The organism is Bradyrhizobium sp. SSBR45G (assembly GCF_030159255.1).
Taxonomy (GTDB): domain Bacteria; phylum Pseudomonadota; class Alphaproteobacteria; order Rhizobiales; family Xanthobacteraceae; genus Bradyrhizobium.
This window is the reverse complement of sequence record NZ_BSCT01000031.1, coordinates 57,672-104,680: the sequence shown is the minus strand read 5'-3', so window position 1 is coordinate 104,680 and position 47,009 is coordinate 57,672. Positions and strand designations below refer to the sequence as shown.

Genomic DNA, 47,009 nt, shown 5'->3' with positions numbered 1-47,009 from the left:
GATTATCGACGGTATCCAGGCTCTCGCTGGTCTCCGTCAGGAACTCACGCAACAGGTCATCCATGAAACTGGCCTTCGCACGCAACGGAACGCGACATGACGCGCCCTTCAAACCGTGGCCAGTTTCGGTGCAAAGCGTTTAATATTAGTTGAGTAAGCGCAAATGAACGGACTCAACAAAGAGATAAGATGCATCCGGACAATTTCGGACGCATCGGCAAGGCTTGATTAACCATGGTGAATGGTTTCTTGCGCCTCGCGACGACAAGAGGTCGCGGCACGGCCGCGTGACGATCGCCGCAACGGCAACCGTCGCGCGTGCGATCAGGCGGCCTGCACGACCATCGCAGCGCCGTCGGCGGCGAGCGTCACCTTGAGGCCGCAGGCCTCGGCGAGCAGCCGGGTGTAGTAAGGCTGCACCGCATGCGCGTCGATGGTCGACTGCAACGCGCCGCCCAGCAGGTTCACGATGTTCTGCGGCAGCCGTGCATTGAGCCCGGTCGCAGCGACCCGGAAGCTCATGGCCTCGCCCTCGCCGACCGGGTCGACGGTCAGCACGCCGCCGCGCGGAATCGTCTGCTGCGCCACCACCATCATGTTGAGCAGCAGCTTGACCCTGTTCTTGGGCAGCAGCAGCCGCGGCAGATTCCAGGTGATCGAGGTCTTGGCGTCCTCGATCTGGCCGCGCGCCATGGTCTGCGCGTCGCCGAGATCGATCTGCGCGCCGGCCGAGCCGGCGGCGCCGAACGCCAGGCGGCAGAACTGCAGCCGGGCCGAGGCGGTCTTGGCACTTTTGCGGATCAGTTCCAGCGCGAAGTCGCGATCCTCGGGCTTCGGATTGTCGTCCAGGACCTCGAGGCCATTGACGATGGCGCCGACCGGACTAATCAGGTCGTGACAGACCTTCGAGCAGAGCAGAGCGGCAAGTTCGAGTGTATCGGGAGCGGGAATCGGATTGGCGATCTCGGAAGAGGACGTGCCGGACATTCGATGTTCCTGGAAATCCGCGAACTTGGACGAATCATGCTTGCCTTGATGCTTGATACACTGCGAAAGCATGGTCCGCCACCGAGCTTAGGGCAGGACACGGGAAAGTACGTAGCGGTTTTCCCGGCACATCCTGCTCAATGAACGAGCGAATGGCCGCCCCCGGATGGGCCGGGGTGGCCACCCCAGAACGAGGATTGGACGATGCAAGCTGCGTACGGAACGGCCGAAGGGAGCGCCTGGTGATGACGACCGGCCCGACTGCAGGAACCGTCGGTATCGCGGCCGCCGCCGCGCTGATGACGCCGCTGACCGAGCTCGTCGTCCAGGCCTCCCACGCGATCCTGGCGGTGAACCGCCGCGCGATGGCCGTCACCGACAAGTCCGACGGCTCGCCGGTCACCGAGGCCGATCTTGCCGCCGACCGGGTGATCGCCGAGGGGCTGGCGCAGCTCGCGCCTGAAATCCCGGCCTTGTCCGAGGAGCGGGTCGGGACCAGCACGGCGCCGTTCAAGGGCAGCTTCTTCCTGATCGACCCGCTCGACGGCACCAAGGAGTTCGTGGCCGGCCGCGGCGAGTTCACGGTCAATGTCGCGCTGGTCACGGATGGCAGCCCCCTGCTCGGCATCGTCTGCGCGCCCGCGCTGGGGCTGATCTGGCGCGGCCTGGTCGGCCGTGGCGCCGAGCGGCTGTCATTCACCGAGACGGGTCTGGGCGTGGCGGAGCCGATCCGCACCCGCCCGATGCCGAAGCCGGGCGCGGCCTGGATCGCCGCCGTGAGCCGGTCGCATGGCGATGCCCGCACCGAGGCCTTCATCGCGGCGCGCCCTGGCGGGGAACGCCTCCAACTCGGCTCGGCGGTGAAGTTCGGCCGGCTGGCCGAGGGCCTGGCCGACATCTATCCGCGGCTCGGCCCGACCTCGGAATGGGATGTGGCGGCGGGCCATGCCGTGGTGGTGGCCGCCGGCGGCACGGTCACCAGCGAGGCTGGCGCGCCCTTGCGCTATGGCGAGCGGACCGATGGCTTCCTGGTGCCGTCCTTCATCGCCTGGGGCGACCCTGCGGCCGTCAAGGTTTGAGCCGGCCTACCGCCCTACTGCGGCAGCTGCTCCTCCAGCGCCGGCCAGCGCGCCTCCGCCCGGGACAGATAGCGGGCGGGATCGGCCCGGAACGCATCGCGGCTCTCCTCGCGGCTGAACAGGAACAGCCGCTCCTCGACCACCGCGAACAGGCGCGGATTGCCGGCCACAGTGACGCCGCGCGCCACGTCCGTGGGGTCATAGCCGCCGAACTGCGGGCCATAGACCTCCGGATGGGCCATGAAGGAGGCGCGGTTGCCTTCGTTGCGGAACCGCCAGACCACCCCGCCCTGGGCCGCCTCGAAATCCGGCTCACCCATCAGGGCCTGGCCATCGACGAAATAGGACACCGGGTCGAAGCCGTCGATCGCCAGCCCGCTATAGCGGTTGGCGATGATGCGCTGGGTCGTGGCGGCGGGCGCCCCGGAGGGCGGCGACAGCAGCGTTGCGAGGGTGATGGCGGCAATTGCGCGGCGAAACAGCGGCCTTGAGCCGCTCTGGTTCCGTTGTTGCCGTTGTGCGGTCATAGTTGGTGCCGATAACATGGGAGTCGCAGGGGCCACCGCCCCTCGCCCGACACTCGCCCGATGTGGTTGGCGTCAGGTTAAAGGTGACGGTCGGGCTGCCGATAGCAGGGGATTTCCATCGATGAGTTTCGCATCACGCCTTGCCGCGACGACGCTTGCGGCCGTGTTGGCCCTGACCGCGTCGGTCTCCGCGCAGCAGGCCCCCCCGCCCGCGCCGCCCCCGCAGGCGGCGCCGCCCTACCAGCAGCAGCCTGCGCCGCCGCCACAGCGCGCGCCAAGCCCGGACAGCTTCGGTCCGGACGAGCTGGTCAATGCCGGCCACCGCTTCTTCGGCAACGTCTCGCGCGGCCTCGCCTCGGTGATCGAGCGCGCCGTCAGCCAATGGGGCCTGCCGAATGGCTATATCCTGGGCGAGGAAGGCGCCGGCGCCTTCGTCGCCGGCCTGCGCTATGGCGAGGGCACGCTCTACACCAAGAACGCGGGCGACCTCCGCGTCTACTGGCAGGGCCCCTCGCTCGGCTTCGACTGGGGCGGCGACGGCGCCCGCACCATGACGCTGGTCTACAACCTGCCGGCCACCAGCGCGATCTACCAGCGCTTCGTCGGCCTCGACGGCTCGGCCTACATCGTCGGTGGCTTCGGCATGACGGCGCTGACCGCCAACAACATCGTGCTGGTGCCGATCAGGTCCGGCATCGGCCTGCGGCTCGGTGCCAATGTCGGCTATCTCAAGTTCACGCCGAGCGCGACCTGGAACCCGTTCTAGGACCGCCAGCTGATACCGCCGCGACACGTTCTCCCGTCACGGATCAAGGTTAACACGGCAATAGGCTGGCAATGAATCAGCCTGCCGTGCATTGTGATTCCGTTAATCATTTTGGACCGGGAGTTGTGCGTCATGGTCGAGCCGATCATGTATTTTGCGATCGGTTTTCTGATCGCCATGCTCTGTGCGCTGATGATCGTGCCGCTGGTGCACAATCGTGCGGTGCGGCTGACGACGCGGCGTCTTGAAGCGGCCACGCCGCTGTCGATGGCCGAGATCCAGGCCGACAAGGATCAGCTGCGCGCGGAGTTCGCGATGTCGGCGCGGCGGCTGGAGATGAGCGTCGATGCGCTCAAGAACAAGGCCACCGGCCAGCTCGCCGACCTCGGCAAGAAGACCGACGCGATCAACCGCATGAAGATCGAGCTCGGCGAGAAGAACGCCGCGATCTTCGCGCTCGAGGCGCGCGAGAAGGCGCTGAAGGACCAGCTGCGCGCCACGGAAGAAGAATTCGCCGCCAAGACCGAGGCGCTGCGCGCCGCCGAGCAGGCGCTGAAGGAGAAGCAGGCCGAGCAGGTCCGCCTGACCACCGAGCTCAACGACAAGGCGTTGCTGGCGGACAGCCGGCAGGTCGAGCTGGTGTCGGTCAAGACCCAGGTCGAGGAGCTGCGCAGCCGCGTCACGGAGGCCGAGAAGGAATTTTCGGCCACCCAGACCCGCCTGGCGCTGGAGCGCGACGAATCGGACACCGCGACCAAGGCGCTCAACGACGCCCGCGTGCGGGTGGAAAATCTCAGCCAGCGCGTCACCGAGCTCGACCGCCAGCTGATCGTCCAGGTCAAGGAAGCCGAGATGCTGGCGACCCGCGTCGCCGACCTCGAAGGCCGGCTGGCGACGCAGGGCAAGCTGCTCGCCGAGCGCGATTTCGAGAACAACCAGCTGCGCGAGGCCAATGCGGCCGCCGACCGCGCCCTGAAGGAGCTGCGCGACGAGCTCGCAGGCTTCGGCAGCGGCAAGTCGGCGGCATTCGAGCGGTTGAAGTCCGAGAAGGCCACGCTCGAAGAGCAGCTGCAGGCCGCCCGCGACGAGCGCACCAAGCTGCAGCGCGAGATGAACGCGATCCAGCAGCAGGCCGAGAGCACCTGGGCCCAGGAGCGGATGGAGAACGCGCTGCTGCGCGAGCGCATCAACGACATCGCCGCCGAGGTCGCCAAGCTCGCGATGCAGATCGAGGGCCCGAACTCGACCATCGAGGCCATGCTGGCCGCCGAGCCTGCGGCCAAGCCGGCCAACGCCAATGGCGTTCCCACCGCCCCGGCAGCCGCCGGCGGCGCGCCCCAGGGCGGCACCCTGGCCGACCGCATCCGCGCGCTGCAGTCGCACGCCTCGCGGGCAAGGCAGATCGGGGCTTGAGGGCGCCGGATCGCGTCCGGGTGCGGCCAATCTGTCCTCGATTCTTGATGGGGCCGGCCCGCAACAGGGCCGGTTTCGGCCCGACCGAGGACGGGCCGGCGCACCCCCGCAGTTTTCCTCACCAACCCCGCCGCAAATCCTTGACACCCCCTGCCCGCGCTTCGTAAATCGCGGGCTCCGACGGACTGCTTCGGCAGCTGCTTCTTCAGGGCCTTCGGCCCGCAGCCACCGGGATCCGGGCGCATAGCTCAGCGGGAGAGCGTTCCCTTCACACGGGAGAGGTCCAAGGTTCGATCCCTTGTGCGCCCACCATTAAGCAAGATATTCCAACAAGTTAGCAGGCCGTTTCCCTAACGGTGTGCCCCCATTTTTCCGGGGCACAATCTGGGCACACGGGAAATTTGAGCAATCGGCACCATCTAATTACCCTCGGCTCCGCAGAGCACACCTGCTGTGGGACAATCAGGCGGAACCGCTCGGCAAGAGGCGGGAACCGGGTTCGCACCCCGGGGAAGCGCCTGACGCCGCCATCCACCAGCGACGATCAGGCCAAGCTGGACAATCTGTTTCACCTGCTCGCTTTCGTCCCTCAGGGCTCCCGTCGCCGCGAGCGGTCAAGCCGTGCCAATCGTGAATCCGCCGCGCGGTCAGTTCGTCACCGGCCCGCTGCGCGCAACGCGGCGGCTGCACTGGGACTTTGGGGACGGTCGATCGCTCGACGCGGGAATTGATCCGAATCCGGCATTCTCATCACCAGGTTACGGTCCCTGCGGTAGATATTGGCTCCTTGATCACGGCTCGCGATGACAACCGAACCAGGAAAGAGCCGTCGGATCAGCATGTAGAAAATAGGCGTGAAAATGAGACCGAACAGCGTCACACCGATCATGCCGAAGAAGACGGCCACGCCGACCGCTTGACGCATTTCAGCGCCCGAGCCGCTCGAAATTACGAGCGGTAGCACGCCAAGGATGAAGGCGAACGACGTCATCAGAATAGGCCGCAGCCGCAAACGGCAGGCCTCGATCACCGCCTGCAGTCGGTCGCCGCCCTCACGCTCGATATCGCGGGCAAATTCGACGATCAGAATGGCGTTCTTGGCGGCGAGGCCCACCAGCACGACAAAGCCGATTTGGGTCAGGATGTTGATGTCCTGTCCCATGATTCTCACCCCCAAGGTCGCAGCTAGCAGACACATCGGCACGATCAGCAGCACTGCGAACGGCAGACTCCAACTACCATATTGCGCAGCCAGAACCAGGAATACGAAAAGCACGCAGATCGGGAAGATCAGAAGCCCCTGGTTGCCGCTTGTCGCCTGCTGATACGACAAATCAGTCCATTCGAAAGAAAACCCGCTCGGCAGCGTCTCAGTGGCGAGCTTGCGCATGATGTTGAGCGCGGTCGCAGAGCTGGTGCCACGCATCGTGTCGCCCTGCACTTCCGACGCCGGATACAAACTGTACCGCGAAACCCGCTCAGGTCCGGCCTTGTCGGCGAAATTCAATACACTGCCAAGCAGGACCATGTCGCCGGCCCTGTTGCGGGTCTGCAGCCGGGCGAGATCGGTCGTGTCCTTGCGGAACGGCAAGTCGGCTTGGGCAGTGACGCGATAGGTGCGGCCGAGAATGTTGAAGTCGTTGACATAGGCCGGCCCGAAATAGGTCTCAATGGTATCGGTGACGTTCTGGATCGGCACGCCGAGCATCTGCGCCTTTTGTCGGTCGATCTCGACGAACACTTGCGGCGTGTTCGCAGTGAACGGCGAGAACACAGCCGTAAGTCCTGACACCCGCCGGGCGGCCGTTACCAGTTCGTCGGTGGCCGCCGCCAGCATTTCTGGCCCACGGCCTTGGCGATCCTGGATGCGCATTGCAAAGCCGCCCCCGGTGCCGATGCCCGGCACCGCGGGTGGCGGCACCACAATGATGAACGCGCTTTCGATCGCCAACAGCCGCTTGCGCAGCTCCGCGGTGATCGTGGCCGCAGTCAACCCCTTCTTGAGCCGCGCCGAAGCAGACCGAGTAGACGTGCTAGAATTCGACACGGTCGGACGCGAAGGCGTCAGCAAAGCGGAAGATACCCATGTATTGCTCGATCCGCCCGATGCAGCCGCGCTTGTAACGGGGCAGCCGGGTATGGGTGGCGGGCGCATCACGCCGTGTTCTGATCAGCATGCCCGGCGTGAACGTTGGTGCAGGCAACGTCGGAGGAGCGGTCACCCGCACCGCCTTGAATCCGGCCCACAGCTTGTCCGCAGGAATATAAATCGCCTCGGGAATGCTCACCTCTTTTGCATCCGGCGTCACCCCGAGTTCGGCGTAGAGCCGTTCGATCATGCCGAGCCAGCGCTCCCAATACGGCGTCGTCAGGTAGAACGAAGACCGGACGTTATCCATGTAGTAGCGCGTCTTGTCGATGTTGTAAGCGCGCTGCTTAAGAGTCATGCTGCTAGCGCTGATTTTTCGAGAGAATTTCTCCAACTACGCCAAAAGTCAATCAATATACGTCAATGGCTTGCAACGAAAAATCCAACCACGAGTCCGGCAACGGTTGTTGGGCCGTGCACGTCATGTGCACGTCTTACTGGGTGGATGAACTGGAGAGGCTCAAGTCCCTGGTCCGCTACATGGCGATACCCACTTTCGCGGTAGCCCTATTTTAATACCGGAGAGCAGCCTAACTCGGAACGCCGGATCTCTATAGTCCGCCAAAAAGTCGCCGTTCGTGCGCGATCAGTAGCCGCCGAGTGGTCGCCGAGTAGGTTAAGCATATCAGAGACCTATTGTGCTGATGAATCTGCTCTCTCCTAGGATGATCGATCGTGGGAGAACTGAAATGCGCGGCCCTGTGGAATCCAAGTAAAAGCACTTCGAGCTCACAGAGTGGTGGTGCCCGGCGACATGCCCGCAGCGCGAGGCCTGCGCGACCTCATGCGTCCAACGGAGGGCACGATGGCCATCGACGTCGCATCATAAACTCTCAGGCTCTATCGAGCGTGTCGCCGATATGTTCTGCGAGATACCGCGCCGTTCGACTTCGAGAATCGACTGCGACTTGCTCCGGCCGACCAGTTGCAACGATTTCACCCCCGTCATCACCTGCTCCCGGGCCGATGTCGATGATCCAGTCGCTGGCCGCGGCGACCGACATGTCGTGCTCGACGACGATGACGCTGTTTCCGGCTTCGACGAGTCCGGAGAGTTGCTTCATCAGCTTCGCCACGTCAGACGGATGCAGTCCTGTCGTCGGTTCGTCCAGAACATAGAGCGTGCTTCCTCGTTGAGTCCGCTGCAGTTCTGTGGCGAGCTTGACGCGCTGCGCCTCCCCGCCCGACAGTTCAGTCGCGGACTGGCCGAGCCGGATGTATCCCAGACCGACCTCGCGGAGGACAGCCAGCGATCGCCGCAAGGGTTCGTGGCCGACGAAGAACTCGAAAGCGCTGTCGACCGTCATTCCCAGCACGTCGGCAATCGACCTGTCGCGGATCTTGATCTCCAGCGTCTTCGCGTTGTAGCGGGCGCCCTTGCAGGTCGGGCACGGCGCGTAGACGCTGGGAAGGAAGAGTAGTTCGACACTGACGAAGCCCTCGCCTTGGCAGGTTTCGCAGCGTCCCTTCGCGACATTGAAGGAGAATCGTCCCGCATCATATCGCCTGGCGCGCGCCTGCTTTGTGGCTGCGAAGAGCTTGCGAATGTGGTCCAGCAGGCCTGTGTAGGTCGCGAGGTTCGACCGCGGCGTGCGGCCGATCGGCTTCTGGTCGACGACGACAAGGCGCTTGATGTGGTCGAGGCCTTCAGAAATCTGCCCGCCCAGGGTCTCGACCGGGGCGTCGAGGCCTTCATCCTCGTCGTCGACATCCGTGCGTTGGCCCAGGCTGTCGCTGACCGTGTCGACCAGGAACTGGCTTATGAGACTGGATTTTCCCGATCCCGATATTCCGGTGACGCAGGTGAACACGCCGAGCGGAATGTCCACATCGACGCTATCAAGGTTGTTCCGGGTCACGCCCCGCAGCCTCAACCAGCCGACTGCCGAACGCCTTTTTCCCGCGCTCGTCTCGGTTTCACCGAAAAGATAGGGTCGCGTTCGCGATGCCTTCACGTGAGCGAGGCCCGGCAACGGTCCGCTGTACAATATCCGGCCGCCGTGCTCTCCGGCGCCAGGTCCAACGTCGACGATCCAATCGGCCCGCCTGACAATGTCGAGTTCGTGCTCGACGACAAAGAGCGAGTTGCCGGCAGCCTTGAGACGGTCCAGCGCGCGCAGCAGCGCCTCGGTATCCGCCGGATGCAGGCCAGCCGAAGGTTCGTCCAGCACATAGACGACGCCGAACAGATTCGATCTGACCTGCGTCGCCAGGCGCAGCCTTTGCAACTCGCCCGGCGACAGTGTCGGCGTGCTACGTTCCGGTGTAAGATAGCCGAGACCCAGATCGAGCAGCACTTCAAGACGCGCCAGCAGGTCTTCGACGATCCGTAGAACCACCAGAACCTTTTCTGGATGCTCGCCGGACTCAGGCGCTCCGCCGAGCGCATGCGATTGCAGGAGGTTCGACAAACGTTTGAGCGGCAGGCGCGAGATGTCCGCAATGTCCATCCCGGCGAAAGTGACCGACAGCGCCTCCGGCTTCAGACGCTTGCCCCTGCAGACCGGACAGTCCGAACTCGACAGAAATCGCGACACCCGTCGCTTCATCATCGCGCTCTGCGTCGTGGCGAAGGTCTGCAGCACGTATTTGCGGGCGCCTGTGAAAGTGCCTTGGTAGCTCGGCTCCTCCTTGCGCTTGAGAGCCCGCTTCGTTTCGGCAGGTGTGTATCCGGCGTAGACCGGAACCGTTGGCTGCTCGTCGGTAAACAGGATCCAGTCACGATCCCGCTTCGGAAGCTCGCGCCATGGCCGGTCCACGTCGTAGCCGAGGCTCACCAGGATGTCCCGGAGGTTCTGCCCCTGCCAGGCGGTCGGCCATGCGGCGACGGCTCCTTCCCGGATCGTGAGGGTATCGTCGGGCACAAGCGTCCGCTCGTTGACCTCGTGGACCCGACCGATGCCATGGCAATTCGGACAGGCGCCCTCGGGCGTGTTGGGCGAGAACGATTCGGCGTAGAGCAACGGCTGCTTGCGCGGGTAGTCGCCCGCGCGCGAATAGAGCATGCGCAGCAGATTGGACAGTGTCGTCACGCTGCCGACGGACGACCTCGTGGTTGGAGCGCCGCGCTGCTGCTGGAGCGCGACTGCGGGTGGCAGACCCTCTACCGAATCGACCTCCGGCACTGCCATCTGGTGAAAAAGCCGCCGCGCGTACGGGGAGACCGACTCGAGGTACCGACGCTGCGCCTCTGCGTACAGCGTCCCGAAGGCCAGGGACGACTTTCCGGATCCGGATACGCCGGTAAACACCACGAGCGCGTTGCGGGGAATCTCGACCGAGACATCCTTGAGATTATGCTCCCGTGCTCCGCGAACACGGACGAAGCCGTCCCCGATGCCCTTGACCGGGCCGACCAGCTTATCCATGCGATGTCCTCAGCGGCGCCAGCAACAGTTCCATTGGAAGAAAGTCCCGGATGAATGACCTGTTCCGCTCTGCCCGCTGCGGCTTTCGGAACGGGTCGCATTCCCACCCGTTTGCACCGATTGCTCATACGGGAACCAGAATGACCAATCGCGCAAAGCAGATTTTCATGCCAGGGTTCAAATTCGGGCTGGGTGGGGTGTCGCTCGGCAATGAATTCAACAAACACACCGACAAAGACGCAGAAGAGACGCTGCAGGCAGCCTGGTCCGTCGGCGTGCGCTATTTCGACGTGGCGCCGTGGTATGGCTTTGGCCTCTCGGAGCGCCGCTTCGGTCACTTTCTGCATAACCAGAAGCGAGAGGACTATGTTCTCTCCTCCAAGGTTGGGAAGCTCTTCAAGGCGTCCAAGAACAACAAGCATGCCGAGATCTACCCGCTGTCGGATTCCCCGAATGACATCCTGTTCGATTACACGGCCGACGGGGTGCGCCGCTCGATCGAGGACAGCCTCCAGCGACTTGGCGTCGACAGCCTGGACGTGGCCTTTGTGCACGACATCTCCCCAGACTTTGCGTTCTTTCCCAATGGCCGGGAGGAGCAGTACGACATCGCCCGCAAAGGCGCTTTTCCGGCGCTTTCGAAGATGCGGGACGAAGGCATCATTCGGGCTTGGGGAATTGGGGTCAATACGCCCTTGCCGATCCACAAGGTGATGGAGGACGCCGACCCTGATGTCTGTCTGTGCGCGCGACAATATTCGCTGATCGATCATGCCGACGCAGTCAACGACTTGTTTCCGGCCGTGCGCAGCAGGAACGTGTCGCTGGTAATCGGTTCCGCGCTTAATGCCGGGTTCATTTCTGGAAGTCCGCGCTACAACTATGGCAAGGACAATTTCAGGATTCCGCCAACAGTTATCGAGAAGCGCGATCAGCTGCGCGCGGTCGCCGCCCATCATGGAGTTGATTTGCGAACCGCCGCGCTGCAGTTCTCCGCAGCGCCCGACGTTGCGGTCGCTCTCGTCATCGGTGCGCGAAGCGCTCAACAGATCGAGGAGAACTACAATTCGCTGCAGGCGAAAATCCCGGCGGAATTTTGGGCCGAACTGAAGCAGCGAGGTCTGATCGAACCATCCGCGACCGTTCCCGGCGCGCCAGCCTGACCCTCGTCATCAGGCCGGACTAGCCGAAGCCTGCGCAGTCGGATGCGTGTGCCCATCATGATCGATCGGCGCGACGTATCCGGATGCTGAAACCTCGGCTCCGGCTTTTTCCAGCTGGCTGGTCACCGAAGCGATCAGTTCGTCCCAGCTCTTGGCAAAAGCCGCGAGTCCTTGCTTTTCGAGCAGGTCGACGACGTCATCGACATCGATGCCCACCTGCAGCAGGTCGCGAAAGACCTGACGCGCGGCGTCGTAGGTGCCGGCGATCGCGTCGCCGCGTGGGCGGCCATGGTCGGCCACGGCGTCCAAGGTTGCAACAGCATCGTGTTGACCGTGTCGGGCGCCGCCAGATCGATGACATAGCGGGTGTCGTCATAGGCCTTGTCCTTGACACCGGTCGAGGCCCAGAGAAGGCGCTGCATCCGGCCGCCCTTCGCGGCGAGCGCCTGCCAGCGCGGCGAAGCCACGTCAGCCTGATAGACTTCATAAGCCAATTGTGCGTTCGCGATTGCCGCCTTGCCGCGCAGACCCGCACTCTTCGGCGACCCTTCATGCGTCATCGCGTCAAGCCTGCGGTCGACCTCGACGTCGATGCGACTCACGAAGAATGACGCCACGCTTTCCAGGCCCTCGAGGGATCCGCCCGCGGCCAGCCGCCGCTCCAGCCCGTCGAAGAAGGCTTCGAGCACCGCGCGGTAGCGTTCGACCGAAAAGATCAGCGTGACGTTGACCGAGATGCCGGCCGCGAGCGTCGACGCGATGGCGGGCAGGCCCAGCGTCGCGGGAATCTTGATGAAGAGATTCGGCCGGTCGACGAGCCACCACAGCCCCCGCGCTTCGGCCGCCGTGCGCGCCGGATCTTGAGCGATGCGCGGATCGACTTCGATCGACACCCGGCCATCCCGGCCCGCGGTGCGAGACGCTGTCGATCGCAGAATGTCGCAAGCCGCCCGGTCGTCCCAAGCGGTGAGCAGACGGACGGTTTCGCCGACCGCAGTCCCCCGCAGCGCCAGGTCTCGGATTTGCTCCTCATAGCCGGAACCGGATCCGATCGCCTTGGCGAAGATCGTTGGATTGGTCGTGATCCCGACCACTCCCCCCATACTCGCCAGCGCTTTCGACGTCCGGCGGGCGATCATCAGCGTGATGCTACCGATGAGGACTATTACCCCCAAGGCAGTCCAAATGACTTCACGTACGCTTTCCCAGAGCTGCGCCTGCATATCGTCGATGTAGACCCCGGTGCCGATGACCCAGCCCCAGGGCTCAAAGCCTGCCACATAGGATAGTTTCGTCGTCAACGGCGCCCGCGTGGAAGGCGGCCCCGGCACGATTGTCGTCATTCCGGCCGGTGTCGAGCATGCCTGGCGCAACACCGGCGACGGGCCGGCGCGCTACGTCGCCATCTTCACGCCGGGCGGCATAGAAGGGCTGCTGTCGGTGATGGCACAGACGCCACCTGACGCCCTCTCCGAGCTCGCAGCCCGCTTCGGTTCCGCAGTCACGGGCCCGCCGATCGCGGAGTGAGATCAAGAAGACGCCGGTCCGCACCCTGCGAGGGACTTGCGGACCGGCACCACAGCCCACATGTGATGCGACTTCGATGTTGGGCGCCACGCCGTCCGGCCAACAATCAGTCTCAGTTCTCGCATCGCATGACCACCGAGCGCTTCCGCAACAGCACCTTCGTCCAATCGCCCTTCGACGCCTTTGGCCCGCATCGGTCGGCGACGCTGACCGGCACGCTCCGCAAGGCGCGCCTAGAATTGGTGCGCGTCGGCATGGCCGAGCCCGCAGCCGACCTCCGCGTCGAGCTTCCGCCACAGGACGCGTTCTACTTGGTGTTCCAGCTGCGCGAGCAACCGGCGCATGACTACTGGGTCGACGGCTGCGCCAGGATCGCACCACCCTCACCGCGGGGCAGCCTGCACATAGCCGATCTCAACGCGCGCCATTCGGCGCGTCTGCGCGACAGTTTCGACAGCCTGAACATGCTGATCCCGCGTGATTTCCTCGCTGAGCTGGCCGAGGATGTCGGGGCCTGCAGCGGCGTGATGCTGGACTTGAAGGCGCCATGGCGAACGCCTGACGCGCGCCTGGAGGCGCTGGCGCCGGCCCTGGTCGATGCGATCGCGCACGCAGCGACCATCGGCCCGCTGTTCGCCGATCAACTGACGATCGCGATGACGCTCCACCTCGCCGAACATTATGGCGGCCTGCATCGGCCGCTGGTGCGGCCCGGCCGGCTGGCGCCTTGGCAGGAGCGCCGCGCGCGCGAAATCATCGCGGCCAATCTCGTCAAGGAGGCCTCGGTCGCCGACGTCGCAGCGCAATGCGGCCTCTCGGTCTCGCATTTCACGCGCGCGTTCAAGGCATCGGTCGGAACCACGCCGCATGGTTGGTTGCAGAGCCGGCGCCTGGACCGGGCGAAACATTTGCTGAGCCGCACCGATCTGCCGCTCGCGGCAATCGCCGCGCACTGCGGTTTCGCCGACCAGAGCCATTTCACCCGCACCTTCAAGCGGGCGACAAGCCTTGCGCCCGGCGCCTGGCGGCGCATGCGTTGAACCCATCTTCGCTCCGCAGCTTTTCGTCGATGCCGCCTGTCGCGCACGACGTAAGGGTTCTGCGGAACGGTTCAGGTGGTGATGAACTTCGTCCGGTCTCGTTTTACCTCATTTAACCGCGCGCCGCTGATGCGGCGGATATCCTCCGATAAAGATCGCATGCCAGCGAAGGACACCCATGTCGCATGATCCGGTTCCAGTGACGCATGTCGGCCTGACCGTCTCCGACATCCATACCGCGACGAAGTGGTACATCGACGCTTTCAACTGCCGCCATATCATCGGTCCGCTCCACATCAAGCACGGCGGCTCGCATATCGGCGAAGTCTTCAAGGGCATCTTCGGCAAGCGTTCGAAGAGGGCTATGTCATCATCTCGCCACCGCCAACGGCGTCGGCATCGAGCTGTTCGAGTTCGTCGTTCCTGCGTCGGAGCGTGCGGACGGCAATTTCCTGTACTAGAAGACGGGCGTGTTTCACTTCTGCCTGGTGGATCCCGATATCGAGGGGCTCGCTGCTCGGATCGAGAGCATGGGCGGCAAGCAGCGATCGAAGATCTGCACGCTGTTCGAGGGCGAACCATTCAAGGGGTCTCTTGTCAGGACCCGTGGGTCAAACTGATCAAGATCTACTCGCATTCGTCCGAACTCATGTACGCCAATCGCGACCGCTCGCAAGGACTGCTTCAGTCCTCCCCATGGGCGAAGTTTGTCCCCCGCAAGTTCGGCGGCGATCGTCCGGACGACTACAACTGCCTGATCCGGTCGTTGCTGGCGCACGTGTGAGACGGCGACGTGCCGGCCAGGCATCTGCAGCGCGCCATGGGTTTCATGCAAAACGAGAGGGGGACGACGATGGCAAAGACCTACACGGCACGATGCGCTTGCGGCGACGTGAAATTCGAATTCGACATGGCGCCGGATTTCGTAGCAGTCTGCCACTGCCTGGATTGCAAAAAGGCGTCAGGAGGCGAAGCCGCGACCTTCTTCGGCGTGGCCGAGGACGATTTCACGCTTATCAGCGGGCGGCCCCATGCATTCCACTACGTCGCCCAGTCGGGCAAGGGGCTGGATCGAAACTTCTGTCCGAACTGCGGTGCCCGCGTTTTCACCAGCAATCTCGAAAGCTTTCCCGGGCTTGTCTTCGTGGCGCTCGGAAGCCTGGATGATCCGAAGGGCATCGCTCCCAAGCTCGAGATGTTTACCAGACGCCGCCTCGCATGGGTCAAGCCGCTCGATCTGCCGCAGTACGAGGGCATGCCTAGCTGAGAGCAGACGCGGTGCTCATGCCGTTCCGGCGTGTCGCGCGAGAACGGCATGAATTTGCGAAACCACGGTGGCCCCTTCGCCGACGGCGGCGGCAACCCGTTTCGTCGATCCGGCCCGGACATCACCGACGGCAAAAATGCCGGCGCGGCTGGTCTCGAGCGGCAAACGGTCGCCTGCGCCGGCCCGCTCCCCCGTGAGAACGAAGCCCTTCTCGTCGATGGCGACGCAGCCGTTGATCCAAGCGGAATTGGGATCGGCGCCGATGAACAAGAACAGATGACGCGACTCGCGCTCCCGGATGGCGCCTGTCCGGGCATCGCGGAGCGTGACTCCCGTCACCCCCGTCGCGCGACTGCCGTGCAGGCCAGTGACCTCCGTCGCCACATGAAGCTCGATATTAGACAGCGCGGCGATCCGGTCAACCAGATAGCGCGACATCGTCTGCTCCAACGGCCGCCGGACCACCAGATCGAGACGTGCCACGCGCGGTGCGAGAAACGCCACCGCCTGGCCCGCGGAGTTGCCGCCGCCGACCAGGGTGACATGACCGCCGGCACAGAGGCGCGCCTCGATCGGTGAGGCCCAGAAGGACACGCCGGCGCCTTCCAACTCCACGATTTTCGGTATATCGAGACGACGATAGCGCGCGCCTGAGGCGATCACGATGCTGCGTGCGCGGACCGTGATGCCGTTGCTGAGCGCCAGGCTGAAGGGCACATCAGCATTTTCACCGTGACAGTGAAGCTGGTCGACGGTGAGCGGGATGGCGACCTCGGCGCCAAACTTGATGGCCTGGTTGAAGGCGCGCCCTGCGAGCGCCAGTCCAGAGATGCCGGTCGGAAAGCCGAGATAATTCTCGATCCGGGCGGATGCGCCGGCTTGGCCGCCAAACGCGCGAGAGTCGAGCACCAGCGCAGACAGGCCTTCCGATGCCGCGTAGACGGCGGCGGCCAGTCCGGCGGGTCCCGCGCCGACGATGGCGACGTCGTACACGGTGCTCGGATCGATGACCGGAAGAATGCCGAGACAGGAGGCGGCATCGGCGTCGCTGGGATTGGACAGTAGCCTGCCGTTTGGACAGATCATCAAGGGCAGATCCTCGGCAGCGATGCCGAGCCGCTGCACCAGCTCACGCCCTTCGGGCTCGGCTGCATCGATCGCCGTATATGGATAGCCGTTGCGGGCGAGAAATCCAGACAGCCGCACGATCTCCGGCGCATCGCGGCGGCCGACCAGGATCGAGCCGGCGCCTCCGATCTCGCCCTCCTCGATCAGCATGATGCGGCGAAGAATATAGGCGCGCATGATGGTCTCGCCGACCTCGGCCGAGCCGATGACGAGGGCGCGAAGATGCGGCGCATCGAACGGGATTGCCACCGCCCCGCTTTCACCGGCGACCACCGACATCAGAGTCGCGCGGCCCGAGAGATGATTGGTCTCGCCAGTGAACTGCCCGCGGCGATAGGTCGTGATCAGCGACGACGTGCCGGCCGCCCCGTGCATCCGCGCGTCTGCCGATCCTTCCAGGATCAGCCAAGCCGGAACATTGCTGGCGCCCACGTCGTAGATCATCTCGTGCGCGTCGAAGCGGCGGGCGACGGCGCTAGCGAAGCGCAGCGCCACGCTGATCTGCATTTCGGACAGGGTCGGAAACATCTGCGCGCGGCGCGCTTCGCTGATTGCCATGGCCGTCATCCCATGTGTTCTGTGCCGCCACAACGTTGATCGTTCATGCCCTTGCGAGCTGAGGCGCCTTCGCCGAGGTGAGCGCGAACGCCGCGAGTCCGAGCGCGGTCAAACCGAAGCCCGCCCATGCGGACGACAGCAGCCCATAGCCGGCGGCAATCATCTGACCGCCGGCCCATGCGCCGATCGCGTTGGCGACGTTGAGCGCTGCCAGGTTCACGGCCCCCATCAAGGTCGGCGCCTCCGGGGCCAGGCGCGTGAGCCTGACCTGGATGGTGGGGATCGCAGTCATCATCGTGGCGCCGACGCCGAATAGCGCTGGCATGAGCACGAGGACATGACCACCGCCGATGCCCAACACCGCAAGCACGGCCAAAGCGCTGCCGAATCCCGCAACGAGTCCGCGCGCGGGGTAGGCGTCGGCAAGGCGGCCGCCGATGAAGTTGCCGGCGGTCATCCCGAGTCCGAACAGCGCCAGCGCAAGCGGGATCCAACCGCGATCGAGTGCGGCCTGGTCGGTGACGATCGGACCGATGAAAGTGTAGACTGCAAAGATGCTGGCAACGCCAAGCGCCGCAACGAGCATTGTGCCCCATACGGCGGGCCTGCGCAGCGCTGCGAGCTCCTGCATCACCGGACGGCCTCGCAGCGCCTGGCTGACCGGCACCCACGCCCACAACGCGAGGAAAGCAAGGATGCCGACGCAGGCGACGACGGCATAGGTGCGCCGCCAGCCGATCGCCTGGCCGAGGAAGGTCGCAAGCGGCGAGCCGACGATGGTGGCAATCGTCAGCCCGCCCATGACCTGCGCGAACGCCTTGCCGGATTGGCCAGGGCCGACGATGTAGGATGCGACCATGGCCCCCGCGCCAAAATAGGCGCCTTGCGGCAGTCCGCTCAGGAAACGCGCGAGCGCAAGCAGATGAAGATTTGGCGCAACAGCCGACAAGACGTTGCCGAGCACGAACAACGCCATGAGGCAGAGCAGCAGCGTCCGCCGGTTCAGCCGCGCGGCCATCAGCGTCACGAGAGGCGCTCCGACCACCACACCGAACGCGTAAGCCGTGATTGCGTAGGTCGCAGCCGGAATGTCGACGCCAAGCCCGGTCGAGAGCAGTTGAAGGATTCCCATGCTCGCGAATTCGGACGTGCCGATGCAGAAGCTTCCGAACGCGAGCGCAAACAGCGTCAGGCCGCGCCTGCGCTGCTGGGCTTCATCCGTGCAATGGTCCTCGACGGCTGCGCATTGCGCTCGGTAGGCGCTCTCGAGCATCACTGTCTCCGCTCACAAGGAAGGTCTGATCGCGACGATCCCGGAATTGGTTCACACGCTCACGTCGGCGCGTCCGCACTGCGGAGGCTCTGACGCACAGCTATTCACGCCCGGAGCCCGCCGCGTGGCTATGTCACTTTGGACAAGGCTGTCCTGCCGCGCCCCAGAGGGCCACATCCTTGACGTGATCCTCGAACGTGCCCGGCGGCGTCGAGCGTCCCGCGCCCGGCGCCCAGCCGCGCGGGATGAAGCCGTTCTGCGAAGCGTCGTGGCGCAGATGTTCGAGCAGACCGACGGCGTCGCGGCCCCCGTTGCGCTTGGGATCCTTGAGTTGCGCGCAGATCTCGGCGCCTTTCTTGCCGAACCAGATGAACTCGACTGGCGCGAGTTGCCAGTCAATGCCCGCGTGCGGCGGCGCAGGCGCCGGATCATTCGGCATGGCCGAGGTCATGTGACAGGTCGAGCACGGCACCGCCTCGGCACCGATACGGCTGTCGCCACCATGGATGTTCATGCCGTGCACGCGCGGCTTGGTTTCACCCGCCGGCGTCCAGATCGGAATCGCCCTGGCATCGACGTGACAATTGGCGCAGCGCGGATGAGTGATGACCGCTTCGATCCGCCTCCAAGCCTTCAGTCCTTCGGCGCGGCTGACGCTGCCGGGCGGCAGCGCGTCTTTGTTGGTCTCGTCCTTGGCGGCAACAATGCCAGTGAGCGCCGCAATAGCTGACGTGGCGACGACCATGGCAGTCAAAGAGCGTTTCATGGCCAGCCTCACACGAATTCGATGAACTTGTTGAAGGGCATTTCGCGGATGCGCTTGCCCGTGGCCGCGAAGATCGCGTTGGCGAGGGCGGGCGCCACGGGCGGCACCGGCGGCTCACCGAGACCCCTCACCTTCGGATCGTTCTCGAGACCGCGCACGGTGATCACCGGACACTGGTACATTCGCATCGCTTCGTGATGATTGTAGTTGGTCTGCTGCACCCCGCCCTTGGCGTAGGTCAGTTCGCAGTTCATTGCGTGACCGAGCCCCCAGACGACGCCGCCCTGCACCTGGCTCTCGAAGTTGACGGGGTCGATTATCTTGCCGACATCGACGGCAACGAAAACCTTGTCGACCCGGATGCCGCGCGGCGTCGCCGTCACGTCGACGACCTCGGCGACCGGCGTTCCGAACGACTCGACGAAGGCGACGCCGCGGCCCCTGCCCTGGCCGAGCGGTCCCTTCCAGTCCGACATCTCCGCAACCGTCTCGAGCACCTTGCGATAGTGCGGCACGACACACATCTCGATGCGAGCCTTCATCGGGTCGAGCCCCGCCGCATGAATCATCTCGTCGATGAAACTCTCGGTGAAGAAGCCGCCCGTGGATGCGCCGACCGAGCGCCAAGTCGTGCACGGCGACAGGTTGCGCGCCTCGAAGGTGGTCGCGCGAAAGTGCGGGATATCGTAGTAGACGTTCCACAGCCCGGCGGCGAGTTGCGGATCGGGATCCTTGGTCGGCATGCCCATGTGCTCGAGCAGTCCGTTATAGGGCATCGTGCCCGCGAGCTTCAGGTCGGCCGAAATGATCCTGCCCTTGGCCACGCTGCCTTTGTGGCGGGCGATCGAGATCTGGCGCGGGATATCCTGACGGAAATCCTCCTCGCGCGAGAACACCAGCTTGATCGGCGTGCCGCGCATCTGGCTGGCGATCTCCGCCAGCACGCGGACGTTCTCGAACTCCAAACGATGCCCGAAGCTGCCGCCCGTCCACTGGTTGTGAAACGTCACCTGCTCCGGCTTCAGGCCGGCATTGGCAGCCGCGATCGCCTGCACCGCCTGCGGGCTCTGATGCCCGACCCAGATCTCCATGCCCGCATCGGTTACGACGGCGACGCCGTTGAGCGGCTCCAGTGGCTGGTGACCGACATAAGGTGCGCGATACTCGGCCTCGACCCGCTTGCCTTGCTTGAGACCGGCCTCGACATCGCCGATCTTGCGCCACTCCTTGCCGAGAAACTCCGGTTTGAAAGATGCCTCCAGCGTCTTCCAATGATCGGCCTGTTCGGCAGGATAGGTCGACGGTGCCCATTCGCAGTCGATCGTCTCGACCGCCTTCATGGCATACCAGCTATTTGTCGCGACGGCAGCGACGCCGTTCTTCAAACGCAGGATCTTCTTCACGCCCGGCATTGTCCGTGCCTTGGAGGCATCGTAGGATTTCAGCGGCTGCCCCTTGTTGGGGTTCAGTTTGACGGCGGCGTACAGCATGCCGTCCATCTTCATGTCGATGCCGAACTTCAATTCGCCCAGCACTTTCGAGCGGATGTCGAGCCGCATCATCGGCTTGCCGAGAATCCTCCACGCCGAGGGATCGCGCGGCTGGGCGTCGAGCACCGGCGGAATGCGCGCCGCGTCCGCGGCGAGATCGACATAGGAGATCCGCGATCCGTTCGGCAGCACCACATGGCCGGACTGGGTGCGGAGATCGGCCAGCGGCACGCCCGTGCGCTTGGCCGCCGCAAGCTTCAACGTCTCGCGCGCGACGGCGCCGGCCACCCGCAGCTTCTCATAAGTGTCAGGGATGGTGCTCGACCCACCCGTCATCTGCAGCCCGGACTTCCTTAGACCTTCGAGCGCGGCGGCGCGAGCCTTCTCGGCGGCAGGGCTCTGGTCCGCAGCCAGGAAGGGTGCGAGCTCTTCCTTGAAGCCCGTATTGAAATAGGCGGGGTGCGGTCCGGCGAACCGGATCTCGAACTGACCGGGATCGAGGTCCATCTCCTCGGCGATCATCATCGGTTGCACCGAGCCGGTGCCCTGGCCGATATCGGCATGCTGGGCAATCAGCGTGATCTTGCCGGCACTGATCTCGACCCATGGGTTGAAGGTCACCGCATCGGGCGCAAGGCCCGCAGCCAGCGGATTGTCGCTGGCCGATTCAGCCGCCTGCACGGCCGCGCCGTAGCCGCCGAATGCAACACCGCCGGCCAGCGCCGCGGACCCGATGAGGAAGGACCGACGGGAAAGACCTTGCGCGATATCCATGTTACTTCTCCGCCATCTTCTTTGCGGCCGCCGCGTGAATCGCGGCGCGAATACGAGGATAGGTGCCGCAGCGGCAAAGATTGCCGGACATGACCTGGTCGATCTGTTCGTCGGTCGGCTTGGGGATCAGGTCCAGCAGCGAAATCGCCTGCATGATCTGCCCGGTCTGGCAGTAGCCGCATTGCGGCACCTGATGCTCGATCCATGCCTGCACCACCGGATGCTGATCGCGTCCGTCGACGCCGTCGAGCGTGACGACCGACTTGCCGGCGAGATCGCCGATCCGCGACTGACAGGAGCGGACCGCCAAGCCGTCGATGTGAACCGTGCACGCGCCGCACTGCGCAACGCCGCAGCCATATTTGGCACTGGTGATCCCAAGCTCGTCCCTGAGCACCCAAAGCAAAGGCATGTCGGGAGTAACGTCGACCTGGCGCTTGGTTCCATTGACCGTGAACTCGATCATATCGATTGATGCTCCTCTCGCAGGGTTTACGGCCGAACGCGAAGGCGCCGGCCAGCTTGCGCATGGCAATCGTCGTCGCGCCCCGGATCAGACCGATCGTGAGCTCAGCAAAGCTGATACGTGCAGTTTGCCGAAAGGCCGTGCGACGGTATTTGCGAATCCTGCGGGATCATGAGCAATCCCTGCGCTGGTTCGGATCGCGGCGGCCGGGCTTCGCCTGCAACGAGCCGCAGCACAACTCGCGATATTGTCCGGGCGTCAAGCCGGTGGCCTTGCGAAAGACACGCGTGAAATTGGCTTGCGATCCGAAGCCGAAGTCGAGCGCGATCTGGACCAGCGGTGCGTCGTTGTGCGCCAGCTCATGCCGCGCCGCCTGGACTCGGCGATCGGTGACGTAGCGATGCGGCGACAGGCCGGTCGCCTCGCGAAACAGGCGCGAGAAATGGAACGGGCTGAGACAGGCCTGGGCGGCAAGCTCGTCGAGCCGGATGTCGGTGCCGAGCGAAGCATCGATAAAGTCGATCACGCGTTGCAGCCGGCGCGGATCGAGCGACGGCGATCTCTCGGGCGGCCGCCAGCGATCGATCGTGTAGCAGCCGATGAGATGGGCCGCGAGCGCGGTCTGGATGCCCTCGACGAACAGCGCGTCGGTCGGCTGGCGCGGCCGATACAACAAGTCGCGCAGCGGCGAGCAGATCTGGAAGATCACCTGGTCCGCGAGGCCGTCGGCATAGACGATCTCGATTTTGTCCGGATCGACATCGAAATCGGCAAGCGCACTGTGATCAATGAGGGCTGGAGGAAGATAGAGATGCAGGCACTCCATCCGGTCCGACAGTTCGAGACGGCTCTCCTGCGTGCCGACCGGAACGAGATAGGTCATGCCCGGCCGGGCGAGACTGGTTTGCGTTTCGCCATTGCCGGTGCGCGAGACGATGCCTCCGCCAGACAGCAGCAGCACGAGCTCGTTACAGATTGGAACGGGCGTCTCCTGACGACCGGCCTCGAATTTGCGATGCTCGATGCCGAGGTGTTGCCAGTCCTTGGCTTCCGCGAGCTTCTCACTGTTCCGATATTTCTCATCCCCATGCGTAGGGAGCGGCATCGTGGCCTCCGCTCGGTCTGAGGTATCCCGACTAACGCTGCCGGTCGTCTGCATTGACCTGCCACTTGTTCGCGACAGCGCCGGCAAAGTCCAGCGGGCGCGCGGTTAAAAGAGGTAAATCGCAGTAAGCACAAAGGCTTCCTGACGACCCCATTCTTCTCGGACGATTGTTGAGGCTGCGCAGCAATCAGCAAGATCGGTCCGTCATCGCGCAGAATCCGAAAATATGTCCGCGCCAATCCGCCGTAGTGAAGGCTGAGCCAATCAGCCACGTCCACAATCGCGATCGGAGGTCATCGTGCGTCTCAGTCAATTCCTTTGCCGCATGCCGGCGTCGCCCCGAATCTAAGGAGACGAGAGCATGTCACTCAAGACTATCCTGCCGGGCAAACTGGGCTTCGGCGCCGCACCGCTCGGCAACATGTTCCGCGACATTCCGGAAGACGAAGCCCTGGCCACGGTGAGCGCCGCATGGGACAGCGGCATCCGCTATTTCGACACCGCGCCGTTCTACGGCGCCGGGCTCGCCGAGTTGCGCCTCGGCGCAGCGCTCGCCGGGCGGCCGCGGGCCGACTATGTGATCAGCACCAAGGTGGGTCGTCTGATCCTCGACGAGATCGAGGACGTGAATGCCCGCGACCTCGGCGAGAAGGGCGGCGTGTTCAAGCATGGACGTCCGAACAGGATCGTCAACGACTACTCGGCCGATGCGACGCTGCGCTCGATCGAAGACAGCCTGAAGCGGCTGCGCCTCGACCGTATCGATATCGTCTTCGTTCACGACGTCGCGCAGGACTTCTACGGCGACGGGTGGCTCGGCGTATTCGATACCGCGCGCAAAGGGGCGTTCAAGGCGCTCGACCGGCTGCGCGACGAGCGCGTGATCAGGGCATGGGGGCTCGGCGTCAACCGGGTCGAGCCGATCGAACTGCTGCTCGCCCTCGATGCGCCCCGCCCCAATGGCTGCCTGCTGGCGGGCCGCTACACGCTGCTCGACCATACCCAGGCGTTGCAGCGGCTGATGCCGATGGTGGCCGAGCACGAGCTCGGACTCATCGTCGGCGGCCCCTATAGTTCCGGGGCGCTCGTTGGCGGTCCGAACTTCGAATACGCGCCGGCTCCAGCTGAGATCATCGAGAAGGTGGCACGGATCAAGGCCATCGCCGATCGCCATCGCATCAGCATGAAGGCGGCCGGCCTGCAGTTCGCGCTCGCTGATCCCGCCGTTGCGGCTGTCATTCCCGGAGCAAGCCGCCCCGACCGTATCGCGGCCGATCATGCCGCGCTCGCGGAAGTCATTCCTACCGAGTTCTGGAGCGAGCTGCGCGCCGCCTGCCTCATCCATCCGGATGCTCCGCTCCCGGAGACGAACTAACCAGCTTCCGAGTTGGGGGCATTGATCTGCGGCCGGCCCCCCACTCTCGCCCACACGGCCGCAACACAGCCCGTTGACAGCCAGGAGATTGCAGATGACCAACGATTTGAACGATGCCGCCGACATTGAACGCCGGACCATGCTTCGTGCCGCCAGCGCTGCTGTGATCACCGGACTTGCAGCGAGCAGTGTTGCGGCGGTCAGCACAGCCGCCGCTCAAGGCGCCGGCGCGTCAGACGGTGCGCGGGACGATGCTCCGCTGGGCGCGCGGCTGCAGGGCGTGCAGCATTTCGGCCTGACGGTCCAGAACATGGAGCGCGCCTACGAGTTCTACACCCAGGTTCTCGGCGGCACGGAGGTCTTTCGCCACGGCGATTTCCAGGGCGACGGCGTGCAGAACACCCTGCTCGCCGATCAGGAGATCGAGGCGAACAGCCGTAGCGTCAATCCGCGGACGATCGGCGTTCCGGACCTGCGCAGCGGCGCCCAGCGGCTCGACGTCCGTTTCATCCAGTTCGACAACATGGTGCTGGAACTGTTGCAGTATCGCGAGTCCGACCAGCCGATGGGCAGCGCCGTCAGCTTCGCCGAGCCGGTGCAGCACATGAGCCCCGCCTTCCCGCGCATGATGCACATCTGCTTCTACGTGCGTGACGAGGTCGACTTCAACAAGTTCATCGCCGACCTCGAGGCAGAATCCGCCAAGCGCGGCATGACGCAGGTCAGGGCCAACCGCAGCGTGCGGGTGCGGACCGAGGCCGAGCGCAAGGCCGCGCCGCGCAGCGCCAACACCAACCGGGTGACCGAGGAGCCGTCGAACGGCTGGGAGCTGATCTATTGCAAGGGACCGGAGGGCGAGCAGCTCGAATTCGTCAAGGCGCTCGGCCCGGTCAAGCGGCGATTCAGCGAGGCGCTCGCCAAGCGCCAGCAGACCATCACGCGCTGATCCGCCAAAAGCACCAGCAGCCACCCGGTTGCTGGTGCGTTCGACGGCCGTTCGGCCTGCACCGGCTCATCGCGGACATCCCACGCGAAAAGGACATTCGATGCCAAATTACTTGCACGCTCAGCTATTCACCGCCCTCCTCGTCGCTGCATCGACGCTGACGGGCTCGGCCGCTTCCGCCCAGCAGACCTTGTCGCCAAACTATGCGGCCATTCCGAACGGCGCCTACTCCGTGGTGGCGCAGGTGCGGGCAAAGCGAGGCAAGGAGGATGCATTGAGAGCGGCCACCCTGCCCTTGATCGATCTGGTCCGCGGCGACCCGAAGAACCTCGTGTACTTTTTCCAGGAGGATCGTGCCAAGCCGGGACATTTCGTCTTCTACGAGGTCTTTGCCAGCCAGGCCGATTTCGATGCCCACAACACGATGCCCTACGTCAAGGCGTGGTTCGCCAAGCTGCCGGAGCTTGCCGATGGCGGAGTCGATGTCATGCGGATGACGGTTTTCACCGCGCCGCGGCAATGATCGAATTTTGGGCAGAAGGCGAATGAGGTCAAGTCAACAAAACGTCCGTGTCGTCTGAGGTTCCACGACGCGAGACGGGTATCACGTCGGACCGGCTGTTGGTCCAAGGGAGGCCACGACTGGCGCATAGCAGGCTCAATTGATAGATAGTCGAATGGGGGCCCCACGCCTCGATCCGAGGTTCGACGTCAAAGGAGCTCATGCGTCAGAAGGTCGTGTATTCGTTCGGACCGTTCCGGCTGCTTCCGGAGCGGCAACTGCTCACGCGTGACGGCGCCACCGTCAAACTCGGCGGGAGAGCATTCGAACTGCTGCACCTCCTCGTCGAGCGCAGCAACGAACTGATCTCGAAGGACGAGCTCATGGCCTATGCATGGCCTGGCACGTTCGTCCACGAGAGCAATCTCAAGGTCAACATGCATAGCCTGCGTCGCTCGCTCGGCGACACGCAGGAGCAATCGACCTATATCGCAACCGTCGCCCGGCGTGGCTATCGCTTTGTGGCGCAGGTGCAGATAACTGACGCTGCTACCGCCGAAGTCGCTGCTGCCCCGGTCGCGGCACGCCCGAGCCGTCTGCCGGTGCTGGAGGACGTCATCGCCCGCGAGCGCGAGATCGCCCGCCTGATCGAGCTGCTGCAGACGCATCCCCAGGTCACGGTGATCGGACCCGCCGGTGTCGGCAAGACCACCATCGCCATCTCCGCGGCGCACAGCCTGGAAGGCCACTATCCCGACGGCGTCTGTTTCGTCGATCTCGCCAGGATCGATGATCCCGCGCTGCTGCCCTCGGCCTTCGTCGCAGCGCTCGGACTTCGCGGCGACATGGGCGCCCCCCTCGACGCCGCCGTCGCCCATCTCAAGGACAGGGCGATGCTGGTGCTGCTCGACAATTGCGAGCACGTGCTGCCCGCCGTGGCAATCTTCGCGCGCAGCTTTGCGCGTCAGCCGGGTCGGTCCAGACTCCTGGCGACGAGCCGCGAGCCGCTGCGCGTCCCCGGCGAGCACGTGATGTGGCTGGATCCCCTCGCCTTTCCAGCGCACGACCTGTCCACGCTCGACGAGCTCCTGAAATTTCCCGCCGTCGAGCTGTTTGCGCGCAGGGCCTCGGAATGGACCGGCCATCAGATCAGCGAAGCCGATCGCGATGCGGTCAGTCAGATCTGCCGCTCGGTAGACGGGCTTCCGCTCGCCATCGAGCTGCTGGCGGGCGAGCTCGATGATCATCCCGTGCAGGAGCTGGCCGCGCGGCTGAGCGATTATCTCGGCTTTCATGCCGACGATACCACCAAGACGCCAGGCCGCCACGACACGCTGCTCGCGGCCATCGACTGGAGCTACGGCCTGCTGTCGCCACACGAGGTGGAGGTGTTCTGCCTGATCTCCGTGTTCGCCGACGCGTTCGACCTGGAAGACGTGATCGCCATCGCGGCGCCACGAGGCCTGTCCCCCATCGATGTGACCATCGGCCTTGGCGGTCTCGTTATCAAGTCTTTGCTGACAGCCCAGGTCGAGGGCGCCAATCTTCGCTACCGCCTGCTCGACAGCACGCGGCGATATGCCGCAAAGCGCCTGCAGGACGCCGGCTTGCAGCCGCAGGCGCGCCGCTGGCACGCCGAGCGCATCGCGGCTCTGTTCGAGCAGTCGGAGACCGAATGGGGCTGGCGTGACAGCGATGATTGGACGAAGACCTATCGCGGCCGGCTCGCCGACGTGCAGGCGGCCTTGGCCTGGGCCTTCGCGGACGGTGGCGATGCCGCGCTCGGCGTCCGCCTCACCATGTTGACGATCCCATTGTGGTTCGAGACCTCGCTCATCTCGGATACGCAGACGCGGGTGAAAGTGGCGCTCGACCATGCCGAGGCGCTGCAGATCGACGATCTCACCAAAGCGAAACTCACGATCCCGTATGCCTGGAGCATGATGTATGCGCGCCAGTTTCCGCCGGAGACCGAAGAATATTGGATCAAGGCCGTTGCCTATTCGCGCAAGGCCTCCGACCTCCGCTCGGAGCTGCTTGCCCTGCTTGGCCTCTCGGTCTATTTGATGGACGTCGGACGCATACACGCGGCGATCGAACGACTTGAGCAATTTCGTGCGCTTTGCGATGAGCACCAGGACTGGTCGCTGTCGCCCGAGGGCGAGCGGACCTTGGCCTGGGCGCGGGCGCACACGGGAGCGCTGACCGACAGTCTCGCGACGCTCGAACGGCTGGCAGCGCAATTCCCGGGGATCGGCAAGGGCTCGCGCATGGCTGGCTTCCAGGTCGACCGCTCGATCGGCATTCGCAATTACACGGTGAGGTTTGCCTGGGTGAGCGGGCGGCCCGATCTCGCCGCAGCTCTTGCTCGCGAGGCGGCGGAGCTGTCCGAGGGGCACCTGGCGTCGCAGTCGAACGTGCTCGCGCTCGCCTGCTGTCCGGTCTCCCTTCTTAACGGAAATCTTGCGGACCTCGAACGCTACACGCGAAAGCTCGGCGGCATTCTCGAGCAGGAAACCATCGGAATCTGGCTGCCGATCCAGCGGTTCTATACGGCCGTCCTCGCAGACTCCCGCGGCGATCCCGGCGCCACACTCGGGATCAGGCAGGCGATCGATGATCTCATTCAAACACGATTCGTCATGCGAATTCCCGCGATGATGGGTGTCGCGGCCGAGCGACATCTCCTTCGCGGAGAGTTGGCCCACGCGAACGATGCGATCGCAGTGGCGGCACGCTATGAGGCCCAACAGGATGAGCGCTGGTGCCGCTCCGAGCTGATGCGAATCCAGGCCCTTATCCATCGCGCCTCTGGGCAGCCTGATCGCGCCCACCGTCTCCTCCTAGACGCGATCGACGAGGCCCGCAGCATCGAGGCGCTGTCGTTCGAACTGCGCGCGGCCAGCGAACTTGCGGCGCATCATCTCGAGGCTGGCTATCCAGAGAAGGCCAATTCCATTCTGTCACCCGTCTATCGGCAGTTCCGGGAGGGTTTCGCTACGCGGGATCTCGTGAGAGCGTCGCACCTCCTGCGGCAAGCCCGCGAGATGACATCGTAGGAAAGACCAGCACGAAGCTGCGCTCAGCTGCCAGGACCCGGCAAGTGTTTTCCGACGCCCTTGGCAAGATTTCGGAGATCGTCCGCTCACTTGACGGCCTAGCTGCGTGCTCCTGCACTCGACGACCCGCAGCGGAAGCCACTGCGGGTCACAACGAAATTTGATCTGTTCCGCTTCGATCATCGGTCGGCCGACTCGATGAACGCGGCGACCTCCCGCGGATGAGACAGCATCACCGCATGGCTGCTGCTTATCTCTTCCACTCGCGCACCGCTTCGCTTGGCCATCTTTCTTTGCGAACTCGGGGTTATCATGCGATCCTGAGACGGGACCAGGAAAACGCTCGGCTTTGCCTTCCAGCCGACCTTCGTGACCTTCGCTTCAACGGCTTTCAATCCCCATGGCACTTGCGCGGCCGCCATGAATTCGGTGAGAGCCACGGGCGAATCCGCTGCAAAGGACGTCGGGAACTTCGCGGGATCGACCAGTAGATAGCCGTTCTCCGGGGGCAGCAGCGGCGCCTTCGTTTCGCCAGGCTCTGCTGGCCACGAATTTAGCGATGCGGCCGATTCGCCCGTGTCCGGCGCAAAAGCTGCGATGTAAGCCAAGCTTTTGACCTTCGGATTTTCGCCCGCCTGCGTGATCACCATGCCGCCATAGGAGTGCCCCACGAGCACGACGGGATACTTGGCCGCTGCGATCACCGCCTCTGTGGCGGCGACGTCGCCTTCGAGTGTGATGGTCGGATTTTGAACCACCAATACTTCGTAGCCGTCCTTCTTGAGAAGATCGTAGACCGCTTGCCAGCCTGAGCCATCAACGAACGCTCCATGGACGAGGACGACGGATGTCGCTTTCTGCTGCTGAGCTCCCGAGGAGGTCGACGTCATGGCAAGCGCCGAGAGGGCCAGCAAAGGTGCCAGGTACTTCATATGATTTCCTTTCATCTTGTGGGGTCGCCTGAAAAAACGGCCAATGTCGGCTTCGCGCGCAATTATTTCATCAGCGCTACTTGTTAACTCGGTCGAGAAAGTCGTTGATCAACGGCGCCATCACGTCGATTTTGTCCTCGAGTGCGAAGTGGCCAGTGTCCAGCATGTGCAACTCGGCTGCTGGCAAATCGCGCAGATACGCGTACGCACCTGCTTCAGCGAAGACTTTGTCGTTCTTGCCCCAGAGGATCAGAGCGGGAGGATTACGCTCGCGGAAAAACGCCTGGAAGGCAGGATAAAGCGGGACGTTGGTCGCGTGGTCGTACAGCAGGTCGAGCTGAATATCCTTATTTCCTGGACGATCCAGCAGTGCCTGGTCGTGGACCCAATTGTCTGGACTGATGCGGGTCGGATCGCGTACGCCGTCGGTGTACAGGAACTTCGTCGACGCAGCCGAGACGAGGAACGAAAGCGCATTCCTCCGCTCTTCCGTGCCTTCTTTCCAATACGCCTTGATTGGATCCCAAGCTTCTCGCAACCCCTCTTCGTAGGCGTTGCCGTTTTGAACGATGAGGGCAGTCACACGCTCAGGATGTTTGAGAGCGAGCCGATAGCCGACCGGTGCCCCGTAATCCATGACGTAAATGGCATAGCGCTTTGCACCGAGTTGATCCAGCAAAGCATCGATCACCTCGGCATAGTTCGCAAACGAATAGGAGAACCGGCTGCGGTCTGGAGCGTCGCTCTGCCCGAAGCCGGGATAGTCCGGCGCAATCACATGATATCTGTGAGCCAACTTCGGGATCAGATCGCGGAACATATGCGAGGACGTCGGGAAGCCATGCAAAAAGAGAGCGACCGGCCCATCTGCCGGCCCAGCCTCCCGGTAGAACACGTTCACGCCGTTGATAGCGGCCGTGTGGTAGTGAACCGTTGAAGCGCCGGCTGCGCAGCTCGGCATTGGCAACGTGCAGCGATGAGCAGACGCGACCGGCCCACATTCGGACGCCGTGGACTCCCCGAACGATGGATGTGCACTCGCCATGATCAGGCCGATGACAATCGTGCAGGACAGACGCATCGCAACTCCTTCGGTCGTACACCCGGGTTCTTTCGCGATAGCCGAGTGTGAGCGACATCACCTCGATAATCTGCTTATCGGTCGACCTTCAACTCCGTGAAGGAAGCGCGATTGCGTGCGTGATCTGTCCGACTCGGCTGTCTTCGCGTTGTGGCAACTGAAGCTCCGCGACATTGCCGACATGCGGACGACACCGATTATCTGACGTCCACGGCCTCCGCGACGACTGCCGTACGTTCGGCCAGTTTTGGCACCCTGGCCAGGTACTCTTGATAATGCTGCGAGTTCCGATGCGCTTCGACCGCAGCACCGTCTCGATAGAGTTCGTCTAGAACGTAACGATGATCATCCACACTGTCGCGCCAAATGTCCCAACGCAGGTTTCCTGGCTCTGCTCTGCAATGTGGCGCCATCCCGACAAGCAGCTCTCCAAGCTCGAGGCCCTTGCCAGGGTGAGCAACCAGAATGGCAGTGATCTTTGACGGCATTGTTGAACCGACCTTTTTTCCGTGACTGCTACCTCAGCGGTCCAGCTATCCGCGGCTGCTTCTGAGTGCCGCCAGCAGCTCCTTTGCCAGGAGCCCGGCCGATGCAGGATTCTGCCCGGTGATGAGGCGCCCATCGACGACGACGTGGGGCTGCCAGTTATCCGCAGACGTATATTCAGCGCCCTCGGCCCTCAAAGCATCTTCAAGCTCGTAAGGAACATCTTCACGTGCGTAGTCGTACTCTTCCTTCTTCGAGAACGATGTTAGCTTTCTTCCCCGCACGAACGGCTTGCCGTCGCCAAGGTCTACTCCGAGAAGCGCGCATGGACCGTGACAAACGGCCGTCACGAATTTTCCCGTGCTCCACGCACGCACAACCGCATTATGAACGGTAGGGTTTCGCTGGATATCGACCATCGGCCCAAGTCCGCCTGGCACCAGTATCGCATCAAAATCCGCAGCATCCACCTCGGCCAGCTTGCGGCTGCGATTGAGACGGCGAAAAGCTTTGCTTTCAAGGAAGGCTTTTTGCGCAGGATCTTTCTCGTCGTAGGCGTCATAGGGCGTCCATCCGCCTCTCAGGGAAGCGAATTCAACCGCGACGCCTGCCTTGTCAAGAACATCGAACGGATGCGCAACCTCGGCGAAAAAGAAGCCCGTCTTGCGATTCTGTGGGCCGATCACTGCTGCGTTGCTGACGATAAACAGGACGTGTTGGGTCATGATCGGCTTCCTGGACGGTTCCATAAGGAAACATGTTGCAACGACATTATCGCGGGGCCCCAAAATCGTATTTGCGAATCCTGCGGGATCACGAGCAATCCCTGCGGTCGTTCGGATCGGGCTCATCGGCAATTGCCTCGATCTGGCCGCAGCACAATTCGCGATACTGCCCCGGAGAGCGGTTTGCGGCCTTGCGGAAGACACGCGTGAAGTTCGCTTGCGAGCCAAAACCGAATTCCAGGGCCGATTTCTACCAAGAAGGGTCGACTACGCCCGAGTTCGTGCTGCGCAGCCTGCACGCGCCGATCAGTTGCGTATCGGTGCGGTGACAATCCGGCCGCTTCGCGAAACAGCCGGCAGAAATGATAGGGGCTGAGACAGGCCTGAGCCGCCAGATCGTCGAGCCCGACCTCGTCTCCCAGAGACGTCTCGATATAATCGAGCACGCGCTGCAGACGCCTTGGATCGAGCGACGGAGACTTGTCGGGTGCACGACAGCCATCGATTGTGTATTTGCCCAAAAGATGCGCTGCGAGCGTGACTTGAATCCGTCCACGAACAGCGCGTCAGTCGACTGGCGCGGAGGGTGAAGCAGATCCGAAGTGTGAGCAGATGTGGAAGAGCACCCGGTCCGCCAGACCGCGAGCGTAGGCGATTTCGATCTTTGCTGGTCGATGTCGAAGTCCGCGGGCGCGCTCTGGTCGAGCAGCGGCGGCGGGAGATGATGAAGACACTCCATTCTGTCCGAAAGCTCGACATGACTTTCCTGCGTCCTGAGCGGGACGAGGTCGCTCATGCCGCGCCGCGCTAGGCTTTTCTGGATTTCTGCGTTGCCGGTGCCACAGACAATCCCGCGGCCTGACAGCAGCATCACCAGCTCGCAGAAGGGAACCGGCGTCGCCTGGCATCCTGCTGCAAACTTACGATGTTCTATGCTCAGCTCTGGCCAGTCGTTGCCCGCTGCGAGTTTCTCGCTGTTTCGGTACTTCCGATCTCCATGAGTCACGAGTGCCATCAAACCTCCGCAAGTTGCGGTGATTTTCAGCCTCCTACCGCAAGAGCGATCATTCCGTCCGGTCAATGAGTGCAGCCCCGGGCCGCTGCCATGCCGATGCTGAAATTCTCAAGGAGCGACAGCGAAGTCCAGACGTGGCTCGGTTAAAAGGCGTTAAAGGCGAGCAACAGGTTGCACTCGCGCGCCGCCCCCCGCTCCGCTTCCTCGCTGAAGTGCAATTCGAAAGAGTGTTCCGCCGAGTTTCCGCAACTCCATCATGAGGCATCGGGTTTATCAGCACAGCCGTTCGCAGCGTGCCCAAAAAATAACCCGAGCGCCTTGGACAGGAAGTTTTGGGCCCGCACTCCTGCAGTTGCAAATGGTTCGCTTTATTAACTTTTTGGATCATGATATTACCAATTGATCTCGTCGACCGATTGGCCTTGCTCAATGCGGACCGCCACAAAAGAACTGGGTGCAGCCCGACAGGAGCTGACGTTCAGCTTCGGTCCTTTTCGACTTGTCCCCGGCCGTCAGCTTCTTCTACTGGACGAGCGCCCCGTCAAACTGGGCGGACGCGCCTTCGAGCTCTTGCGTCTGCTGGTGCAGCGCCGTGGCGAGCTCGTCAGCAAGAACGACCTGACGGCGGCCGCCTGGCCGGGCACGTACGTCCATGACAGCAACCTCAAGGTCAATATGTGGAGCTTGCGGCGCTCGCTGGGAGACACCCAGATCGAGCCCGTCTACATCGCGACCGTCGCGCGGCGCGGGTACAAATTCATCGCCGATGTCCGGGTCGGGATCGGCGATATCGAGGAGGAGCCTACGCCAGCTGATCCGCCCCCGCTTACGCAGCCGCCATTGCCGCGCGGCATCGTGGGCCGGGAAGCCGATATCGCCGCCATCGCCGATCTACTCGCCGAGGACAGACACATAACACTGGCCGGCGCCGGGGGAATCGGGAAGACAACCGTCGCCTTGGCCGTCGCTCAGGCGCACGCTTCAAGATATCGCGACGGCGTCTGCTTCGTCGATCTCACGACGATCTCCGATCCTACCCTGTTCGGCGCGGCTCTGGTGACGGCGCTCGGAATCCGAGGCAATACGGACGTTGGTCTGGCTGCTGTCCTCGACTATCTGCGGCCGCGGCAAATGCTGCTCATCCTCGACAACTGCGAGCATGTGCTGCCCGCCGCCACGATCTTTGCCAGCAAGTTCATGACGGACACATCGCCATCGAGGCTGCTTGCTACGAGCCGCGAGCCGCTCGGCACCACCCTGGAGCATGTCATTCGGCTTGGCTCTCTCTCATTTCCGAGCTTCGGTCTTGGACTGTCGGTCGATCAGGCTGTCAGATTCCCGGCGGTGGAGCTGTTCGTCCGACGCGCTACCGAATGGTCGGATTACGAGTTCGTCGACGACGATTGCAACGCAATAGCCACGATCTGCCATTCGTTGGACGGACTTCCATTGGCCATCGAATTGGCTGCAGCCCAAATCGGCAGGTTTACTCCGCGGGAGCTATTGGTCAATCTCGATCAGAAGCTCGGTTTTGCCGCGGCCAGCATCGCCGTCTCGTTGCCGCGCCATGAAACGCTGATGGCGACGATTGAGTGGAGCTACCGGCTGCTCTCGCAGAAGGAAGCCAGGCTCTTCGCCGTACTGTCTGTGTTCAGTGACGGGTTCGAGCACGATGATGCGGTCTTCGTGGCAGACGCGGCAGGGCTCACGCCAATCGACGTTGTGACCGCACTCGGGAGTCTCGTCGCCAAATCACTGTTGAGCGCACAGGCCCGGGGCGCGAGCCTGCGCTACCGGCTGCTCGACAGTACACGCCGCTACGCGGCCGAGCGGTGTCGAGGCGACCCGGCGTGCGACTCGGCGATGCGCCGGCATGCGGAACGTATGATAGCGCTGTTCGAGCAGTCCGAGGAGGAGTGGAATTGGCGCGAGCCGGCCGATTGGACCGAGCGCTACCTCGGCCGCATTGCCGATCTGAGAAGCGCATTATCGTGGTCGTTCGGCGAGCAAGGCGATCCCATGCTCGGCATCAGGCTTGCAGTTGCGGCTATCACTCTCTGGTCGGAAACCTCCATCCTGTCGGAGGCGCAGGCGCGGCTGGAGGTCGCACTCGCCTTGGCCAAGTGCGTCCCATGCGACGATCTGTCAAAAGCGAAGCTCGCCTGTGCCCTCGGATGGAGTCTGTTCTACGCCCGCAAGAGTTCGAATGAGAACGAGGTCGCTTGGCTTGATGCCATCGCGTTCGCGACACGCGCCGGCAACGTCGATTATCAGCAGCGCGCGCTGGTAGGTTTTGCGTTTTACCTGCTCCAGATCGGAGAAATCGCACGTGCCATAACCTATCTTGAGCAGGCTACCTCGCTGGCCGGCCGGGACCCCGATTCAACGGCCACATCCGAAGCCGACAGGGCCTTGGCCTGGGCCCACGCCTTCGCAGGCGAATTAGGCAAAAGCCGCCCAGTTCTCGATCGTCTCGCGTCCACCCATTCGCTGGCCCAGGGACGTTCGCGCAAGGATGCAAATGAGGTCTACCGCTTCATCACCGTCCGCTTCAACCTGCCCTTCGTCGCGTGGATGCAGGGGCAGGCCGACTACGCCGCCAAGCTGGCGCGCGACGCCGTGGATGCTGCAGACCGCGGCGGCCATTGGGTATCACAGTCGAACGCACTCGGGCTGGCCGCTCTTCCCATCTCCCTGGAAATTGGCGATCTTGATGCGCTCGCGTTCTTCACAGAACGTTTGCGTCGTAACCTGGAACGAGAGCGCATCTCTCGCTGGGTTTCAGTCGAGCGCTATTTCTCCGCCTGCCTGCGCAACTTGCGCGGCGATCGGCGGGCGGTGGAGGATATTCGCGACGCGATCGATGAACTGATTGAATGCCGCTTCTTGATGCGGATCGGCAGCTATCTGGCTTTCCTCGCTCGCGCCTATCTTCGACAAGGACGGGTCGCCGAAGCGCGAGACGCCGTCAGGCGAGCGATCGCTTATCAGGAACGCCAAGGCGAACGCTGGTGCCGCTCGGAACTCCTTCGTGTCAATGCATCGATCTTTCTCCACGCAGGCGAAACTGTCCGCGCTGAAAAGCTGTTCAAGCAGGCGCTTGCCGAGGCCCGCGCTATCGGCGCGTTGACTTTCGCACTTCGGACCGCCACCGACCTCGCGGCTCATTGGGCGACGACAGGCCGCGAGAAAGACGCAGTCCAATTGCTCGCTCCAATTTTTGGGGAATTTACTGAAGGTTTTGGTACGCAAGACCTTGTCCGTGCCTCCAGATTGTTGACCGAGATAGAGGACGCAACGAGTGGCGGCGCCTCATAAAAGAGAAAGTCCGAAGTGGACTTGTTGTAACTGGCAAGCCCTTGATCAGAAGAGAACGTGACCAAGGTCGATACAGCTAGCGCTCCTAGCGCCTACCCAGACAAAGGCTTGCCTCCTAAATCTCCCGATCGCCAACGAAGTGGCACACAGGAGCACCATCGATGTTGCGAACAATTGCTGGCGCAGTTCGCCGCGACCGGCTTTGAAAGAATGCGGCCCCGCGCTTGGACCATGCCTCCCTCTTTCCGGCATCTTTCGTCTCGGCCAGTACAATCAGTGCGCCTGCCAATTCATCGACGCTGAGCGTATCAGCACCAGTCGCGATGACCAATTCGCCGAGCTGTCGCACTTTGCTGGCTTTCATGCCTCGCGCCTTGTCCTCGAGTGCCTTGAGATCTGCATCGAAGTCTCGTGGTTTGCGCATCATAGTCTCCGTGAATTTTGATGGAGAAATGATAGCTCGACACCCAGCACAACGCTGTAGGGTCGTCAGGACACCCTGGGACGCGGTAATCCCTCCCGAGATTTTTTCGAGGGAGGGCGCGCTTATACGTCGTGCCGACGTACGCTTCGCTGTGTAGATGCTCTGGTCGCTATGGCGATCTATCATCTTCACGTCAAGATCATTGGCCGGAAGGCCGGGAGCAGCGCGGTGGCGTCGGCAGCCTACCGCTCCGCTTCACGGCTGCGTGACGAGCGGTTGGGCCGTGAGCAGGACTTTTCCGGAAAGCACGGCGTCGTCCATTCCGAGGTGATGCTGCCTGAAGGCACGCCGGAAGCCTGGAGTAACCGCGCTCGGCTCTGGAACGATGTCGAGGCGTGCGAAGTCCGGAAGGATGCGCAGCTGGCCCGTGAGGTCGAGTTCGCCCTTCCTCGCGAGCTGACTGAGGCGCAGGGGATCGAGCTGGCTCGGGACTTCGTTCGGAGCGAGTTCGTCGGTCTTGGCATGATCGCCGACCTCAATGTGCATTGGGACAGAGCCGAGGACGGCATGCCCAAGCCCCATGCCCATGTCATGCTGACCATGCGCGCAGTGGACGGGAATGGGTTTGGTCAGAAGGTCCGGGACTGGAACCGCACCGAGATGGTGGAGCGCTGGCGGAAGCGTTGGGCTGAGCTTGCCAATGAACGCCTGGCCGAGCTCGACATCGACGCGCGGACCGACCATCGCAGTCTGGAAGCCCAGGGCATCGCGCTGGAGCCACAGACTCAGATCGGCGCACCGGCGCAACGGATCGAGGTCCGAGGCACCGCGGGCGAAGTCGGTCAGGCGGACCGGGCCGAGATGCACCGGGAGATCGCGCGCGGCAATGGCGCGCGGATTATCGCGGATCCCTCGCTTGGATTGGACGCGATCACCCAGCAGCAATCGACCTTCACGCGACGCGACCTGGCCAAGTTCGCCCACCGACACAGTGACGGGATCGACCAGTTCAACCAGGTCATGGGCGCGATGCAGGGAGCGCCCGATCTGGTCGAACTCGGTAAGGACGCCCGCGGCGAGGATCGGTTCACCACCCGCGGAATGATCGAGGCCGAACAGCGCCTGGACAGGGCCGCTGAACGGATGGCTGACCGGGAGCTTCATGAGGGGCGCGACGCGGAGCGCAGGATAGCTTTGGCGCATGCGGAAGCGCGCGGCCTGGTCCTGTCATCCGAGCAGGCCGAGGCGCTGGCGCATGTCACGGACGGACGCGACCTCAGCATCGTCGTCGGCCATGCCGGGACGGGAAAGAGCGCGATGCTGGGGGTGGCGCGGGAGGCGTGGGAAGCGGCCGGCTTCGAGGTTCGTGGCGTGGCGCTGTCCGGCATTGCGGCGGAAAATCTCGAAAGCGGATCGGGCATTGCGTCACGCACGATTGCCAGCCTGGAGCATGGCTGGAGACAGGGCCGTGATCTGCTCAAATCGAGCGATGTGCTGGTCATCGACGAAGCCGGCATGGTCGGCGCGCGCCAGCTCGATCGCGTGCTGTCTCATGCGGCGGAAGCTGGCGCCAAGGTGGTGCTGGTCGGCGATCCGCAGCAGCTGCAGGCGATCGAAGCGGGCGCGTCGTTCCGGTCTATCCATGAGCGTCACAGCGGGGCGGAAATCAGTGAAGTGCGGCGTCAGCGGGAGGACTGGCAGCGCGATGCCACGCGCGATCTGGCGACCGGCAAAGTGGGGGAAGCGCTCGGAGCTTACCGCTCCCACGGGATGGTGCATGAGGTCCAGACCAGCGAGCAGGCACGCGACGATCTGATCGCGCGCTGGGACCACGACCGACAGGCGTCACCGGACCGAAGTCGGATCATCCTCACCCACACCAACGACGAAGTTCGGGAGCTGAACGAGGCAGCGCGCGAGCGAATGCGGGCCGCCGGCGATCTCGGCGACGAGGTGCGTGTGGCGGTCGAGCGCGGCGCGAGGTCCTTCGCCTGCGGGGATCGCATCATGTTCCTACAGAACGAGCGCGGCCTGGGCGTGAAGAACGGCACCCTCGGGACCGTCGAACAGGTCAGCGCGCGGTTCCTGACCGTGCAGACCGACGATGGCCGATCTGTGCGCTTTGACCTGAAGGATTACAACCGGATTGACCATGGCTATGCGGCGACGATCCACAAGGCGCAGGGCATGACGGTGGACCGCGTCTATGTGCTGGCGACGCCGGGCATGGACGCCCACAGCAGCTATGTCGCGCTGTCTCGGCACCGCGACGGGGTAGGCCTGCACTATGGCCGTGATGATTTTGCGGGTCAGGACCGGCTCACCCGTGCCCTGTCGCGCGATCGCGCCAAGGATATGGCCTCGGATTACGAGCGCGTCGATCCGGTCCAGAGTTACGCCGAGCGGCGTGGGATCACCTTCCGCGAGCGCGTGGCCGAGATCGTGCGCAAGATTGTGCCGGAGAAGCTGCGCGAGATGTTCGACGGCGTTCGCGTCCCTGGAGAGGTGCCCGACCGGGATGGCGGACGGAGGCCCGAGCGCGGATCGCCGGAAAGGGAAAGCAGCGTTGCAAGAGCCGAGCCACGCGCCACCGAAGCGGCGGACAGGAAGGTGGCCGAAGAGGCGGACAAGGAACTGCGTCGCGTGCGGACCCGAGCGCTGGTGCGCCATGCCCGCGCCGTGGATGCGATCTTCACGGCAAAGGAGACAGGCGGTGTGGCAAGTCCGGACCAAGTCAAAGAGCTACAGAAGGCCCGCCAGGCCTTCGAGGCGGTGCGGCCCTATGGCTCGCATGATGCTGAGGCCGCGTACAAGCAAAGCCCAGAACTGGCTCGCGAGGCGGCTGGGGGCCAGGTCAGCCGCGCGGTTCGCGCGCTCCAGATCGAAACCGAACTACGCATCGATCCGAGCCGTCGGGCCGACGGGTTCGTGGAACGTTGGCAGAAGCTCGACCACGCCAGCCAGCGCCTGTATCAAGCTGGCGACATCTCCGGCTATAAGGCCGCCCGCTCCGCGATGTGCGATATGGCCAAAAGCCTCGAGCGCGATCCGCAACTGGAATCTATCCTCGCCAGTCGCAAGAAAGACCTCGGCATCGCATTCGAAACAGGCCGCCGGCTCGGCCAGGAACTGGCCTTCGCTCATGGCATCGATCTCGGCAGAGGCCGAGGCCTTGGAATTTGACCCGTCCTATTTGCCGCCGGTTCCCCGGCGCGCTGGTTTGATGCAACCATCGGCCATCTCGATCCATCCGTTTGCACGCCAAGGCCGCCGCCAGCCCTACGTCAATTGCCAGCTGCTTTGCTCTCCAAGCCGCCTGCGATCTTATCGGCCGCAACGCAACCGTGGAAACCGGTATGGGCGGCAAAACCGATACGACCACAGTCGAAGCAACTGGATCGACAGGACCGGATCAAAGCGCGACCGCCCCTAGGCATAAGCGCAAGCACCGTGGCGTACCCCCGCCGGCCAGATTCGACATCGATGCCTTACCGGGCAGCTCGAACCTGACCGCGCTGGAGGCGGCGGCGGTCATTCGGCGGACGCCAGGCGCGCTTGAGCAGTGGCGGCGCAATCCGGACCATCCGCTCAAATGGCGATACGTCGATGGCCGCCCTCTCTATCGGGTGGACGCGGTGCGCGAGTATCTATCTCGCTCCAGCGCGGCTAAACGCCCCCAGCCGCAAAATGTTCACGAAGACGGCCGAGCAGCTCAGTCTTGATGGGATCGAGCGGATTCGTCCTCTGCAGACGTACAACCTTGCCGGTACGTTCTGCGCCGACGAGCTCCGCGATGTAATCGTGAGCAGCCTCGAACGCCATCTTGCGGATGATCCACTGCTCATCGTGATTGTAAACTTGGTCGATGCCGCCCGGCTTTTGACCGACACAGAGCCGCTGGATCTCATTGTCGTAGCCGCAGCGTGACATGATGGTGCGCAGGCTGCGTCTCAGGTCATGCATGGTGAATTTATCCACCTCGGCTTCCTTGACGAGGCGCTTCACCATCTTGGTGAAGCCCGACATCTGCCCGCCTGTCTTCGGCGAGGGAAACACATAGTCTGAGGTTGCCCGCTGAAAATGCTTGGCAGCTGCCAGCACTTCGTCGATGAGATGAGTGCGCGGCACATCGTGGTGCAGACCCATCTTCGTCCAGGCGCCATCGAAGGTGATGCGGTCCTGCATAACGTGCCGCTTCCACTCGATCATCGTTGGCTCGCTGCGACGCGCGCCGCCGAGGAGGCACATGCGCGTCAGGAGTCCAAAAGTCCCGAGCTTGCCGCATGCTTGCCAGACCTTGACGATCTCGGCATCGGTCAGAGCTCGCCCCTTCATTCGCCTTCCGACCCGTTGCGCTCGCGTCTCCTTCGGCGCGCGATAGCCGGCCAGCACATTGTGCTCGACATAGCCTTCGCCGACGCACCATTCGAGGAAGGTGTGCACATGCTTGCGGAAGTCCTTGGCGGCCCCACGCTTCCCGGTCTTGGCGATCTTGTCGACAGCCGCCATGATGTTTCGGCGCGTGAGATCCGCGGCGCTATCCTCGACATGATCCTTGAGCCCACGTCTCAGCGCGGACATCGCCGGCCTCCAATTGACGACCTGCCGCCCGGTCAACGATGTCTCGTAGGCTCCGTCTTCAACAATCAGAGTTGCCAGGGTGGTCCGCTGCTTCTCAGCAGCTTGCAGCCGCCTCGCCTCGCGCTTGTCGTCATTGGGATCAACGCCCCTGATGACTTCGCCCGCGGCGATTGTCGCCGCCTTGCGCGCGGCCTTCTCATTGAACTTGGGCCACGGGCCGAGCGTCTTGCGCTGCGTCCCCCTCACACCCGGCTTGGTGAAAAGATACACCCAGGTCCGGGCGCCAGTGGCGCGCATGCGCAAGGCGAGACCGGGCAGCTTGTCGTCGTGGAGATAATGCTGCGCCTTGCCCGGCGGCAACGAGGCGGTGCGAATGAGAGCATCCGTGAGTGTCAGCTGGCTCGCTGCTTTCGCCATCAACCCGGTCCTTTCCATGTCCCGCGTGTGCCCCGCGACGAGGCCGAAACAGCCCCAGAACAAACCGGGTCTGAAACTCTCCCTCTTTTGTGTGCCCCCGGGGAAAATCCGCCGGGGGCACAACAGGGGCACACAAAATGCAGTAAGGCGCACTATGGCCTGGCATGGTCAAAACGGACACAAGCCATTGCTATTAAGTGCATTTTCTAGATTTCGACTGTTGCAGGAATAGGCTGGCGATGGTCTAGGGATTGTGGTTCACACGGGAGAGGTCCAAGGTTCGATCCCTTGTGCGCCCACCATACAAACCGCTGAAATCACTTACAAAATCCGACTGAAGCTGGGATGCCACAGGGCGCGGAAGAGCCTCTGAGGGCAGATCAGAGTAGGAACATCCGTGCATATCCGTGCACAATGTTTGTCTCAAGTTCCGCTTGTGGACGACGCGGAGATGCGACCAGCGCCCCCCGGAGAGGTGCGAATATCACAAGCAAATTAGCCAACCGTCGTAAGCCTCAAAGCCCATTTCACCAGCGTCTTCGCTGAACTTGGCTCAATCACCCCGGCAGCCAGAAAAACGATCAAAGTCAATGTTCCCAACACATACCGAATGGCCTTGTTGGAAATCCAGACTTCCTGGTTGCCCTTGGTCGTGAATGAGATAGCCGTATGTTTGCCCTGGTCATCTCGCAATCCCACCTTGGAGCGCCGTCTGACAAAGGACCGCTTTCTAACTATTCGAGCCATCTGTACAACTCCTTGTACATCATGGCTCCATTCTCTCTAAAACGACTAAAGTTGCGGTTAATTTTTCCCAGGAAATTCCGGTTAATTATCCGTTAGCAAAACCCTTAAAATGCAAAACAAAGTGTACTAGTGCCTATTAAAGCACAGCCTGCCTCCCCTTCCATCCGACCGGCGAGCGCATCGTGCGCCTGAGCCAAGGCCTCAAGCCCGCCTCTAAGAAGGCGCGGGCAACGGTTGGGGGGAGGTCGGTCAATAGTCCCAACCGATGAAGGCTTATTACGCTGAAACTGACCCAGCTAAGCAGGGCGAGATCGCTGTACTACAGATGCACGCGCTACGTGATCATTGGAAAGGCAAGCTAGGGCTCAACGATGTCCTGGCGATGTTCAGCGACATGCGCGAGCACATGCTGACGTCGAAAACATCTGTTGATGGCGCGTCCTTGTGCTTCAATGCGGAGCATAAGGGAGATGATATTTGGGCGCCGACTTAAGCCTTTTATGCTGCAACAGTTCTGAGGGAAAACCGATGAATGTGTTCGACGAGCAAAACGCGAAGCCAGAGCCAAGCTTGGAAGAGCTGGCTCGTGAGGTGGCAGACGATTTGCAAAATTGGCTTTCAGACCATCCAGTACTTCAAATCGTCGAAATCTCAACCGATGCGCACGAGGTAATCGTGATCAAGCCCGAGACATCTCGCAAGCTTCGGATCAACTGTCGAGGAAAAGACTCGTTCGAACTGGTTGATCGCGGCCCCGATTATCAAACGCAAGTTTCGCAACCCTACCCCTCGACATCGTCTCAGCATCCCATAACTCAAGCTGAGATGGTAGCCAGAGTCAAAGCATGGCTGAAGGCATAGCCGCCGGTCAACTAATAGATTTTTCAGGGAAACGGATCATGAAACTACTTCCATCGATCTTCCATGCCTCGCCAATTGAAATCGATTTCGCGCTTAAGCCCCGACTTCGAATAGGCCGCACGATTCCCATTACAGTACTCGTCGCTTTGACGGCACTTGCTGCCAGCATGTGGTGGCCTCTGTCGACTCGTGAGGTCAAGAACTGCGGCGCTTTTGCGATCGGCAAATCTGGTATCGGGAGTTGCGACAGAATCGGTGGCTAGCTGCTAGCTAGCGGGCGGCGAGATGCTCGCCGCCGATCACGGTTTGACGCAAACGGGGATGTTAATTGTGTCGTTGCAACCTACGGCTTTTCTGGGCTAGAAAAGAGCCAACGTCGGCCGACGTTGCGGCAACTGCCGCCGAAGGAGGTGTCCGCCAATGACAATCTCCATCCGGGTAGATCCCCAGGTCCTGGTTGCCTTTTTGGTATGGCTGGGGTCGTAAGCCCGTCCCTTGCAGGAGGAAGGGTAACGCCGTCTCACCCGAGACGGCTACCCGCTTTGCCCGGACACCGTCCTCACCGCCCCGTGCATACGCCGTGCACCGTCGGCAGGACCTCAATTAACTAACTGATCGATAACGAAAAATAAGTTGACCCGCAGCCTTCACACAGGAGAGGTCCAAGGTTCGATCCCTTGTGCGCCCACCATTTCTCATCGACATCCCAGAAATTCGCCGGCCATCTCCGATGAGCTGTTCCGAGTGAGTTACTGAGCGGCGCCCAGGACGTTCGTCGTCCGCGAGCAGCTACACGATCAGTCGATCGAAGTCCGATGCAATCCGGCTGGCCGGAAAAATCGCCCTCGCCTCGTCCAGGATCTCGTCGTCGGTGTAGCGGCCGGAGATGTGGTTCAGGACGAGCTGACCGACATTGCCGGACACCGCGAGCGTGGCGGCATCCGCAGCGGTCAGATGACCGTAGTCACGGGCGGTGGCAGCATCGCGCTGGAGAAACGTCGCCTCGATCACCAGGAGATCCGCGTCGCGAACATGCTCCTGCAGGCCATCGGTGGTCTCGGTATCGCCGACGATGACGAGCTTCTTCCCTCCGCGCGGAGGCCCGAGGACATCCTCGGGCCTGATAATGCGGCCGTCATCGAGCGTGACGGCTCGGCCCGCCGCCAGCGTCTTTCGCAACGGACCATCCGGCACGGCGAGGGCCGCGAGGCGCTGCGGCAGCAGATGACGGCGCGCTCGGCTGACGAACGCAAAACCGAAGCTGTCGGTGTCGCGGTGCCGGACAGGAAAGCCGTCGATCGTGAACGTGCCGGCGTCGACGACCTGTCCGGGCGTCAGCGGAATGAGCTGAAGCGGGATCGGCGCGCGGCCCTCGCCCCACAATCCCGCGAGCATGCGGATGACCACATCGAGCGTTCCTGGACTGCCGAGAACACTCATGACGTCATCGCTCCGGCGAAGCCGCAGCGTCGAGAACAGTCCGGGAATGCCGAGGATGTGGTCGAGATGCCCGTGGGTGAGCAGGATGCGGTCGAGCCGCCGAAAGCCCGCACCACTCGCCAGCAGTTGGCGCTGAATTCCCTCGCCGCAATCGACCAGCATGCGCTGGCCGCCGGCCTGGACCAGAAGCCCCGGATGATTGCGGTCCTCCGACGGCACGCTCGCCGAGGTTCCCAGGAAAATCAGCTCGAACATCGGCCCAACGTCAGGCTGGACCTGCCCACACCGGCAGACAAGGCCCTGTTCATGAGACCGGAACCGGCGCTCTCGTCTCGATCACGTTGGGCACTCACGCTCCGGGGCATGTCCTTGCGCTCCCGGTTCGGCGCGTCGGATGGGCACGAGCCGAGCAACCCCGTGTCGAACGGATGTTCTGAGCAGGCAAATGGCATACGAAAGACAGGCTGAACACCCCGCGGCCTGCTGACAGACTCTGGCGCAGAGCTCTGGTAGATCTTGGCGATGCCAAGCTCCGGTTCAGGCCCGGATGCCGCGCCGACGGTCATCCGCAAGGTCATCCACATCGACATGGATGCATTCTATGCGTCGGTCGAGCAGCGGGACAATCCCGAACTGCGCGGCAAGCCCGTGGCCGTCGGCGGGTCGCGCGAGCGCGGCGTGGTGGCGGCTGCGAGCTATGAGGCGCGCAAGTTCGGCGTGCGCTCGGCGATGCCGTCCGTAACCGCCAGGCGCCTGTGCCCGGACCTGATCTTCGTCAAGCCGCGCTTCGAGGTCTACAAGGCGATCAGCCAGCAGATCCGCGCGATCTTCGCCGAGCACACGCCGCTCATCGAGCCGCTGTCGCTGGATGAGGCCTATCTCGACGTCACCGAGAATCTGCAGGGCATTCCACTGGCCCGCGACATCGCGCTGCAGATCCGCGCCAGGATCAAGGCCGAGACCGGCCTCAATGCCTCGGCGGGCATCTCCTACAACAAGTTCCTGGCCAAGCTCGCCTCCGACCATCGCAAGCCGAACGGCCAATACGTGATCTCCCCGGAGATGGGGGCAGCCTTCGTGGAGGGGCTGCCGGTCGGCAAGTTTCACGGCATCGGCCCGGCGACCGCCGCCAGGTTCAACGCACTGGGCATTCACACCGGCCTCGACATCCGCAATCAGAGCCTGCCCTTCCTGCAGCAGCACTTCGGCAAAGCCGGCAGCTATTACTACTGGATCTCGCGCGGCATCGATCACCGCCCGGTCCGGGCCACTCGCATCCGGAAATCGGTCGGCGCCGAAAACACCTTTGCGACGGATCTCACCGCGTACGAACCGATGGCAGCCGAGTTGCAGCCGCTGATCGACAAGGTCTGGCGGCACTGCGAAGCGACCGGCAACAGGGGGCGGACGATCACATTGAAGATCAAGTTCGCCGATTTCGACATCATCACGCGCAGCCGGTCCGTTGCCACGGCGGTCTCCAGTCGCGCCGAGCTGGAGCGGCTGGCCCTGGCGCTGCTTCGGGGCGAGATGCCGTTGCCCAGGCCGGTGCGGCTCCTCGGCGTCTCCCTGTCATCGTTGCAGGACGCCGAGACCGGCGTCGAGATGCAGCTGGCCATGCCGATCTGAGCTGCGGCGACCGTCCGAACGATCGCAGCTTCCCCCTCGACGCCGGTCTTCACGATGTGGACGAAAGCTCGGCCTCACCGCTTGATCGACAGCTTGCCCGACCGGGGCGGTCCAGCACTTGCCGAGCGGGTATGAACGGTAGAACACCACGCGATCTTGTTCGGGGATGCATCCAGCTGCACTGAAAAATCATCCGGCCCGGCCGCGCCACCGCGGTGGCGCGGTCGGACTGGCTCGTTCCGACCTCCTTCTCATTTCGCGACCAGACGCAGCGGCAGCGAATTCACGGCTCGCAGTCCGGTACTTTCGCGGAATGGGATGTCGCCCGTGATCTCGATCCGGGCGACGCGCTCCGCGAGCGCCGACAGCACCGACTCGGCCTCGAGCCGGGCCACCATCTGGCCAACGCAGCCGTGAATGCCTACTCCGAAGCCGACGTGACCGGACACTCGGCGCGTGATGTCGAGCTGGTCGGCACGCTCCCACCTCGCGTTGTCACGATTGGCCGATGCGACCAGCAGCAGGATTTTCTCGTGGCGCGCAATCGGAACGCCTGCGATCTCGGTCTCATGCGGGGTGGTTCGAAATACGAACGGCGCCGGTGAATCGAAACGCAGGGTTTCGT

At 63.2% G+C, this 47,009-nt stretch carries 38 protein-coding genes, 1 tRNA gene and 3 pseudogenes (1 of these 42 only partly in view); 19 read left to right on the top strand and 23 right to left on the bottom strand.

The window, feature by feature from the left end:
- Positions 1-324: 324 nt before the first annotated feature.
- A complete protein-coding gene (gene chpT, locus QQL87_RS28285) occupies positions 325-987 on the bottom strand; it encodes a histidine phosphotransferase ChpT (RefSeq protein ID WP_284422245.1) in 663 nt (220 codons plus the stop codon).
- Positions 988-1,232: 245 nt separating this feature from the next.
- Between chpT and cysQ the strand changes: the two genes are divergently transcribed.
- A complete protein-coding gene (cysQ, locus tag QQL87_RS28280; protein ID WP_284422244.1) occupies positions 1,233-2,066 on the top strand; it encodes a 3'(2'),5'-bisphosphate nucleotidase CysQ in 834 nt (277 codons plus the stop codon).
- Positions 2,067-2,080: 14 nt separating this feature from the next.
- Here the strand turns inward: cysQ and QQL87_RS28275 are convergent, their stop codons facing one another.
- On the bottom strand, positions 2,081-2,593 hold the full coding sequence (locus QQL87_RS28275; protein WP_284422243.1) for a YHS domain-containing (seleno)protein: 513 nt from the start codon (positions 2,591-2,593) through the stop codon (positions 2,081-2,083).
- A 121-nt stretch (positions 2,594-2,714) separates the two neighbouring features.
- On the opposite strand from QQL87_RS28275, the gene QQL87_RS28270 reads away from it, so the two are divergent.
- From QQL87_RS28270 to QQL87_RS28260, 3 genes are all read left to right on the top strand, one after another.
- On the top strand, positions 2,715-3,359 hold the full coding sequence (locus tag QQL87_RS28270) for a DUF1134 domain-containing protein (protein ID WP_284422242.1): 645 nt from the start codon (positions 2,715-2,717) through the stop codon (positions 3,357-3,359).
- A 132-nt stretch (positions 3,360-3,491) separates the two neighbouring features.
- Positions 3,492-4,772 (top strand): coiled-coil domain-containing protein, encoded by a 1,281-nt coding sequence (locus QQL87_RS28265; RefSeq protein ID WP_284422241.1) that lies wholly within the window; start codon positions 3,492-3,494, stop codon positions 4,770-4,772.
- Positions 4,773-5,009: 237 nt separating this feature from the next.
- Positions 5,010-5,084: transfer RNA gene (locus QQL87_RS28260), tRNA-Val, on the top strand.
- Positions 5,085-5,427: 343 nt separating this feature from the next.
- Here the strand turns inward: QQL87_RS28260 and QQL87_RS28255 are convergent.
- From QQL87_RS28255 to uvrA, 3 genes and pseudogenes are all read right to left on the bottom strand, one after another.
- Positions 5,428-6,780 (bottom strand): annotated as a pseudogene (locus tag QQL87_RS28255) (efflux RND transporter permease subunit); the annotation flags it as partial.
- Between the two features lie 25 nt (positions 6,781-6,805).
- Complete coding sequence (locus QQL87_RS28250) at positions 6,806-7,219, bottom strand: SH3-like domain-containing protein (RefSeq protein ID WP_284422240.1); 414 nt, start codon at positions 7,217-7,219, stop codon at positions 6,806-6,808.
- A 535-nt stretch (positions 7,220-7,754) separates the two neighbouring features.
- Positions 7,755-10,289, bottom strand: coding sequence for an excinuclease ABC subunit UvrA (gene uvrA / locus QQL87_RS28245; RefSeq protein ID WP_284422239.1), 2,535 nt, complete (start codon positions 10,287-10,289; stop codon positions 7,755-7,757).
- Positions 10,290-10,429: 140 nt separating this feature from the next.
- Here uvrA and QQL87_RS28240 point away from each other — a divergent pair, with 140 nt between their 5' ends.
- Positions 10,430-11,452, top strand: coding sequence for an aldo/keto reductase (locus QQL87_RS28240; RefSeq protein ID WP_284422238.1), 1,023 nt, complete (start codon positions 10,430-10,432; stop codon positions 11,450-11,452).
- A 9-nt stretch (positions 11,453-11,461) separates the two neighbouring features.
- On the opposite strand, the gene QQL87_RS37285 is transcribed toward QQL87_RS28240, so the two are convergent.
- Positions 11,462-11,752: a hypothetical protein gene (locus QQL87_RS37285; protein WP_349817299.1), complete on the bottom strand. Its 291-nt coding sequence runs from the start codon at positions 11,750-11,752 to the stop codon at positions 11,462-11,464.
- A 23-nt stretch (positions 11,753-11,775) separates the two neighbouring features.
- Positions 11,776-12,795, bottom strand: a pseudogene (gene tal, locus QQL87_RS28235) (transaldolase); the annotation flags it as partial.
- Between tal and QQL87_RS28230 the strand changes: the two are divergent.
- The 4 genes from QQL87_RS28230 (at position 12,764) to QQL87_RS28215 (ending at position 15,286) form a co-directional block, all read left to right on the top strand.
- Entirely contained in the window at positions 12,764-12,979 is a 216-nt protein-coding gene (locus QQL87_RS28230; RefSeq protein WP_284422236.1) for a cupin domain-containing protein, read from the top strand. The pseudogene tal and the gene QQL87_RS28230 sit on opposite strands and share 32 nt — an antisense overlap.
- A 128-nt stretch (positions 12,980-13,107) precedes the next feature.
- Positions 13,108-14,019, top strand: a complete 912-nt coding sequence (locus tag QQL87_RS28225) for an AraC family transcriptional regulator (protein WP_284422235.1) — start codon at positions 13,108-13,110, stop codon at positions 14,017-14,019.
- 178 nt (positions 14,020-14,197) lie between these two features.
- Positions 14,198-14,803, top strand: coding sequence for a VOC family protein (locus tag QQL87_RS28220; RefSeq protein WP_284422234.1), 606 nt, complete (start codon positions 14,198-14,200; stop codon positions 14,801-14,803).
- A gap of 69 nt (positions 14,804-14,872) precedes the next feature.
- On the top strand, positions 14,873-15,286 hold the full coding sequence (locus QQL87_RS28215) for a GFA family protein (RefSeq protein WP_284422233.1): 414 nt from the start codon (positions 14,873-14,875) through the stop codon (positions 15,284-15,286).
- 15 nt (positions 15,287-15,301) lie between these two features.
- Here QQL87_RS28215 and QQL87_RS28210 read toward each other — a convergent pair whose 3' ends face one another.
- From QQL87_RS28210 to QQL87_RS28185, 6 genes are all read right to left on the bottom strand, one after another.
- Positions 15,302-16,972, bottom strand: coding sequence for an FAD-dependent oxidoreductase (locus tag QQL87_RS28210; protein WP_284422232.1), 1,671 nt, complete (start codon positions 16,970-16,972; stop codon positions 15,302-15,304).
- A 43-nt stretch (positions 16,973-17,015) separates the two neighbouring features.
- Positions 17,016-18,245: an MFS transporter gene (locus QQL87_RS28205; protein ID WP_284422231.1), complete on the bottom strand. Its 1,230-nt coding sequence runs from the start codon at positions 18,243-18,245 to the stop codon at positions 17,016-17,018.
- A gap of 133 nt (positions 18,246-18,378) precedes the next feature.
- Positions 18,379-19,011 (bottom strand): hypothetical protein, encoded by a 633-nt coding sequence (locus tag QQL87_RS28200; RefSeq protein ID WP_284422230.1) that lies wholly within the window; start codon positions 19,009-19,011, stop codon positions 18,379-18,381.
- Positions 19,012-19,019: 8 nt separating this feature from the next.
- Positions 19,020-21,275 carry a xanthine dehydrogenase family protein molybdopterin-binding subunit gene (locus QQL87_RS28195; RefSeq protein WP_284422229.1) on the bottom strand — a complete coding sequence of 752 codons (2,256 nt, stop codon included), beginning with the start codon at positions 21,273-21,275 and terminating at the stop codon, positions 19,020-19,022.
- A 1-nt stretch (position 21,276) separates the two neighbouring features.
- Positions 21,277-21,741 (bottom strand): (2Fe-2S)-binding protein, encoded by a 465-nt coding sequence (locus QQL87_RS28190; RefSeq protein ID WP_284422228.1) that lies wholly within the window; start codon positions 21,739-21,741, stop codon positions 21,277-21,279.
- A gap of 169 nt (positions 21,742-21,910) precedes the next feature.
- Positions 21,911-22,846: a helix-turn-helix domain-containing protein gene (locus QQL87_RS28185; RefSeq protein WP_284422227.1), complete on the bottom strand. Its 936-nt coding sequence runs from the start codon at positions 22,844-22,846 to the stop codon at positions 21,911-21,913.
- Positions 22,847-23,207: 361 nt separating this feature from the next.
- Here QQL87_RS28185 and QQL87_RS28180 point away from each other — a divergent pair, with 361 nt between their 5' ends.
- The 4 genes from QQL87_RS28180 (at position 23,208) to QQL87_RS28165 (ending at position 28,728) form a co-directional block, all read left to right on the top strand.
- On the top strand, positions 23,208-24,221 hold the full coding sequence (locus QQL87_RS28180) for an aldo/keto reductase (RefSeq protein ID WP_284422226.1): 1,014 nt from the start codon (positions 23,208-23,210) through the stop codon (positions 24,219-24,221).
- A gap of 94 nt (positions 24,222-24,315) precedes the next feature.
- Positions 24,316-25,167 (top strand): VOC family protein, encoded by an 852-nt coding sequence (locus tag QQL87_RS28175; protein ID WP_284422225.1) that lies wholly within the window; start codon positions 24,316-24,318, stop codon positions 25,165-25,167.
- 34 nt (positions 25,168-25,201) lie between these two features.
- Positions 25,202-25,690, top strand: a complete 489-nt coding sequence (locus QQL87_RS28170) for a putative quinol monooxygenase (protein WP_284422253.1) — start codon at positions 25,202-25,204, stop codon at positions 25,688-25,690.
- Positions 25,691-25,890: 200 nt separating this feature from the next.
- Positions 25,891-28,728, top strand: a complete 2,838-nt coding sequence (locus QQL87_RS28165; RefSeq protein ID WP_284422224.1) for an ATP-binding protein — start codon at positions 25,891-25,893, stop codon at positions 28,726-28,728.
- 179 nt (positions 28,729-28,907) lie between these two features.
- Here the strand turns inward: QQL87_RS28165 and QQL87_RS28160 are convergent, their stop codons facing one another.
- The 6 genes and pseudogenes from QQL87_RS28160 to QQL87_RS28135 all read right to left on the bottom strand — a co-directional run.
- Positions 28,908-29,618, bottom strand: coding sequence for an alpha/beta hydrolase (locus tag QQL87_RS28160; protein WP_284422252.1), 711 nt, complete (start codon positions 29,616-29,618; stop codon positions 28,908-28,910).
- A 118-nt stretch (positions 29,619-29,736) separates the two neighbouring features.
- Positions 29,737-30,741: an alpha/beta fold hydrolase gene (locus QQL87_RS28155; protein ID WP_502871226.1), complete on the bottom strand. Its 1,005-nt coding sequence runs from the start codon at positions 30,739-30,741 to the stop codon at positions 29,737-29,739.
- 197 nt (positions 30,742-30,938) lie between these two features.
- Positions 30,939-31,229: a putative quinol monooxygenase gene (locus QQL87_RS28150; protein ID WP_284422223.1), complete on the bottom strand. Its 291-nt coding sequence runs from the start codon at positions 31,227-31,229 to the stop codon at positions 30,939-30,941.
- Between the two features lie 45 nt (positions 31,230-31,274).
- Positions 31,275-31,952: a type 1 glutamine amidotransferase domain-containing protein gene (locus QQL87_RS28145; protein ID WP_284422222.1), complete on the bottom strand. Its 678-nt coding sequence runs from the start codon at positions 31,950-31,952 to the stop codon at positions 31,275-31,277.
- Positions 31,953-32,040: 88 nt separating this feature from the next.
- Positions 32,041-32,193, bottom strand: a complete 153-nt coding sequence (locus QQL87_RS28140) for an AraC family transcriptional regulator (RefSeq protein ID WP_284422250.1) — start codon at positions 32,191-32,193, stop codon at positions 32,041-32,043.
- 88 nt (positions 32,194-32,281) lie between these two features.
- Positions 32,282-32,398, bottom strand: a pseudogene (locus QQL87_RS28135) (AraC family transcriptional regulator); the annotation flags it as partial.
- 968 nt (positions 32,399-33,366) lie between these two features.
- Between QQL87_RS28135 and QQL87_RS28130 the strand changes: the two are divergent.
- Entirely contained in the window at positions 33,367-36,285 is a 2,919-nt protein-coding gene (locus QQL87_RS28130) for an ATP-binding protein (RefSeq protein ID WP_284422221.1), read from the top strand.
- A 115-nt stretch (positions 36,286-36,400) separates the two neighbouring features.
- On the opposite strand, the gene QQL87_RS28125 is transcribed toward QQL87_RS28130, so the two are convergent.
- Positions 36,401-36,709 (bottom strand): conjugal transfer protein TraD, encoded by a 309-nt coding sequence (locus QQL87_RS28125; protein WP_284422220.1) that lies wholly within the window; start codon positions 36,707-36,709, stop codon positions 36,401-36,403.
- A 171-nt stretch (positions 36,710-36,880) separates the two neighbouring features.
- On the opposite strand from QQL87_RS28125, the gene traA reads away from it, so the two are divergent.
- Positions 36,881-39,892, top strand: coding sequence for a Ti-type conjugative transfer relaxase TraA (traA, locus tag QQL87_RS28120; RefSeq protein ID WP_284422218.1), 3,012 nt, complete (start codon positions 36,881-36,883; stop codon positions 39,890-39,892).
- A gap of 483 nt (positions 39,893-40,375) precedes the next feature.
- Here the strand turns inward: traA and QQL87_RS28115 are convergent, their stop codons facing one another.
- Positions 40,376-41,707 (bottom strand): tyrosine-type recombinase/integrase, encoded by a 1,332-nt coding sequence (locus QQL87_RS28115; RefSeq protein ID WP_284422216.1) that lies wholly within the window; start codon positions 41,705-41,707, stop codon positions 40,376-40,378.
- Positions 41,708-42,719: 1,012 nt separating this feature from the next.
- Here QQL87_RS28115 and QQL87_RS28110 point away from each other — a divergent pair.
- The 3 genes from QQL87_RS28110 to QQL87_RS28100 are packed head-to-tail and all read left to right on the top strand — an operon-like array spanning position 42,720 to position 43,578.
- Positions 42,720-42,947, top strand: coding sequence for a hypothetical protein (locus QQL87_RS28110; protein WP_284422215.1), 228 nt, complete (start codon positions 42,720-42,722; stop codon positions 42,945-42,947).
- Positions 42,948-42,982: 35 nt separating this feature from the next.
- Positions 42,983-43,315: a hypothetical protein gene (locus QQL87_RS28105; RefSeq protein ID WP_284422213.1), complete on the top strand. Its 333-nt coding sequence runs from the start codon at positions 42,983-42,985 to the stop codon at positions 43,313-43,315.
- Complete coding sequence (locus tag QQL87_RS28100) at positions 43,300-43,578, top strand: hypothetical protein (RefSeq protein ID WP_284422211.1); 279 nt, start codon at positions 43,300-43,302, stop codon at positions 43,576-43,578. The genes QQL87_RS28105 and QQL87_RS28100 overlap by 16 nt, the downstream gene beginning before the upstream one ends.
- 526 nt (positions 43,579-44,104) lie before the next feature.
- Here QQL87_RS28100 and QQL87_RS28095 read toward each other — a convergent pair.
- Positions 44,105-45,010: a ribonuclease Z gene (locus QQL87_RS28095; protein ID WP_284422210.1), complete on the bottom strand. Its 906-nt coding sequence runs from the start codon at positions 45,008-45,010 to the stop codon at positions 44,105-44,107.
- Positions 45,011-45,277: 267 nt separating this feature from the next.
- Between QQL87_RS28095 and dinB the strand changes: the two genes are divergently transcribed.
- On the top strand, positions 45,278-46,384 hold the full coding sequence (gene dinB, locus QQL87_RS28090) for a DNA polymerase IV (protein ID WP_284422209.1): 1,107 nt from the start codon (positions 45,278-45,280) through the stop codon (positions 46,382-46,384).
- 251 nt (positions 46,385-46,635) lie between these two features.
- Here the strand turns inward: dinB and QQL87_RS28085 are convergent, their stop codons facing one another.
- Positions 46,636-47,009, bottom strand: partial view of a cytochrome P450 gene (locus QQL87_RS28085; protein WP_284422208.1) — the 3' portion only. The gene runs 820 nt beyond the window's last position; 374 of the gene's 1,194 nt are visible here — the last part of the coding sequence; the start codon falls outside the window, past its right edge; the stop codon is at positions 46,636-46,638.

Bases quoted from the DNA above. Each gene is read 5' to 3' on its own strand.
- chpT (WP_284422245.1), bottom strand. From the start codon at position 987: ATGTCCGGCACGTCCTCTTCCGAGATCGCCAATCCGATTCCCGCTCCC.
- cysQ (WP_284422244.1), top strand. From the start codon at position 1,233: ATGACGACCGGCCCGACTGCAGGAACCGTCGGTATCGCGGCCGCCGCC.
- QQL87_RS28275 (WP_284422243.1), bottom strand. From the start codon at position 2,593: ATGACCGCACAACGGCAACAACGGAACCAGAGCGGCTCAAGGCCGCTG.
- QQL87_RS28270 (WP_284422242.1), top strand. From the start codon at position 2,715: ATGAGTTTCGCATCACGCCTTGCCGCGACGACGCTTGCGGCCGTGTTG.
- QQL87_RS28265 (WP_284422241.1), top strand. From the start codon at position 3,492: ATGGTCGAGCCGATCATGTATTTTGCGATCGGTTTTCTGATCGCCATG.
- QQL87_RS28250 (WP_284422240.1), bottom strand. From the start codon at position 7,219: ATGACTCTTAAGCAGCGCGCTTACAACATCGACAAGACGCGCTACTAC.
- uvrA (WP_284422239.1), bottom strand. From the start codon at position 10,289: ATGGATAAGCTGGTCGGCCCGGTCAAGGGCATCGGGGACGGCTTCGTC.
- QQL87_RS28240 (WP_284422238.1), top strand. From the start codon at position 10,430: ATGACCAATCGCGCAAAGCAGATTTTCATGCCAGGGTTCAAATTCGGG.
- QQL87_RS28225 (WP_284422235.1), top strand. From the start codon at position 13,108: ATGACCACCGAGCGCTTCCGCAACAGCACCTTCGTCCAATCGCCCTTC.
- QQL87_RS28220 (WP_284422234.1), top strand. From the start codon at position 14,198: ATGTCGCATGATCCGGTTCCAGTGACGCATGTCGGCCTGACCGTCTCC.
- QQL87_RS28215 (WP_284422233.1), top strand. From the start codon at position 14,873: ATGGCAAAGACCTACACGGCACGATGCGCTTGCGGCGACGTGAAATTC.
- QQL87_RS28210 (WP_284422232.1), bottom strand. From the start codon at position 16,972: ATGGCAATCAGCGAAGCGCGCCGCGCGCAGATGTTTCCGACCCTGTCC.
- QQL87_RS28205 (WP_284422231.1), bottom strand. From the start codon at position 18,245: ATGCTCGAGAGCGCCTACCGAGCGCAATGCGCAGCCGTCGAGGACCAT.
- QQL87_RS28200 (WP_284422230.1), bottom strand. From the start codon at position 19,011: ATGAAACGCTCTTTGACTGCCATGGTCGTCGCCACGTCAGCTATTGCG.
- QQL87_RS28195 (WP_284422229.1), bottom strand. From the start codon at position 21,275: ATGGATATCGCGCAAGGTCTTTCCCGTCGGTCCTTCCTCATCGGGTCC.
- QQL87_RS28190 (WP_284422228.1), bottom strand. From the start codon at position 21,741: ATGATCGAGTTCACGGTCAATGGAACCAAGCGCCAGGTCGACGTTACT.
- QQL87_RS28185 (WP_284422227.1), bottom strand. From the start codon at position 22,846: ATGCCGCTCCCTACGCATGGGGATGAGAAATATCGGAACAGTGAGAAG.
- QQL87_RS28180 (WP_284422226.1), top strand. From the start codon at position 23,208: ATGTCACTCAAGACTATCCTGCCGGGCAAACTGGGCTTCGGCGCCGCA.
- QQL87_RS28175 (WP_284422225.1), top strand. From the start codon at position 24,316: ATGACCAACGATTTGAACGATGCCGCCGACATTGAACGCCGGACCATG.
- QQL87_RS28165 (WP_284422224.1), top strand. From the start codon at position 25,891: ATGCGTCAGAAGGTCGTGTATTCGTTCGGACCGTTCCGGCTGCTTCCG.
- QQL87_RS28160 (WP_284422252.1), bottom strand. From the start codon at position 29,618: ATGACGTCGACCTCCTCGGGAGCTCAGCAGCAGAAAGCGACATCCGTC.
- QQL87_RS28155 (WP_502871226.1), bottom strand. From the start codon at position 30,741: ATGCGTCTGTCCTGCACGATTGTCATCGGCCTGATCATGGCGAGTGCA.
- QQL87_RS28150 (WP_284422223.1), bottom strand. From the start codon at position 31,229: ATGCCGTCAAAGATCACTGCCATTCTGGTTGCTCACCCTGGCAAGGGC.
- QQL87_RS28145 (WP_284422222.1), bottom strand. From the start codon at position 31,952: ATGACCCAACACGTCCTGTTTATCGTCAGCAACGCAGCAGTGATCGGC.
- QQL87_RS28125 (WP_284422220.1), bottom strand. From the start codon at position 36,709: ATGCGCAAACCACGAGACTTCGATGCAGATCTCAAGGCACTCGAGGAC.
- traA (WP_284422218.1), top strand. From the start codon at position 36,881: ATGGCGATCTATCATCTTCACGTCAAGATCATTGGCCGGAAGGCCGGG.
- QQL87_RS28115 (WP_284422216.1), bottom strand. From the start codon at position 41,707: ATGGCGAAAGCAGCGAGCCAGCTGACACTCACGGATGCTCTCATTCGC.
- QQL87_RS28110 (WP_284422215.1), top strand. From the start codon at position 42,720: ATGAAGGCTTATTACGCTGAAACTGACCCAGCTAAGCAGGGCGAGATC.
- QQL87_RS28105 (WP_284422213.1), top strand. From the start codon at position 42,983: ATGAATGTGTTCGACGAGCAAAACGCGAAGCCAGAGCCAAGCTTGGAA.
- QQL87_RS28100 (WP_284422211.1), top strand. From the start codon at position 43,300: ATGGCTGAAGGCATAGCCGCCGGTCAACTAATAGATTTTTCAGGGAAA.
- QQL87_RS28095 (WP_284422210.1), bottom strand. From the start codon at position 45,010: ATGTTCGAGCTGATTTTCCTGGGAACCTCGGCGAGCGTGCCGTCGGAG.
- dinB (WP_284422209.1), top strand. From the start codon at position 45,278: ATGCCAAGCTCCGGTTCAGGCCCGGATGCCGCGCCGACGGTCATCCGC.